Consider the following 42,433-nt stretch of genomic DNA (forward strand, 5'->3'; position numbering starts at 1 on the left):
TATCCCCGCCATGGGCAATTACCTGGTTTCGATCATGAAAGATGTACCGGTACTGTCTGTAGTGTCGATTCTGGAAATGCTCAATGTCGCCAAAATCATTGGCGACCGCACCTTCAACTACCTGATACCGATCTCCATGGTTGGCGGCATTTATCTGCTGCTGACCCTGGTGGCCTCGGGCGCGGTACGCTACCTGGACAAGCGCCTGCCCAAGCAAGGAATTCCGCTGAAATGAACGAAGCCATCATTACATTCGATAAAGTCGTTAAACGCTTCGGCGACGTTACCGTGCTCGATGAACTCGACTTCACAGTAAAAAAGGGCGAGAAAGTCAGCATCATTGGCCCCTCCGGATCAGGCAAATCCACGGTGCTGCGCATTCTCATGACGCTGGAAACAATAGACGACGGTGTAATCTGGGTCGACAACGAGCCGCTATGGCATGAAACACGCAACGGCAGCCTGGTTCCCGCCAGCGAATCTCACTTGCGTGATATGCGCAAAAAAATGGGCATGGTCTTTCAACAGTTCAATCTGTTTCCCCACATGACCGTGCGGCGCAATATCACCGAAGCGCCGATCCATGTTCTGGGGCTGTCACGCGAGGAAGCCACGGAGCGGGCCGATACCTACCTAAGCCTGGTAGGGCTGTCCGATCAAGCTGATAAATTTCCCTCTCAGCTTTCCGGAGGGCAGCAGCAGCGTGTGGCTATTGCCCGCGCACTGGCGATGCGCCCCAATATCATGCTGTTCGATGAGCCAACATCGGCACTGGACCCGGAACTGGTGGGCGAAGTGCTTTCCGTCATCCAGCGCCTGGCTGACGAGCAAGACCTGACCATGCTGCTGGTGACGCACGAAATGCAGTTCGCCAAACAGATTTCAGATCGTGTCTGCTTTTTCGACAAAGGAAAGATTGTCGAACAGGGGCCGCCGGAACAAGTGATGGTAGAACCTCGCGAAGCGCGCACCCAGGAGTTCCTCAAGGCCTTCATCACCCCCGCCTGATATGTCGCCGGACTCAAACAGGGCCGGGTCGGGAACGGCTGCGGTGGTGCGGGCATCCAATGCGGTGAGTTCCACTTATCTCACCACGGAGGTTTTCCATGTCCAAACCCGTCTATGCCCTTATCGCCGCCGCAGCGCTGGCTTTCAGCCCGATGTATACCTTCGCGGCACAGCACAGCAAGGCCGCTCCCACGACGCTCAAGTCACCCCCCCCCGCCCCCTACCAGGCGGTGAGCAAACTGGTCAAACTGCCTGACTTCCTGCCCGGCATGGGCCAGCTTTTCGTCGATCCCGCCACTTTGCCGGCAGGCCCGTTTTTGGCCTATGACCACGACGGCAAGCTGGTCAGCACCATCTATATGGTGCCGCTCTCGGCCATGAAGGCCGACATGAAGCTGGACAACCTGAAGGTCGGCAACAAGAAAGTTGACCACGTTGATATGTACTACAACGCCGGCCACCCGGGTGTTGCCGAGCCGCACGTGCATATCGTGTTGTGGCATGTACCGGCAAACGGGGAGGCACGGGTCGCCAAATGAACATGATCATGCTGCCTGACACCCGCCGGCGCCTGCTGTTGGCCGCGGGCGGTGGGTTGTTATTGTCGGGGTTCTGGCATGCCCGTCCCAGCTTTGCGGCCGGCGTCGTCGACATTGCCATGGCAGGTGCGAACGGGGGCGCCGATGTATGGTTCCGTCCCCGAGGCGTGCTGATCCAGCCAGGCCAGACCGTGCGCTGGACCAATCAGGAAACCGGCAATGTCCACACCGCAACAGCCTATCATCCCGCCAATGGCGGCAAATCGTTGCGCATACCCAAAGGCGCAAAACCCTGGGATTCGGACTACCTGATGCCCGGCCAGTCATTCTCTGTAACCTTAGAAGTGCCGGGCGTGTACGACTACTTCTGCCTGCCCCATGAGCACGCCGGCATGGTGGGACGGATTATCGTCGCCGAACCCGAAGCCGGCGTCGAAGCCCTGCGTGCGATGTCGGATCCCCAACTGCCGTCCGCGGCTACGCAGGGATTCGTAGCGATCGCGGAAATCATGCAAAAGCAGGTGGTTGAATGAAGCAATGACAGGCGTGCAGTTGAAAACACCAACAGCTTGCGCCCCCGATGCATAGGCCGCAGCCGGAAACTCGGCCGCGGCCTATGCGATCGCCTGTCTCGCACCCCGGCTTCGAGGCGCATGCCCTCTGATTCGATCAGAATTAAAGAAACGCAACGCGAACGCATGCCGGATGCAAGGGTGCAGCCCCCTGCCATCCGATCAGGATTGACGGGGTTCGCGTGTGATGCGTGCCAGCACGGCCTCGACGATCCGGTCGCAGCGCTCACCATCAAAGGCGAAAGCATCGCGGCTGGCGGTGTCCATGTCTCCGGACAGCGCCTCACGCAGCCGTTGACGCGCACGCAAATATCGGGTGCGCACCGTGGCCTCGGGAATATCCAGCACTTGTGCCACTTCCACGGCCGGCATCTCCTCGACAGCGCGCAAGATGAAGACCGTACGGAAATCATCGGGCAATTCATCGATGCGCCGTTCGATCAGATGGCGTAGCTCACCGCGCCAGGCAAGCTGGGCGGGGCTGTCGTGTTGGCTTGCCGGGTGTTCCATGATATCCAATAGGCTCGTGCCGTTGCTGTCGTCGTCCAATTGGATGACCGCCGCACGCCGTTTGTTCCGGCGCAGGCGGATGAGGGCTTCATTGATCGCAATGCGCGTAAGCCAGGTGGACAGTTGCGCCTCGGCGCGAAAAGTGGCGAGCGCGCAGTAGGCCTTCCAGTAGGCTTCCTGCACGGCGTCCTCCGCCTCGCTGTCATCTTTGAGTATGCTGCGCGCAGCGCGATACAGGCGCGCGTTATAGCGCCGCATCAATACTTCGAATGCCTGGGTATCGCCTTGTGTGATGCGTCGTACCAGCGCATGATCGGTGTCTTCGGGGCACGACGCGGCAGGGGTGGCAACGGTATCCATATCGCCTCTGAATAAAGCATGGATGTATTGGATGCAGTGTCACCCCATTCCGTTCCCGACGCAAGCAGTGGCCGACCTGGCCTCCGCATCCCCTGCGCCGGCGTACGGGTGCGGCTCACAACAACGAGCCGCAGGCCGCGATCAGCGCCCCGTCCGACGCCGGCGCGGCCGGGCCGGCCATCAGCCGGCCGTCGCGACTGCCTCGCTGGGGACCAGCGCATCAAAGCGACGGCGTGCCGCTATGTGTTCCGGGCGTGGCTTGAGCCCATACAAGGGAGCGCCCAGCGTATTCTCCATGCTGTTGTACACCATGAACACATTGGCACGCGGCCAGGGCGAAATATTGCCGTTGGAGCCATGCATGGTGTTGCAGTCGAAAAACACGACGGAGCCCGCCTTGGCGGTCATGGGGCGGATACCGCCCTGCTCCGCCAGCAGTTGCAGACTCAACGGGTCGGGCACGCCATACTCCTGCTTCTTGAGCGACTGCTTGTAGTGGTCGTCGGGGGTTTCGCCTAGGCAGGAAATGAACTGCGTATGCGAACCAGGCACCAGCATGAGTGGCCCGTTGCAAGCATTGTTATCGGTCAGCAATACCGAGCAACTGAGCGCCCGCATGCGCGGCATACCGTCTTCGACATGCCAGGTTTCGAAATCCGAGTGCCAGTAGAATTCCTTGCCCTTGAAGCCAGGCTTCATATTGGCGCGCGACTGGTGCATATACACTTCGGAGCCAAGAATCTGGCGCGCCACATGAATCAGGCGTGGATCGCGTGCAAGCTTGGCAATACGGTCGCTGAGCTCATGCACACGGAAGATGGAACGCACGGCATCGCTGCCCGGCTCCGTAATGGCTTCCTCCAGCGCCGTGATTGCCGGATCGGTGCTCATGCGCCGGATTTCCTCCAGCAGCGCCTTCACGTCGGCCTCGTCGAAAACGTCTTCCAGCAGAATGAAGCCGTCGCGCGCGTAGCTGTCAAGTTGGCCGGCCGACAACGCATCGGCATAGGCGCCCTCGCCGTAAACAACCGGATCTTGCCGTGCAATGATCGCCGCGCTCCGGTCTGTACGCGACGCATAGATATCAGTCATGGTGGCTGTCATGATGATTACTCCTTCCAAAGCACGCACGCGCCGCGGCGGGCGCATGCGCATCCTTCAACCTCAAACCGTAGCGCTGGCCAGCGGATAGACGCCATCGGCGTCATGCACCTCATTACCCGTGAGCGGCGGATTGAATACGCAGATAACCCGCAACGGCTGCGTGCCGCCGCGCAGCCAGTGCTCGTCATTCTCGTTCAGCGCATACACCACGCCTGGCCCGAGCGCATACTTCTTACCGTCGGCGATCGTTTCGATCTCACCGTCGCCTTCGATGCACCATACGGCTTCGAGATGATTCTGATAATGGATGTGGGTCTGCGTGCCGGGAAAAATCGTGGTTTCGTGAAACGAAAACCCCATCCCGTCCTTGCTCAGCAGTACACGCCGGCTAACCCAGGTATCGGTCTTGACCTCATGCTCGGTACCAATCACATCGTTCACATTGCGTACGATCATCGCGCCTTTCCTCCAAATTTCAGCACACGAGCACTCACGCCGCGCTCACCCAGTACCTGCGCCACGCTGCGTTCGATAATTTCCAGACCGCGAAGCAACAGGTCGTCCTCGATCGTCAGTGCGGGCAGTATCTTGAGCACCTCATCGTGCGCGCCCGAGGTTTCAATCACTACACCATGCTCGAATGCCTTGGCCGCAAATGCATTGGCCAAGCCATTTTCTGGCGGCGCAACCAGCCCCTGGATCAGGCCGCGCCCACGTACGCTCAAGCCTGCCGCAGGATAGCTGTGCACGATATTTTCGAGCCAGTCGCGCACCATGCGTTCCTTGCGCGCGGTTTCCTTCGCGAAGCGGCCGTCGGCCCAATAGCTGTCCAGCGCCTGGGCGGCGGTCACGAACGCCAGATTGTTGCCGCGGAAAGTGCCGCTGTGGGCGCCCGGCTTCCAGATATCGAACTCGGGCTTCATCATTACCAACGACATCGGCATACCGAAACCAGACAGCGATTTTGACAGCGTGATAATGTCGGGTTGGATGCCGAAGGGCTCGAAGCTGAAGAACGTGCCAGTGCGGCCGCAGCCCACTTGAATGTCATCGACGATCAGCAGCATGTCGTAGCGTCGGCAGACGCGCTCGAGATCCTGCAACCAACGCCGCGAGGCAACATTTACGCCGCCTTCGCCCTGTACGGTTTCGACAATGACCGCGGCGGGATGATCCAGGCCGCTGCTGGGATCATCGAGCATACGCTCGATATAGTCCATGGTATTGACGTCCGGCCCCATATACCCGTCGAAAGGCATAAAGGTGGAATTTCCCAGCGCCATCCCCGCGGCCTGGCGGAATTTTGCATTGGCTGTCGCACCCAGCGAGCCCACCGACACGCCATGAAAGCCATGGGTAAACGAAATGATGTTGGAACGGCCTTTGACTTGCCGGGCGAGCTTTAGCGCCGCCTCGACCGCGTTGGTCCCGGTCGGCCCGGTGAACTGTAGCCGGTACTCCCAGCCGCGCGGTTTCAGCAATACCCGGTCTACCGCTTCCAGAAAATACTTCTTGGCGCTGGTTGCCATGTCCAGGCCGTGCACTACACCGTCAGTATTCAGATAATCAATCAGGCGACTCTTGAGCACCTGATTGTTGTGTCCATAATTCAGCGTCCCCGCACCACTGAAGAAATCGATATATTCATTATTCTGTTCATCGATGAGGAGCGATCCCTTGGCCTTGTTGAAAACAACCGGGAACGACCGGACGTAGCCCCTGACTTCAGACTCCATCCGGTCAAATATTTTCAAATCAGTCATTTATCTTCTCCTTCTATTGATGAAACGCCTTCCCACGACGTGCCCTCGCAGGAACGCCAGCGTTTCGATTAAAGACGATCAGCCCACCCGCGACGAAACGCTATAGAGGCTGAAATGGGCCAATGCGAAGCAGGGGTTCGTCGTCGTGCCCCTGCGGGCCGAACAATGAACGGCCAAACAGCGGCGACTCTGAAATCCTGGTATTGAGTGAACGGGCCATCCCTTCGAACAGCGCTCGCGATGCGCGGTTCTCGGGCCCGACAGTCGTTTCGATGAAGCGCACATGGCGCAGGCCCGGGCGTCGCAGCAATTGCCGCAACATTTGCCCTGCCAGGCCCTTACCCCGCGCGTCGGGGTGTACAGCTACCTGCCAGACGAACAATGTGTCTGACTTATCTGGAACAAGATAGCCAGAGATATATCCCTGCAATGACTCGCCCTCGCCGGCGACGATGCACGTGGCCGGAAAGTGCTCGCTGAGCACCAGATAGGTATAGCGGGAATTGAGGTCGAGTGGCGGGCACTCGGAGACAAGCTGGTGAATGGCGACGCCGTCGTCCTTGCGCGGTCGCCTGAACCAGGTCTGGCCTGATCCGGAGGGTGAGGTTGCCGCGCTTGCGGTGCCGTAGGAGGCATCGGGCGCGGCAGAGACAGGATTTTGTTCGAGGGGGTTGATCGTTAATTCAGTCGTCACACCATAAGTCCCGATTCTGGAAGCGCCCCCTTGGTGTCGGGAACATCAAGGATAGGCGAAGCATGATCGCCTGGCGCTTCGGGCGGCGCCACGCCGCCGGATTCCATAAGATCGACAATACGCTCGAGCGACGAGGTAATACTCGCCTGCTCGGGCTCGGGCAAGGCCTTGAGCGCCTCTGACAGCTTCTGCTGCAGCGGCGAAGGTGTGTCAATTGCCAACTGGCGGCCAGCATCGGTGGCCGTGACGAAAACGATGCGGCGGTCTTCTCGGCCGCGTTCACGGCGAATCAGACCCTTGTCTTCGAGACGGTCGAGAATGCCGACAACGGTGCTGGCGCTGACGTGAATTTCACGGCTGATCGCGGTGGCGGTCAGCGGCCCGTGGTCGATAACCGCCCGCAGGCACACAAGCTGCGGCGCCGTGATGTTGCTGCATGCGGCAAGCTGACGCGAATGCAGAGCAACCGACCGCGTTATGCGGCGTAGCGCGCGCAATATGCGCAGATCAAATTGCTCGGTAGTGCTGGGGGCGGTCATGATATATGTGTAAAAAACAATTCAACAAAATTGATTTCTACTCAAATCATATGAGACCTGAACGAATACGTCAAGGTGACGCTATGACGAACGGCAGGCCACAGGGCGCTGCAGCAGCGCCAGGCGACCGCGTGCCTGCCTGTACAACGTCTCAGGAGGCGGTACCGCCGACAGTCAGGCTGTCCAGCCGGATTGTGGGCATGCCTACGCCCACCGGCACACTCTGGCCCTCTTTGCCGCAGGTGCCCACCCCGGAATCAAGCTGCAAGTCGTTCCCTATCATGCTGACGGTATTCATGGCATCGGGGCCGTTGCCAATCAGCGTGGCGCCCTTGACCGGATACGTGATGCGGCCGTCCTCGATCATGTATGCCTCGGAGGCCGAGAACACAAACTTGCCACTGGTGATATCCACCTGCCCACCGCCGAAATTGGCCGCATATAGGCCTTTCTTGACCGAGCCGATGATCTCGGCAGGATCTTTGTCGCCACCCAGCATATAGGTATTGGTCATGCGCGGCATAGGCAAATGTGCATAGGACTCGCGCCGCCCATTGCCGGTCACCGGCATTTTCATCAGACGCGCATTGAGTGAATCCTGCATATACCCCTTGAGAATGCCGTCCTCAATCAGCACGTTATGTTGGGTCGGGTTGCCTTCATCGTCGATATTGAGCGAACCACGGCGATCAGCCAGCGTACCGTCGTCGACCACGGTAACACCGCGCGCCGCCACGCGCTCGCCGATGCGCCCGGAAAATACGCTGGAGCCCTTGCGATTGAAATCGCCTTCCAGCCCGTGGCCCACTGCTTCGTGCAGCAAGATGCCGGGCCAGCCTGCGCCCAGCACCACTGTCATTTCGCCAGCCGGGGCCGGGCGAGACTCGAGATTGGTCAGTGCTTCGTGCACGGCCCGGGCCACATAGCCGCGCAGAAGGTCATCGGTGAAATAAGCCAGCCCGGTGCGGCCGCCCCCGCCGGCAACGCCAACTTCACGCCGCCCGTTGCGCTCGGCGATCACAGTAAGCGACAGCCTGACCAAAGGTCGTACGTCGGCGGCCAGGCGCCCGTCGCTGCCCGCTACCATGACAACATCGTATTCCGCGCCCAGCCCGGCCATCACCTGGATAATGTGAGGATCCGCCGCCCGCGCCATGGCTTCGATGCGCTCCAGAAGTGCTACCTTTTCGGGGGCAGTCAGCGTGGCAACCGGGTCGATGGCCGGGTATAGGCCGGCGCGCGGCAGCCCTTCCCCAGCGGATATTTTTTGCTTTCCCGCGCCCTTGCGGCCTATGGCCCGCACGGCGTGGGCGGACGACATCAACGCCTCGGCCGACAGGCTGTCGGAATATGCGAATGCGGTTTTCTCGCCGCTGAGTGCGCGCACGCCAACACCCTGCTCTATTGAGAAACTGCCGGTCTTGACGATGCCTTCTTCCAGGCTCCAGCTTTCACTGCGCGTATATTGAAAATAAAGGTCGGCATAATCAACCTTGTGCGTAAAGATCGCGCCCAGCGCACGCGCCATGTCAGATTCGGTCAACCCCCAAGGGTCGAGCAGCAGCGATTTGGCCGTGGCCAGGGACTGAATGGTTGTATCTACGGGTTTCATGAATGGCCGCGAGAAAAAGTATGTTTTACAGAGTGCGATGCCTGAGCGCCGGCAGTGCGGTGCGCACCGCCTCCAGGCGCCCCGGCGCGATGTTGCCGGCCGCATAACCAGGGCCTTCGGCGATTTGCTCTACGATATCGCCCCATGGATCCACTAACATGGAATGACCCCATGTACGACGACCATTTTCATGCCTGCCTCCCTGGGCAGGGGCCAGTACGTAACATTGGTTTTCAATGGCTCGCGCACGCAACAGGATTTCCCAGTGCGCCGAACCAGTTGTGTAGGTGAAGGCGGATGGCAGGACAATCAAGCTGACTTCGCCCTGCGCCCTGAACAGCTCTGGAAAGCGCAGGTCGTAGCAGATTGACAGCCCTACTTTTCCGCACGGGCTGTCGAATATCGTCGGTGCATTATCACCGGGCCTTATCGATATGGATTCATCATAGGCCTCATTGCCTTTGCGAAAGCCGAACAGGTGAATCTTGTCATACCGAGCCACTTGCGCGCCGGCCGGATCGTACACAAGGCATGAATTATATATGCGGTCTGCATCAGGGCTTTCAAGTGGCAGGGTGCCGCCCACCAGCCATATTGAATGGCGACGCGCCTGATCCGCCAGAAAGGCCTGGATCAGCCCGCTGCCGGACGTTTCGCGAATCGCCAGTTTATCCGCGTCACGATGGCCCATGAAGCAGAAATACTCAGGCAAGGCCAGGATCCGCGCGCCATCGGCAACCGCGGCCGCAATCAGCTCGGCAGCCTGGGCGAGATTATCTTTCACGCTGGAGGACGAAACCATTTGAATAGCCGCAACGCGAAAATCTGGTACAGGATTATTTACTGACATATGTAGTTTCTTACAGAGCACCTTACCCGCGAACATTGCATGCAATTCTGACAGATAATGCGCAAATTAATCCTATTAATAATGCGGAAATAAGATAGAATTAACGCTCGCCGCAAAAACCCATGCGGTTCATTTAAAACGCGCCCCTCAATCATCAACAGGGACTTCTAATGCCTCGCGATACCAGTTCAACACTTCAAAAGATTGAGAAAGAAATCCAACGCCTTCAAAAACAGGCGAAAACCCTGCAGGCCAAGCGCCGCGGGCCCATCCTTGCCAGCATACTGCGTTCAATGCGCGAGTACGATATCACGCCTGAAGACGTCGCGGCGGTGTACAACAGCCACAGTGCGCGCAAGACCGCACGCAAGCAGGCGACACCCGCCCCACGGCGCGTCGTGCCGCCCAAGTATCGCCACCCTGAAACCGGGGATACCTGGACGGGCCGGGGCAAGCCGCCAAAATGGATCACGGCTGCCGAAGCCGAAGGCAAGAAGCGTGACGACTTCCTCATCCAATAACGGCAACCGCTCGTATCAAACCTCGAAGGCCTGCGCAAGCAGGCCTTTTTAATATTGAGCGGAGTCAGCGCCCGCGCTCATATTCGACTTCACGCACTTGGCCATTATTACCCGGAAACCCGTCGAATACCGCACGTGCCAAATACGGCATCGCCTGCGCAAGGTTGTCCGAACCGCTGACATTGACGGCGGTGGACCGGTAAACCTCAGCGCCTTTCCGTTGACGATCATTAATCGTGACAGTAAGTGTGTTTTTATAAACCATTACCGGCACGGTGGAAACCGAAGGCGGATAATAGACCGCCCCGCCCCAATACGGGCCGCCGCCAAACCATCCGAATGACGGGCCGAACCCCCACCCATCATTTAAATATGGGTCGTTATATTGCCTGACCCAGGTCTGTGTAACCGGATTTGAATAATCGACATGCACATCAAAACGTGCCGCCGCCGCATTCGGCGCCTCAATGAGGCCGACGGGGCCGATATTTGCCCTGATCATGTCCGCAAAGCTCTGGAACTGCAGATTATTGACCTGGTTTGCAGACGGTACGATGTGATAGCTTGCGCCCTGCGCATCAGCGGGCCATTGCTGGTAACTGGTCACCCGCGCAGACAAGGTGGACGCGCAACCGGCCAGCAACGTCATGCCGACGCACAATGCCACCCCGCGCCAAAACTGCCTGTAGTATGCCTTGGCGGTACGCCACATAATGTTCTCCCGCGGCACGGCCGCCTGTGCGCCCGGAATTCCTGCGCCCCAGCGCTGCCGATGCGTTTATTGGACCCCGAGAACGGGGTAAAGGTTGCACCTACATTATAAAAAACCAGAAGCAGCGGCAAACACTACAATAAAGCTGTCTGGAACCTATTGAAACAGCTCTCCATGCGTACCGATACCGCACCCACCATCTCCCGTCTCGACTACCGGCCGTACCCGTACCACTTGCACGACGTCGAACTCACGTTCGATCTTGATCCCACCCAGACCCGGGTGCGGACGGTGATGCGGCTCGAACGGGCCACACTGACGCCCCAGGCGCTGGTACTGGACGGCGACACGCTGCAACTCGAAAGCGTAACGATTGATGGCGAGGCGCTGAGCCCGCAAGACTACACGCTGGACGCGGGCACCCTGACGCTGCATCCATCCCAACCCAGCTTCGTCCTCGAGATCGTAAACTTCTGCCGGCCCGCCGATAACTCCACACTGATGGGGCTCTACGTATCGAGCGCACACCTGTTTACGCAATGCGAGGCCGAAGGCTTTCGGCGTATTACCTGGTTCCCCGACCGCCCCGACGTGATGGCACGCTACCGCGTCACACTACGGGCCGACAAAGCGCGCTACCCGCTGCTGCTGTCCAACGGCAATCTGGTTTCCCAGAACGACCTGCCCGAAGGGCGCCACGAGGCAGTCTGGCACGATCCGCATCCCAAGCCCTGCTATCTTTTCGCGTTGGTGGCAGGCGACTTCGACTGCCGCGAACGCCGAGAGGTCACCCGCAGCGGGCGCCAGGCACTGCTGCAGGTCTATAGCGATCATGGCTCGAACGACCGCACCGAGTGGGCCCTGGACAGCCTGGCGCGTTCGCTGCATTGGGACGAACAGCGCTGGGGGCTCGAACTGGATCTGGATCGCTTCATGGTCGTTGCCGCGCGCGATTTCAACATGGGCGCGATGGAAAACAAGGGACTGAACATCTTCAACTCGGCCTATGTGCTGGCCGACCCTGCCACGGCTACCGATGCCGCCTATCGTGGCGTCGAATCGGTGATCGGGCACGAATACTTTCACAATTGGACCGGCAACCGCGTGACCTGCCGCGACTGGTTCCAGCTTTCGCTCAAGGAAGGGCTCACCGTCTTTCGTGACCAGGAATTCTCGGCCGACATGCTGGCGGCGGGGCTGGACGGCGCCGAGGCAGTCAGCGCACGCGCAGTCAAGCGTATCGACGACGTGACCACGCTGCGCATCGCGCAATTCCCGGAAGACGCGGGCCCGATGGCGCATCCGATCCGCCCGGAAAGCTATCAGGAGATCGGCAATTTCTACACAGCCACGGTGTACGAAAAAGGCGCTGAAGTTATCCGTATGCAGCACACGCTGCTGGGCGAAGCCGGTTTTCGTGCAGGGCTGGATGAATACTTCCGCCGCCACGACGGCCAGGCCGTCACCTGCGACGATTTCGTCAGCGCCATGGAGTCGGTTTATACCCGGCAAAATCCCGGCCGCAGCCTGGACATTTTCCGCCGCTGGTACAGCCAGGCGGGCACACCGAGGGTTGCCGTTTCCATCGACTGGAATGCCATTGAGCACCGTTGCGTAGTGACGCTCACCCAACGCAACGCGCCAGCCGGCATCGAGAAGCTCCAGGAGCCACCGGCACACAAGCCGCCGCTGCATATACCCTTCGCCCTGGGCCTACTGGCACGCGACGGCCGCCCCCTGCCGCTGTCTCTGGAAGGGCAGGCGCCAGCCGATACCGTACTGCTCGAGCTCACGAGCGAATCACAAACCTGGGTGCTGCGGGATATCCCCGAAGAGCCCGTCCCCTCTTTGCTGCGCAATTTCTCGGCGCCTGTCATCGTCGAGTTTGAGCGCCCCGACGCCGATCTCGCGCTGCTCGCGCGGCACGACACAGACCCCTTTGCACGCTGGGAAGCCACGCGCGAACTGGCCTCGCGTCAGTTGCTGTGCTTGGTGGGCGATGCCAGCATCGACATCGACCCAATGTTCATCGACACCTGGCGCACGCTGCTGCGTGATACGCAGATTACCGATGCCTATAAGGCGCGGGTACTCAGCCTGCCTGGCGAAAAAGAATTGCTCGAAAAAACCAGCCCGCTCGATCCCTTGGGGGTGGTGCGCGCCTGCCGCCGACTGCGCACCGCGCTGGGGCAAATGCTTGCGCCGCTATGGCATGATGTCTACCGTGACACGACCAGCAAGGCACCGCCACAGTACAGCCCCGACCCTGTGCAGGCCGGCCGGCGCGCACTCAAGAACCTTGCCCTGTCCTACCTGATGGCGGCCGGCGACGCGGAGGCCGTATCACTGGCCCGCACCCAGTATTACGATGCCTCCAACATGACCGATGCCATGGGCGGGCTGGCGGCGCTGGTGCACGACGGCCCCGAGGCCGAACGCACACGGGCACTCGATCACTTCTACCAAACGTGGCAGCAGGATCCGCTGGTGATGGACAAATGGTTCGTGCTTCAGGCTACCGCCCCCAGCGCCACCGTGGAGAGCACTCGCGCATTGATGCTGCATCCCGCTTTTTCTCTGCGCAACCCCAATCGCGCTCGGGCGCTGATTTTTCAGTTCTGCATCAACAACCTGCAGGGCGTGCACAATCAAGAGGGCTATGCGTTCTGGGCAGAGCAAGTGCTGGCTCTCGACAGCCTGAACCCTGAGATCGCAGCCCGGCTTGCGCGCGCTTTCGACAACTGGGCCAGATATGCCGAGCCGCAGCGCAGCGGCATGCGCGCCGCCTTGGAACAGGTTCGTCAGCACCCGGGCCTGTCGCGCAATGTGGATGAAATTGTCTCCAAAGCCTTGAGCATCTGAGGCCTTTGAACATCAAGGCATTCAAATCAAGGCATTCAACGCATTCTCAGCATCTGAAGCACTTATAGCCAGCAAAGTATTCAAAGCATTCAAAGCATTCAATACACGGAGCAACGATAACTATGTCTCGTAAAACCCTGACCCAATACCTGGTCGAGCAGCAGCGAAAGGAACAGGCTGTTTCCGCGGAAGTGCGGCTTCTCATCGAAACCGTCGCGCGCGCCTGCAAGACCATCGGCCATGCGGTCAGCAAAGGCGCGCTGGGCGGCGTGTTGGGCAGCCTGAGCAGCGAGAACGTGCAGGGTGAGGTGCAGAAGAAACTGGATGTCATGTCCAACGAGATTCTGCTCGAAGCCAATGAATGGGGCGGGCACTTGGCGGCGATGGCCTCCGAAGAGATGGAAACCATCCACCTGATCCCGAATCGCTACCCCAAGGGCGAATACCTGCTGCTGTTCGATCCCCTGGATGGCTCATCCAATATTGACGTGAATGTGTCCATCGGCACTATTTTCTCGGTGTTGCATGCGCCGCACCACACCTCGGGCCAGGACGTAGCCGAGGCGGATTTCCTGCAGCGCGGCTCGATGCAGGTCGCGGCGGGCTATGCGGTATACGGGCCCCAGACCATGCTGGTGCTTACAGTGGGTACGGGCGTGGTCGCCTTTACGCTGGACCGCGAACTGGGCGCCTGGCAGCTTACCGATGAAGACATCCGCATCCCCGCGACAACGGCGGAGTTCGCCATCAACATGTCGAACATGCGCCACTGGGAAGCGCCCGTCAAGCGCTATATCGATGACTGCCTGGCCGGCAAAGAAGGCCCACTGGGCAAAAACTACAATATGCGCTGGGTGGCCTCCATGGTGGCCGACGTGCATCGCATCCTGACGCGCGGAGGTATTTTCATGTACCCGCGCGATCAGCGCGCCAGCGGCAAGAATGGCAAGCTGCGCCTGATGTACGAAGCCAACCCCATGAGCTTCATCGTGGAACAGGCCGGCGGCGCGGCCATCGACGGCAGCCAGCGCATCCTTGACATCCAGCCCGAAGCGCTGCATCAGCGTGTGGGCGTGGTACTCGGGTCCAAAGAAGAAGTCGAGCGCGTCAAACGCTATCACGACGAGGCTTGAAGGCCTGAGCACCCGCCGGGGCGCCCCGGGTGCAGCTGCGCCCCACGCGCACCCAGCATCGGCCACTGAGCAAGCCCACTTGGAGGCTTGGCACCCATATACAGAAACGCCGCCTTGATTTGAGGCAGCGTTTTTGCATTGCTGATTCACAGGCCGCGCGCGGTACGCGCGGCTGATACAACGCGGATCAGTCCAGCGTGAGAATGGTGGCACCCGTGGTTTTGCGAGATGCCAGGGCTTCCTGCGCGGCGGCGGCATCGGCCAGCGGAAAACGCTGGCCGATGGTTATCTTGATCTTCTTCTTGCCAACCAGGCCGAACATCTCGTCGGCGGCAGCCTGCAACTTTTCACGTGTTGGCACGTGATCCGCCAGCTTGGGCCGCGTGACAAACAACGAGCCTTTCTGGTTGAGAATGGCAAGATCGACACCCGTTACCGAGCCCGATGCGTTGCCGAAACTCACCATCAGGCCGCGGCGCTCGATACAGTCCAGAGAAGTTTCCCAGGTAGCCTTGCCCACGCCATCGTATACCACCGGCACCTTGCGGCCTTCGGTGAGTTCAAGCACCCGTTTGACGACATCTTCCGTGGAGTAGTTGATCACCTCCCAGGCGCCATGCGCTTTCGCCAGCGCAGCCTTTTCGGCCGTAGATGCGGTGCCAATGAGCTTGACGCCGAGCGCCTTGGCCCACTGGCAGGCGATCAGGCCCACGCCGCCTGCGGCTGCATGGAACAGAATGGTTTCGCCACCCTGCAGGCGGTAGGTCTGGCGAAAGAGGTATTGCACCGTGAGGCCCTTGAGCATCACCGCTGCGGCCTCGTCGAACGTGACATTATCAGGGATGCGCACAACTTGATGTGCGGGCACGTTGCGCGCTTCGGCGTATGCGCCGAGCGGGCTTTGCCCATAGGCGACACGATCACCCACCTTCAGGTGCGATACGCCTTCGCCAACAGCATCGACAACACCTGATGCCTCATACCCGATGCCATGCGGCAGCGCGTTGGCGTACAGGCCGGTGCGACAGTAAATATCGATGAAATTCAAACCAATCGCTTTCTGCCGTATCGTTACCTCGCCCTTGCCAGGCGCGGCGAGGGTGACGTTGACCAGCTTCAGCACTTCGGGACCGCCGTGTTCTTCGAGGCGTATGGCTTTGACCTGGGTTTCCAAGTGAGGCTCCTGTATGGATTGTTATGGTGGGACTGCGCCGGCGCAGTTGCGCGCCAGTACGAATGCTGCGATTATGCCGGGTTGTCTTGTGCACGAGCGGCCCGGAAAGCGTTAGGCAGGCACATGCCGGGCGGTGCAGCATTAGTTTAATTCTTCCACCGGTGTTTTCGTCGAAATTATGAGCCGTCAGCGCGCACTGCTTGCGATCCACGTCGCAGCGGTATTGTTTGGCCTTACCGGCATCCTTGGCAAACTCATCCAGGGCGACCCCATGGCTATCACGGCCGGGCGCGCCGGCTTCGCCGTTGCTGCCCTGTACGCAGTGCTGCGCCTGCAAGGCGGCGCAACCGTCCGGGGCGTCTCTCCGCGCAGCCTGGCCGCACTGTTCGCCGCCAGCGTCATGCTGGCTGTACATTGGGCTACCTTCTTTCACTCGGTAAAAATCGCCGGTGTTGCCGTCGCCACGCTGGGTTTTGCCAGCTTCCCCGCCTTTATCACGCTGTGCGAGTTCCTGGTCTTCAAAGAAAAGGTGTCGCGCGCCGAGTGGCTGATCCTGGCGCTGGTCACCCTGGGCCTCGTGCTGGTGACGCCGTCGTTCGATTTTCGCGACCAGGCCACCACCGGCATGGCCTGGGCCATTCTCTCGGGGTTGACATTCGCGCTGTTCGCCGTCATCAACCGGCGGGCGGTGGCTCGGCTGCCGGCACAGCAGGTAGCGTGCTGGGAAAACATCTTTGTGCTGCTGCTTACCCTGCCCTTTGGCTGGGCTTCGCTGGGCAGCCTGGGTGCGCTCGATTGGGTTTGGCTGGCCATGCTGGGCATCCTTTGCACAGCACTGTCGCATTATCTGATGGTGGCCAGCCTGAAAACCCTCGAGGCGCGCAGCGCCGGCATTGTCATCGCCCTGGAGCCGGTCTACGCCATTGTGTTCGCTGCCTTGTTGTTTGGGCACTATCCCTCGCCGCGCATGGTGCTGGGGGGCGTGTTGATGATAGGCGCGATCGTGTGGTCGGGCCTGCGCCAGCGCGGCGAAAAAAAGAAGCTGGCTAGCCAAAAGGCTAGCTGAAATCCGGCCCGTAGGCCGCCACCGCATCGGCGCAGGGCGCTTAGGGCGGCGCGCCCTTGCATACGCAAACGGCGCACCGGCATCCCAACGTAGTGCTTAACCCTTGGCGATAATCTCGGCCACGGCCTTGCCAACGTCCTGTGTGCTGGCTTTGCCGCCCATATCGGGCGTGCGTGGGCCTTCGGCGAGCACGGTTTCGATCGCCTTGACCACCTGAGCGCTGGCGTCTGGGTAGCCCAGGAAATCCAGCATCAGCGCCCCACTCCAGATCTGCCCGATGGGGTTGGCAATGCCCTTGCCGTAGATATCGGGCGCCGAGCCGTGCACGGGTTCGAACAGCGAGGGAAACTTGCGCTCGGGATTGAGGTTGGCCGAAGGTGCAATGCCAATGGTGCCCGTACAGGCCGGGCCCAGGTCGGACAGAATGTCGCCAAACAGGTTTGAGGCGACCACCACGTCGAACCAGTCTGGATGCTGCACGAAGTGCGCGCAGAGGATGTCGATATGGTATTTGTCCCAGCGCACGTCAGGGTAGCGTTCGCCCATTTCGGCCACCCGCTTGTCCCACCAGGGCATAGAAATGGAAATACCGTTGGACTTGGTGGCGGCCGTCAGATGCTTGCCGCGCTTTTGCGCGAGCTCAAAGGCAAACTTCAGTACGCGCTCGGCGCCGGTGCGGGTAAAGATGCTTTCCTGCACCACCACTTCGCGCTCGGTACCTTCGAAGAGGATACCGCCACTGTTGGAGTATTCGCCCTCGGTGTTCTCGCGCACGATAAAGAAATCGATATCGCCCGGCTTGCGGCCCGTCAGCGGCGAGGTAACGCCCGGCATCAGGCGCACCGGCCGCAAATTGATGTATTGATCGAACTCGCGACGAAACTTGAACAAGGACTCCCACAGGGCGACGTGGTCGGGCACCGTGGCCGGCCACCCGATCGCTCCAAAGAAGATAGCTTCGTGCCCCAGCAGGCGCTCCTTCCAGTCTTCGGGCATCATGCGACCGTGTTTGGCGTAGTAATCACAGCTCCAGTCGAACATATTCCAGTCGAACCCGATACTGTGGCGCGTGGCCACGGCATCCAGCACCCGCAGGCCTTCAGGGACTACTTCCTTGCCAATGCCGTCGCCCGGCATGACTGCTATCTTGTGACGATTCGACACTTCCACCTCTTGCATGTTGTATTGAATGACGAGATTGAACGCTGTACCGCGCACGGGCCCACATGGCGCCGCAGATTAACGGATTAAGTATCTTACTGCGGGAATGCCGCCAATGCCGCCCGCCCCGTGCGCCACCTTAGCGACGCCGGCGCGTGCCACCCACCAGCGAGCCAAGTATGCCGCGCATGAGTTGTGTGGTGGTGCTGCGTATGGCGCTCTTGACAGCCGCCTGCACCACCCCCTCGCGGCGGCCGCCGCGAGGGCCTGTGGAGCCAAACAGAAAATCCGTGACCGCGCCCGCCAGATTATTGTCGTCATTCTGTCGTTGCGCAGCCCCCGCCTCCGCGCGCGCGCCCTTCTCCGGCTCCGACGCCGCGTCCGAACCTGGGACACCGGCCATCGCCCGCGCCGCCAGCACTTCGTAGGCGGATTCGCGATCCACAGGCTTTTCGTATTTGCCCGCCAAGCCGGGCCCCGTGCGCAAGGCCTGCCGCTCCGCATCTGTTGCCGGGCCGATGCGGCTGTTCGGTGCCAGCACCCACACGCGCTCCGTAGGCGTAGGACTGCCCTTCACATCCAGCAGAGACACCAGTGCCTCACCCACGCCCAGTTCAGTAATGGCAGCCTCGATATTCAAACCCTCATTGGGTCGCATGGTTTCAGCCGCGGTGCGCACGGCTTTCCGGTCGCGCGGCGTAAACGCCCGCAAGGCATGCTGGACGCGATTGCCCAGTTGCCCCAGCACCGTATCGGGGATGTCCGCAGGGTTCTGCGTGACGAAATACACCCCGACCCCTTTGGAGCGTACCAGGCGCACAACCTGTTCGATTTTTTCAAGCAGTGCCTTGGGCGCATCGCTGAACAGCAGGTGAGCCTCATCAAAGAAGAACACCAGCCTAGGCTTGTCTGGATCGCCGATCTCGGGCAGGTTTTCGTAGATTTCCGCCAGCAGCCAGAGTAGAAAGACGGCATACAGGCGCGGCGCCTGCATGAGGCGGTCGGCGGCAAGAATATTGACCATGCCTCTGCCAGCGGCGTCGGTGCGCAGAAGATCCATGACATCAAGCATCGGCTCGCCAAAGAAGGCGTCGGCCCCCTGAGATTCGAGCCGCAAGAGGCTGCGCTGGATCGCCCCGATCGATGCCGCCGACACATTGCCGTATTTGGTGCGCAGCTCGGTGCCGCGGTCTGCGACGTCTTGCAACATGGCGCGCAGGTCTTTCAGGTCGAGCAATAACATGCCCTCATCGTCAGCCACCTTGAACACCAGATTCAACACGCCTTCCTGGGTGTCGTTCAGTTCCAGCATCCGGCCCAGCAGCAGAGGCCCCATATCGGACACGGTGGCCCGCACGGGGTGGCCCTGTTCGCCGAAGACGTCCCACAGTGTTACGGGGCAGGCACCCGCCGCTGGCTCGGGGAGACCCAGGCGCTGCAAGCGCTCGGCCAGCTTGGGTGTCATCTGCCCGGGCTGGGATATACCGCTCAGGTCGCCCTTCACGTCGGCCATGAACACTGGCGTGCCCATGCCCGAGAACGCCTCGGCCAGCACCTGCAGCGTAACTGTTTTGCCGGTGCCTGTGGCGCCGGTGATACAGCCATGGCGGTTGGCGCGCTGCGGCAGCAGATAGGTTTTGGCGGTTTGGTTCTGCGCAATGAGGATGGGATCGGCCATGTCCAGTCTTCCACAATAGTAGGGAAGCCCAAGTGTAATTCGGTGCCCTCTCCCGCGCACGCGGTAAAATGGCGCTGAACTTCCCTCAACCCTGAATTTTGCATTTCGAATCTATGGCCGGACACAGTAAATGGGCGAACATCCAGCACCGCAAGGGTCGCCAGGACGCCAAGCGCGGCAAACTCTGGACAAAAATCATTCGTGAGATCACGGTCGCGGCACGCGCCGGCGGCTCCGATCCGGACTCCAATCCGCGGCTGCGCCTGGCCTGGGACAAGGCTACCGCCGCCAACATGCCCAAAGACAACGTCCAACGCGCGATCCAACGGGGCGCGGGCGGGGCGGACGGCGCCAACTACGAAGAAATCCGCTACGAAGGCTATGGGGTTGGCGGTGCGGCGGTCGTGGTCGACTGCATGACGGACAACCGCACGCGCACCGTGGCCGAAGTGCGCCACGCCTTCACCAAGAACGGCGGCAATCTCGGCCAGGAAGGTTCGGTCGCCTTCATGTTCAAGCACTGCGGCCAGTTCGTATTCGCGCCGGGCACCTCCGAAGAACAGGTCATGGAAGTGGCGCTCGAGGCTGGCGCCGACGATGTCCAGGCCGACGACGAGGGTGTGATCGAAGTGCTTTGCGCCCCCACCAGCTATGCAGCCGTCAAAGTCGCCTTCGAGCAAGCGGGCCTCGCACCCGAAATCCAGGGCATTACCATGTTGCCGCAAAACGAAACCGAACTGTCGGGCGACGATGCCGTCGCCATGCAGAAACTGCTCGATATGCTGGAAGGGCTGGACGACGTCCAGGAGGTCTATACCACCGCAGTTTTCGATCAAGCCGAATAAAGGCCCTGTTTGCCGTGCTTCGTCGGGCCGCGTGGCCCGGCGTCCCCCATGTTCCCAACGCGGCCTGGTGCCGCGATATGCCGGATTCCCGGTTTACCGATGATCCGGCTTACCAATTTACCTAGACGCCCACGGGCAATATCAAACCAACTATGAAATTACTCGTCATCGGCGGCGGCGGCCGTGAACATGCCCTGGCTTGGCGCCTCGCGCGCTCGCCACGCGTACAGACTGTCTACGTCGCCCCTGGCAACGGCGGCACCGCAAACGGCGACCGTCTGCAGAACGTCGCGCTGAGCACCAATGAAGAACTGGTCGCCTTCGCACAACAAGAAAAAATCGCCTTCACGGTGGTCGGCCCCGAAGCCCCGCTGGCAGGAGGGGTGGTCGACGCCTTCCGCGCGGCCGGCCTCAAAATCTTCGGCCCCACCCGGGCAGCCGCACAGCTCGAAAGCTCGAAAGACTACGCCAAGGCCTTCATGGTCCGGCACCACATTCCCACCGCTGCCTACCAAACCTTCACCGATCCGGCGCAGGCCCGCGCCTACATCGCCGCACAGGGTGCGCCCATCGTCGTCAAGGCCGATGGCCTGGCGGCCGGCAAGGGCGTGGTGGTTGCCACCACGGTAGACGAAGCGCAACAGGCGGTCGACCAAATGCTGGGCGACGGCTCACTGGGCGCGGCAGGTGCGCGGGTCGTCATCGAAGAATGCCTGCAGGGCGAAGAAGCCTCCTTCATCGTCATGTGCGACGGCCGCAACGTGCTGGCGCTGGCCACCAGCCAGGATCACAAGCGCCTGAAAGACGGCGACCAGGGCCCCAATACCGGCGGCATGGGCGCTTATTCGCCTGCGCCCGTAATCAGCCCCGCCCTGCACAACCGCATCATGCGCGAGGTCATCCAGCCCACCATCGCTGGCATGGCGCGCGACGGCCTGCCTTACACCGGCTTTTTGTATGCCGGGCTGATGATCGGCGACGGCCCCGACACCACCCGTCCGCTCAAGGTGCTGGAATTCAACTGCCGCATGGGCGATCCTGAAACCCAGCCCATCATAATGCGCGTGAAAAGCGACCTCACCAAAGTGTTCGAGTTGGCCGTCGCAGGCAAGCTCGACCAGGCCGAGATCGAATGGGACCGCCGCTGCGCCTTGGGTGTGGTCATGGCCGCTAAAGACTACCCCGCCACGCCGCGCACAGGCGATGTCATTGATCGCCTGGCGCCCGACACCGACGACTGCATGGTGTTCCACGCCGGTACGCGCCTCGAAGACGGCGTGCTCAAGACATCAGGCGGGCGCGTCTTGTGCGTCACCGTACTGGCCGACTCGGTCAAGCGCGCACAGGCGGCCGCCTACGATGCCGTGGCGCAAACCCATTTCGATGGCCAGCAGTTCCGTGGCGACATAGGCTGGCGCGCCGTCTCCGGCGGCCAGGCCTGACGGACGCGGCATGGCAGTTTCCCTCACCGCCGCGCGCGAGTACTTCACCGGCCTGCAGGCCAGTATCGTCGGCACGCTCGAGGCTGCCGGTGGCGACGCCTTTGCGGCCGATCCCTGGCAGCGCCCCGAAGGTGGCGGCGGCCTGGCACGCTACGTCGAAGGCGGCGCATTATTCGAACGCGCCGGCGTACTGTTCAGTCACGTGCAAGGCGCCACCCTGCCGCCTTCGGCCAGCGCCCACCGGCCCGAGCTCGCAGGCCGCACCTGGGAAGCCATGGGTGTTTCCATGGTGCTGCACCCGCGCAACCCCTATGTACCCACCACGCACATGAATGTGCGGCTGTTCCTCGCCCATGCCCCAGCGCCAGATGCGCAAGACGTATTCTGGTTTGGCGGCGGGCTCGACCTCACCCCCTACTACCCGGCTGAAGAAGACGCGCGGCACTTCCACCGTGTATGCCACGATGCGGTCACGCCGTTCGGGGCCGAGGTCTACCCCGCCTACAAAAAATGGTGCGACGAATACTTCTACCTCAAGCACCGCAAGGAAACCCGTGGCGTGGGCGGGCTGTTCTTCGACGATCTGAACGAAGGCGGTTTTGACCGCTGCTTCGCGCTCACGCGAGCGGTGGGCGACAGCTTCCTGGACGCCTACATGCCTATCGTCGAGCGCCGCCGCCACACCGCCTATGGCGAACGCGAACGCGACTTCCAAGCATATCGGCGCGGCCGCTATGTCGAATTCAACCTCGTATACGACCGTGGCACCCTGTTCGGCCTGCAATCTGGCGGTCGCACAGAATCGATTCTGCTTTCCATGCCGCCCACGGCCACGTGGCGCTACGACTGGGTGCCCGAGGCGGGTACGCCCGAAGCTGCATTGGCGCCCTTCCTGCGGCCCCGGAGCTGGCTGTGAAGATCGGCCTGCTGGGCGGCAGCTTCGACCCCGTACATCTGGCGCACATCGCGCTGGCGGACAGCGCGCGCAAAACACTCGGGCTGGACGAAGTACGTCTGATCCCCGCCGCCAACCCATGGCAGCGCGCCCCACTGGCGGCGGACGCGTCGCACCGGCTGGCCATGCTCGAGCTTGCCGTTGCTGGGCACCCTGGGCTGCGCATTGATCCGCAAGAGCTTGCGCGCAACGGCCCAACATATACCGCCGACACTCTTGATGCATTGCCCGAGGGCCACACTTACTACTGGATTCTCGGGGCAGACCAGCTCGCCAATTTCTGTACCTGGCACCGCTGGCAGGATATCGCCCAACGCGTCTACCTGGCCGTAGCCCAGCGCCCGGGCACACCACTTGCCGAACCAGACGCCCTGCGTCGTTTTCTCGACGAAATCGGACGTCCGCTGTTGCGCCTGTCATTCGCCCCGCGAAGCATCTCTTCCACTGAAATCAGGAGGCGGCTCGCCCACGGCGGCGATACCGCCAGCCTGCTCGATGTTGCAGTTGCACAATACATCCGCGAAAATCAACTGTACCGGGCGCCTGACACCTGACGTATCACGTTATAGTCGCTACATGGAACTACAAAAACTTCAGCGCCTGGTCATCGACGCCCTCGAAGACGTCAAGGCCCAGGACATCAAGGTGTTCAACACTTCCCACCTTACAGGCCTGTTTGACCGGGTCATCATTGCCAGTGGCTCGTCCAACCGCCAAACCCGCGCCCTCGCCAACAATGTGGCAGACAAGGCCCGCGAACAGAAGGTGCCTGTTCTGGCCTTCGAAGGCGAAGACACTGGCGAATGGGTGCTGGTCGACCTTGGCGACATTGTCGTGCATTGCATGCAGCCCACGGTGCGCCATTATTACAACCTCGAGGAAATCTGGGGCGGCAAACCTGTACGGGTAAAGCTGTTGCCGCAGTCCACACAACCAGTCATTGCACAATCCTTCGATCCGTTCGATGGCTTCGATGACGAACTCGACGAACAGTAGGCCAACGCGGCGATGAAACTCATCGTCGTCGCTGTGGGCCAGCGGATGCCCGGATGGGTCGAGGCCGGCTGGCAGGACTACGCCCGCCGTCTGCCGGCCGACTGCGCGCTCGAGCTTCGCGAAGTCAAGCCGGAGCCCCGCACCTCGGGCAAGACGCCCGCGCAGATGATGCAGGCCGAAGCCCGCCGTATCGACAGCGCCCTGCCGTCCGGCGCGCTGCGCATGGCGCTGGACGAGCACGGCAAAAGCCTCACCACGATGGCGCTTTCGCGCCAGCTCGAAGACTGGCGCGGGGAAGGACGCGACGTGGCCTTCATCATTGGCGGCCCCGACGGCCTGGATGCCGATTTCAAGCGTCAGTGCCACGGCCTGCTGCGCCTTTCTTCGCTCACCCTGCCCCACCCCATGGTGCGGGTGCTGCTGGCCGAACAGTTGTACCGCGCCTGGGCTATCATGACCGGGCATCCCTACCACCGCGCCTGACCGCATGTACGCCGTGCGCCGGCCGCCTGGTTTCCACCAACCAACGCACATCGCAGCCATGACTATCCGACGCACCAAGATCGTAGCCACACTGGGTCCGGCCACCTCAAGCGCCGACAAGATCGAAAAACTCATTCTGGCCGGCATGGACGTCGCCCGGCTGAACTTCTCCCACGGCAGCGCCGACGATCACCGGGAACGCGCCCGGCTGGTGCGCGAGCTGTCAGCCAAGCATGGTCGCTTCGTCGCAGTCATGGGCGACCTGCAAGGTCCCAAGATTCGTATTGCGCGCTTCACCGAGGGTGCCGTCACCCTGCGCGAGGGCCAGCCTTTCACGCTTTCCAACCAGCACCCGTCCGAAGCGGGCAATGAAACCATCGTCGGCATCGACTACCCCAGCCTGGTGCAAGACTGCCACCCTGGCGATGAACTGCTGCTGGACGATGGACGTGTGGTGTTAACAGTCGACACTGTCGACGAATATGCTGTGCATTGCACCGTGGTAACCGGCGGCCCGCTCTCCAACAACAAGGGGATCAACCGGCGCGGCGGCGGGATTTCCGCACCCAGCCTTACTGACAAGGACAAGGAAGACATCCTGCTCGCAGCCGAGCTCGACATGGATTACGTGGCAGTTTCTTTCCCGCGCTATGGCACCGATATCCAGCAGGCCCGCAAGCTGGTGCAGGAGGCTGGCAGCAATGCCTGGATCATTGCAAAGATCGAACGCGCCGAAGCAGTGAAGGATGACCGCGCGCTGGACGCTATTATCAAGGTCAGCGACGGCGTCATGGTGGCGCGCGGCGATCTGGGCGTTGAAGTCGGCGATGCGCGCCTGGTGGGCATCCAGAAGCGTATCATCCAGCACGCGCGCACCCATAACAAGCTGGTGATCACTGCTACCCAGATGATGGAATCCATGACGCACAGCCCCATGCCCACGCGGGCTGAGGTATCGGATGTCGCAAATGCCGTACTCGATTACACCGACGCGGTGATGCTCTCGGCCGAAAGCGCGTCGGGGCAGTATCCGGTGGAAGCGGTATCGGCAATGGCGCGGGTATGCTTGGGCGCCGAACAAGAGCCCACCACAACGCGGTCCCAGCACCGGCTTGGCGAAACCTTTACACGCTGCGACGAAACCATTGCTCTGTCTGCCATGTATGCGGCCAACCATTTTCCAGGGGTGAAGGCCATCATCAGCCTGACAGAAAGCGGCCACACACCATTGATCATGTCTCGCATCCGCTCGGGTGTGCCCATTTACTGCTACACCCCGCACCCTGACACGCAGCGGCGCGCCGCATTGTTTCGTGGGGTCTACACGGTTCCCTTCGATGCCGCCCACGAAGATCCGGCCGAGCTCAGCGATAAGGCCATCGAAAAGCTGACGGCACGAGGCCTGCTGCGCAAGGGCGACTGGATCATCCTGACCAAGGGCGACTACTACACCAACAGTGGAGGCACGAACGGTATGAAGATACTCAAGGTGCGCGCGTGACCGCGCCGCGCGATCCGCACGGCGCCTCCTCGAGCGGGCATGTTTTTGACTTGCCTGCCATTTACCTGGCATCGGCCAGCCCGCGCCGGCGCGAAATCTTGACCCTGATGCGGGTAGACCACGAGGTGCTGCACGTACCCGCGCCCGAAGGCGAAGACGAGCCTCGCCACGAGGGCGAACCGCCCGACGACTATGTGCGACGCACCGCCCGCGAAAAAGCCGAGCGCGCCGTACGCTGGCTGGCAACGGCTCGCCCCGGCGATACGCGTCCGGTGCTGGCGGCTGATACTACCGTCATTCTGGACGGCGACATCCTGGGCAAGCCAATCGACGAGGCCGATGCGCGGCGTATGCTGGCGCGGCTCTCCGGGCGTACCCACGCTGTCCACACTGCTGTCGTGCTGGCCTACGAAGGCGCGCTGATCGAAGATGTTTCCATGACGGATGTACGTTTTCGCGCCCTGACGCGCGGCGACATTGAGGCTTATTGCGCTACGGGGGAACCCATGGGCAAGGCTGGCGCATACGGCATACAGGGTCCGGCCGGCATGTTTGTGGAATGCCTGCACGGCAGCTACACAGGCGTCATGGGTCTGCCTATGTTCGAAACCGCGCGCTTGCTGCAATCGATCTGCTGAGGGTGGCGCGGTGTTCAGGGCTGCATGCCCTGTTCGATCGCGCGGCAGGCTACACGCAGCTTATGAACGTAATCGTCCAGATTGCTTTCGATCCGGTACAACGGGCCTGCAACCGATATCGCATAATGGCTGCCCGATATCGACAGCGGCCATGCAATCGCCCCGAGGTCGGGAAGGGATTCACCCAGGTTGGCGAACCAACCGCGCGCCAGCGATACCTGAATATCGGCCTCGATCCGCGCCGGCGTATTCAGCGTACGGTCGCTATAACCCTGCAACGGTGCCGCCAGCAGCCGGGCTCGCTCGTCACTTTCCATGGTCGACAACAATGCCTTGCCCAGCGAATTGGCGTGAAGCATTTTCTTGTCGCCCGGTACCGCCACATAACTGATCGGATTGGGCGAGGGCAGTACTTCGAGATACACCACCTCGTTGCCCGGGCTGACCTTACCCAGCACGACGGTCTCCGACGTTGCATCACGCAAGGCTTCCAGCGTGGGCAACAGCTTTTCGAGTATCGGATCGGCACGAGAGATACGCCTTGCCATCGCCTGCAGCCGCCCCGTCGGGTAATACCCCTGACGGCGGCCAATTTCGTACAGATAACCCAGGCTTACCAGTGTGCGCAGCAACGCAAGACAACTGGAAACCGGCGCGTCGAGATGACGGGCCAGTTCGGACAGCGCCAGCGGCCTGGCCTCGCGGGCGAAGATCTCGATAATCTCAATGACACGCAGCGCCGTCTTGACATTGCTCTCACCGCGGTCCGGCGCAGCGGCACGCACTGATGCGCGGGCGGTGGCCTTTCGCGGTGATGGGGTGTTCACAGCCTTCATACGCTCCTCTGCAAACCCGCACAATACGGCGCCCGGCGGCTGCCGCGACACCCCACCGGCGGCATCAATCAATACGATTTGGGCAGCCCCAGCACCTTCTCGGCGATAAAGCACATGATCAGTTGTGGACTGACCGGCGCGATGCGCGGGATGAAGCTCTCGCGCAAATAGCGCTCGACATGATACTCCTTTGCATAGCCCATGCCGCCCAGCGTCAGCACAGCGGTCTGGCAGGCGTTGAAGGCTGCCTCGGCGGCAAGGTACTTGGCCGAATTGGCGAACTCACCGCAGGGCTTTCCCGCATCATAGAGCCATGCAGCCTTGCGCACCATCAGGTCAGCTGCCTCGAGTTGCATCCATGCTTGTGCGAGGGGATGCTGTATGCCCTGGTTCTGGCCGATGGGGCGCCCGAACACCACGCGTTCGCCAGCATAGTCCACCGCCTTGGCCAGCGCCGCGCGCCCCAATCCTACCGCTTCCGAAGCGATCAGGATACGTTCGGGATTCAACCCGTGCAGGATATATTCAAAGCCCCGGCCCTCTTCGCCGATGCGATGTTCCACCGGAATACGCAGGCCGTCGATGAACAACATGTTGGAATCCACCGATTTACGACCCATTTTCTCGATCTCGCGCACTTCGACCTTGCTGCGGTCCAAGTCTGTGTAGAACAGCGACAGGCCCTGCGTAGGCTTTTTTACATCGGCCAGTGGCGTTGTGCGCGCAAGCAACAACATTTTATCCGCCACCTGCGCCGTCGAGATCCATATCTTTCGGCCGTGCACGACATAGCTGTCGCCATCACGCTCCGCACGCGTGGACAGTTTGGTGGTATCCAGTCCGGCGTCGGGTTCGGTCACGGCGAAACAGGCTTTCTGCTCACCATTGATAAGGGGAGGCAAGGCTTGCGCCCGCTGCGCCTCGCTGCCGAACACCACCACGGGGTTGAGGCCAAAGATATTCATATGGACGGCAGACGCACCCGAGAAGCCGGCGCCAGAGCGTGAAATCGTGTGCATCATCAATGCCGCTTCGCTCATGCCCAACCCTGAGCCGCCCACCTCCTCCGGCATGGCGACCCCCAACCAGCCACCGTCAGCCAAGGCGCGGTGGAACTCATGCGGATATTCGCCATCGCGATCGCGCGCAAGCCAGTATTCGTCTGGAAAGCGGCTGCAGATCGCCTCAACCCCCTCGACCAACGCCTGCTGGTCGTCACTCAGAATAAAACTCATGGTTTCCACCACCTATCGGTTTTGTTGAATCTCACTCGCCGATCGCGACCCCAGCCTCGATCAAGGCATCGATGGCCGAGTCCGCCAGCCCCGCCTCTGTCAGCACTTCGCGGGTATGCTCGCCCAAGCGCGGTGCATGACGCCGGATTGCAAGCGGGGTATCGGAGTATGCACCTACCGGTGCGGGTGTACACACGCGGCCCTCCGAGGGATGGTCGAGTGCCTGGATCATGCCCACTTCGCGCAGGTGTGGATCTTCAAGCAGATCATCCACCGTGTATAACGGCGCCACAGGGATATCCGCGCTTTCGAACGCCGAGATCCAGTGCGCGGTGGTATTGCCCGCCACCACTTCGGAGACAAAGCGGTAGGCCTCATCGATATGCGCAGCGCGCGCAGTGTGCGAATTGAAGCGCGGGTCGCTCAGCAGATCAGCACGATCAATAAGTTGGAAAAAGCGAGTCCAATGCTTGTCGTTGTAGATCAGCAGGCTGATATGGCCATCGGCTGTCGCATACGGCCGGCGGTACTGAACGAGCAGGCGCGCATAACCCGTTGGGCCCGCCGCCGGCACGAATGTGCGCCCGCCCATATGGTCGCCCAACACCAACTGCGACATGGCTTCGAACATGGGTACCTCGATGGCTTGACCGCGCCCGGATTCACGCGCCCGCAGCACGCCGGCAAGAATGGCGATAGCCACATGCATGCCCACCGCACGATCGGCAAGCGTGAGGGGTGCATAGCGCGGCACATCACCCGAGTTGCGTTGATACAGCGACGGTATGCCCGTCATGCCCTGAATCAGATCATCATAGGCGGGACGGCCCGCATAGGGACCGGCCGCCCCGAAACCATAAGCACCCACATAGACGATGCGCGGGTTGACGGCGGCAACGTCTTCATAGGACAACCCCAGACGGACCATGGCCTGCGGCCGGGTGTTGTACAGCAACACATCTGCCGCACGAGCCAACGCCAGACACGCTTCGCGCCCTCGCGCTTCCTTGAGATTGAGCGCAATTGAACGCTTGTTGCGGTTCAGGTGCAGGTATATCGCGCCCATACCCCGATTGCGCATAGGACCCACCGCACGCATATTATCGCCAGCGGGCGATTCCAGTTTGATCACATCCGCGCCCAGGTCGCCCAGTATCTGTGTGGCATACGGACCCATGACGACTGAACTCAAATCCAGAATGCGCAGCCCCTGCAGGGGGCCTGCAGTATCGTTCACCCCCACAGGCGCCGCGCGCTGCGTACTTGTCATATCTCAATTCAACCTTTATTGCGGCGTCACACCAGCGTCCTTGATCATCTTGCCCCACAGCACGTACTGATCCTTCACAAATTGCGCGAACGATTCGGGCGTACCACTGAATGCATCGAAACCCAAATCAGCGAGGCGCTTTTTGACTTTGGGGTCGGTCACGATCTTATTGATCGCCGAATTCAACGTCTTGACAATCTCAGGCGGCATGCCGGCCGGGCCGAAATAGCCATTCCAGGAATTAATATCGAAATTCGTGACGCCTGCTTCCTTCATCGACGGCAGTTCCGGCAGCAATTGGCTGCGTTCCGCAGTAGACACCGCAAGCGCCCGCAGGCGGCCGCTGTCAACAAAAGGTTTGCCCGATGTCAAATCAGTGAACATGAAATCCACCTGCCCACCCACCAGATCCGTCAAGGCCTGTGGCGTGCCCTTGTAAGGCACATGCAGAAGGTCAAGGTTGGCAGCCACACCCAGCGTGCCGCCGGCGACAATGCCGGTGCTATTGCCGCTGGCGTAGGTCACTTCGCCTGGATGCTTCTTGGCGTAGTCGATCAGCTCTTGCACTGTTTTATAAGGCCGGCTGGGGTTGACGACCAGCATGAATGGCAGGTTGCCGCCACGTGCGATGGGTGTGAAGTCTTTGACCGGATCATAAGAAACATTCTTCATCAACCATGGTGCGGCCGAATGCGAAGTGTTCGTAGTGACAAACAGCGTATAGCCATCTGGCGCGGCTTTAGCCACGTAGTTTGCCGCAATAGTGGCGTTGGCGCCGGGCTTGTTCTCCACTACCACGGGCTGGCCGAGATGCTTGGTAAGCTCCTCGGCAAAAATACGGCCCGCCGAATCCGTACCCGAACCAGCCGGGAATGGAACAATCAGGTTGATGGGGCGCTCGGGATAAGCCGCCGCAGCCGTACCGGCACACAGCGCCAAGCCCACTGCCATGGCGGCTGCGGCCCACTGGGCCAGCCCGATACGGCCAACGGCCGGCCGGCCGCCTTGTCGCGGGGCGCGCCGGCCTCCTGAAGCTTGTGTCAATTGTTCCATTCCTGTCTCCTTGTGTGTTAATGCGGCGGACTTGATACCGCCGCGCTTGCTGTACTTGCCACGAACAGTACGCGCCCCGTATTCGCCCTATCGGGTGACCCGGGCCGGGTGCTCTTCATATGGCGGGGTGTAGATGACCAACAGGCGCGCGGGCTCATCGCTGGTGACGGTAAACACATGTTTCTTGTCGGGCGGGAAATAACAGCAGTCGCCCGCCTGCATCTGGCCGCGCTCGCCCTCGACCTCGACCTCCGCAGTGCCCGAAAGCAGATAGCACACTTGCTCGATGCCCGGATGCGCATGCGGCAGCGCACCCTGGTTTTTCTCGATAGTCCCTACCAAGACCTCGACATGCCGCGAACCAACCGTTTCGGGGCTGATCAAGCGGCGGTTGACGGTACCAAGATGGTTGGCCGGCGAGTAACCGATAACATCCTGCTCCCGCACGATCCAGGAAGGCTTGCGCATTTTCTGCACTCCAGAATTTCATATGTACGTAATCATTTTCACACACATAAAAATTGGCGGCAATCGGGTAATCCCGAATCTGAAATAGCACCCTCAAAAAAAAGCCGCGACAGCCGGCCAACTGCCAACTGCCGCGGGCAATGCGCCACACAGACATCGTGGACTATTTGCTGCCCCGGACAACACCGCAGGCCATCCGCCCTCCACCGCCGCCCAACGGCTTGGGTGCATCAGCATAGTTATCACCACCTTCGTGAATCATCAGAGAGCGGCCGGCCAACTGCTCCAGCTTGGTCAGACGAGGCGCCAGCACGGGATGCTCTGCCTTACCGTCCGCATCCACATAGAGCGCTGGCAAATCGCCCAGATGCCCCTCACCCCATGGCGCACCATGCTTTCCGCGCTTATCGGGATCCAGGTGCCCGCCCGCAGCCCCCGCATGTGTCGTCTTGCCCTCTTTCTCACTTGGATTGCAACTGGGGTTCTCGTGTACATGAAAGCCATGCAGCCCCGGTTTAAGCCCGGAGAGCGCCGGCGTAAAAACAAGACCGTACGGTGACGGGGTGACTACAACCTGGCCAACTTCCTTGCCCGGCCCTTTATCTGTCGCCATGGCCATGGGCACCGTCACCTCAGCGTGCGCTGCGCCAACCCAGCCGGCGGCGCCCCACACAATGGCGAATGCCAGCCTGGCTCCCTTGTTGTAGATCGAAAGCATGTACCCTCCTATCAGTCACTCAGACCGCCGCGCGGGCATCGGATTGATGCCGCTGGCCAGCACGAGCAACCGCCATGCCTGCACTGGCCACCAACGATCGGACCAGCCTGTTCACCGCGGCCGGTGCCCTGCCCCGATCAACCTCTACATCGCGTCGCAATCCGCGCTCCTGCGACGAGGCGCGCGTGGCGCACCGGGCGTCTTGCGTGCCGCTGCCATGTAGAATGATCGTTCATACGACACGTTTCGATCATCCATTGCTTCAGGGCTCGACTATGCTGCGTCTCATGCTGCTTCGCCACGCCAAATCCGACCGATTGGAAGGCATCGCCGATCACGAGCGCCCGCTTGCATCGCGCGGCGTTAGGCAAGGCGAAGCCATGGGCAAATACATGGCCACCCACGGCCTGACGCCAGATCTCGCCCTCGTCTCTACTGCCCGCCGTGCTCAAGAAACCTGGGCGCTTGTGGCACCGGCCTTCGGCGCCGCTATCCCCCGCATCGATGAACCGCGCATTTACGATGCTTCGACGGCCGATCTACTGCATGTCATTCACGACATCACAGCGGGTGCGCATACTGCCATCCTGGTCGGCCACAACCCCGGGTTCGAGCAGCTGGCCACCACGCTGGCGGGCAGCGGGCAGCCGCACGCCATGTCGCGCCTGTCGCGCGAATACCCCACAGCCGGCTTGGCCGTGCTCGACTTCAAAATCGCCAACTGGCGCGATGTTGCTGCACGCGGGGGCTACCTCGAACGGTTCGAAACGCTCGGCACCATCAGCGGCTGAATACGTCGGCGCGACGTCGGCCCGGCGCCTGAAAGGCAAGGGCTGACGTCGTCACGTCGTTCACAGCATCGGCTTGCCGCAGGGCATGAACTCACCCTCATCGGGAGCGCCCACAAACTCGAACTCCCTGCATAGCAGACGTCCGCGGGAAAATGTCATCATGGGCCAGCCCGTCACCGTCATGCCCTCATAGGGCGTGTAGTCCACATTGTGATGCAGCATGTCGTTGCCCAGTGTGACCTTGCGCTGTGGATCCCACAAAACCAGGTCGGCGTCCGCACCGACCATGATCGACCCTTTACGTGGATACAGCCCATACAGCCGAGCCGGTTGTGTCGAGGTCAACGCAACAAATTGCTGCAAGGTGAGGCGACCGTCCATCACCCCCGAAAACAACAAGGCAAGCCTGGTCTCCAGCCCCGGGATACCGTTGGGGATATGGTGAAACGGCTGCTGCCGGCCACGCAACATCTTGCCGGCCGGATCGTCATAGCTGAACGGGGCGTGATCGGACGAAAAAACCGAGAAGACGTTGCCTGCCAAGGCACGCCAGACCGCCTCCTGATTCTGCGCGTCGCGAGGGGGCGGGCTGCATACACATTTGGCGCCTTCGTAGCCGTCCAGATCCAGACTCTGGGCGGTCAGATATAGATACTGTGGGCAGGTCTCCGCATAAATGCGCAGGCCTCTGTTGCGGGCCCAGCGAATCTGCTCAATCGCCTCCGCGCCGGACACGTGCACAATCAAGATAGGCACATCCACAAGCTCAGAGAATGAGATCGCGCGGTGCGTTGCTTCGCGCTCCACAACCTGCGGGCGCGACACGGCGTGATACTTGGGCGCCGTCTGCCCGGCGGCGATCAGGCCGTCGGTCAACCAAGCGATGCAATCGGCGTTTTCCGCGTGCACCATCACCAAGGCTCCCGCCTGGCGGGCCACGGACATCACTTCCAGTATCTGTCTGTCGTTCAATTTCAGATCGTCATATGTCATGTAAATCTTGAACGACGTATAACCTTGCGCGATCAGGTCCGGCAACTCTTCGTTGAGTACGGCAGGCGTTGGATCCGAAACAATAAGATGAAAAGCGTAATCGAGCGCCGAGCGGCCGGCGGCACGCTGATGATAGTCCTGCACCGCCGCACGCAGTGACCCACCTTTTTTCTGGGCCGCGAACGGGATGATCGTCGTCGTGCCGCCACAGGCGGCGGAGCGCGAGCCACTGGCAAAGTCGTCTGCATTGCGCATGCCAAAATCCATGGGCTGATCAAGATGGCAGTGCGCGTCAACGCCACCCGGTAGCACCAGCATGCCGCCTGCATCCACTACCTCGCGCGCGGTGCCAAGGCTATGTCCCAGGGCCACGATACGTCCATCCCGGACTCCAATATCGCAGCTGAAACGATCAGCGGCAGTCACCACATCAGCATTGGTGACGATTAAATCGAATTTATCGTTCATTGAGACTCTCGCAGTGTGTTGCTCCGGCCAATCAAGGCCGCTAGTGAGGGCTCCAGATTGCGGGCATCCTTGCACGGCGGCGGCGCCAGAGACCCGGCCTGGCGCGGCCGGTAGCCAGCACGCGCCATCGCCTCCGCCATGCGGACAGCACTGCCGACACCGTCAATGAGCGGCACCGGCACCCTGTCCTCGATCTCCCGCGCCAATCCCGCCAGCGGCGCCCCCGCAAGTATGATGGAATCCGCCCCTTCACGTACCCGCTGCAAACACAGCTGCAGCAGCATATCGCGCGCCTCCTCGTGCACGGTGCCGACATCCGCGAATGCCTGGCCCAGGCCGCGGTAGCCGCAAAACCGGTCCGACATACCCAGCGTCTGCACCACCTCCTGGTACCAGTGGCCGATCCGCTCGGATATGCCGACAATCCCGAACCGACCGCCCAGCAAGAACGCATTCGCAAGCGCCGCCTCTGTCAGGCCAATCACCGGCATCGGCATGATCTCCCTGGCTTGGGCAACCCCAGGATCGCCAAACGCCGCCACAATTGCCGCATCGTGACCGGCATGATGGCGAGCCAGCAGCACAAATGTCTCGTAGGCTGCCACCACTGCTTCGGCGGGGGTTTCAATGTACGCCACGCCGGCCTGCGCGGTGCATAGCGTCAGCTGCGTATCCGGCAGCGCGGCCCTGCGGGCCTCCGCCTCAATCAGCGCAGTCACGCTTCCTGAAATATTGGGATTGATCACCAGCAGTTTCATTTCGCCTCCCTTCCTTCAGAAGCCGAGGGTGCGCGGCAACCAAGTCACCAGTGGTGGCCAGGCCACGCACAGTAAAAGCACCGCAAGTTGCCAGACAACAAATGGCAGTGACTCGCGTACGATCGGCCCCATCGGCGTGCGCGTGATACCGGACACGACGAAATACAATACCCCGACGGGAGGCGTCATCATGCCGATAACCAGGTTGAGCACAAAGAGGAAGCCGAACCAGAGCGGATCGATGCCAAAGGCCTGCGCAACCGGTGCAAACAACGGCACGAGCATGATGTAGGCGGCATTCGATTCCATAAACATGCCGACTACGATCAGGATGGCCATGGTCACCAACAGGAACACGGTAGGATCCGCTGTAACCGACTGCGCCCACTCGGCCAGGCGCTGCGGCACCATGTCAATGGCAAACACGAACGTTACCGCCGCCGCGAAGGCAATGAGCGCGCCCACCATCGCAGCGACCACCGCCGCCCGGAACATACAGCCAGGGATATCGGCCAGCGTGAGCTTGCGCGTCACGCCGAAGCCGATCACGGCGGCATAGGCTACAGCAACCGCAGCCCCTTCGGTCGCCGTAAAAAAGCCGCTGACAATGCCCCCGAGAACAATCAATGGCATCAACAGTATCGACCAAGCCCGGTAGAACTCCCGCCAGGCCTGACGCGGGTCGAAGTGCTGCCCCGTCAGGGGATAGCGGCGTTTCCAGGACAGAAAGCTGGCCAGCACGATGAAGCCCAGGCAAAGAATGACGCCTGGTACGATCCCCGCCATAAATAGCCCTCCGACCGATACGGAGGAGCCGGCCATCAATGCATACACAATCATGGCATTCGAGGGAGGAATGATGGGGCCCAGGTTCGCGGCGGACGCGATAATGGCGCAGGAATAGGTATCCGGGTAGTACTTCCTGAGTGAAGGCACCAGCGCACTGCCCAGCGCGCTCGCCCCCGCCACCGCGGCCCCGCTCACCGCGGCGAAAATCGTACCCGCCACGATCGTCACGTTCGCCAAACCGCCATGCACCCGCCCGATCAGGCTGTTGGCAAACGCAACGAGCCTTTCCACCATGCCCGCCTTCACCATCAGCTCGCCCGCCAGCATGAACAGCGGGATTGCCATCAGCGGAAAGCTGTCCACCGCATACAGCATGCGCTGGGCCAGCATGGAGATGGGAAAATCAGCCATATAGAGCGCCCCGAGCGAGGCGAAGCCCAGTGCGAAGGCGAGCGGCATGCTGAGCGCCGCACACAGCACAAACAACATCATCACGACTGCCGTCATAGCCTGCGACCTCCCCAGATGGCTGATCCGCCCCAGGCATGGAGCAGAAGATGAGCCGCCGAATGCAATGCCGATATCAGCACGCTGATGTAGAACACGGCGGACGTGATCGGCAGCGTGGGCATCAATTGCTGCCACTTTTCACCGGTGGCGATCCATGCCGCCACGAAAACCACGCCCATAAGCAGCGCGCCCGCCACCGATGTCAGCCGAAACACGAACTCGCGCCGGCTGGCCGACAGGTAGGCCACGAAAAGATCGATGCCTACATGCACGCCGTACTTCACGCCATGCGGAAGCGCCAGAAACATGGCCCATACGAACAACAACCGGGACAGCTCATCGGCCGAGTCTATCGACGAGCTCAGCACGTGGCGAAAAAACACTTGCAGTACCACGATGGCGCTCATGCCGACCATAGCCGCCACAATCACCACCATAGATACCCGGTCCACGCCCATCAATACGCGCTGAGCGCCACTACCCGGCCACTTCGGCAGGCCGGTGTGATCGGCCTGCGCCGGCGGCCTGCCGTCGTCGTCATCCACGGTCTCAGTCAAGCTCATGACTTCGCCTCAGTGAGCACTGCGTCAATCACCGCTGGATCTATACGTTTCTTCACATCGTCCACCACAGGCTTGACGGCCTCGCGCATGGACTGACGCGCTTCGGCGCTGATTTCCGTGTACTTCATGCCACGCTTGATAAGTTCGTCGCGCCACTTTGCATCCTGGGAGGCTGCTTCCTTGCGCTGCCACTGCATGGCTGCCTGCGCCGCCTTGCGCACCGCGTCCTGCTGTGCCGAATCGAGCTTTGAAAAGGCATCCTTGTTGGCCACGAACACCAGGAAATCGAAAAAGTGGCTCGTATCGGACAGATACTTCTGCACTTCGTTGAACCGGCGTGTGGCGATAATGTTGTAGGGATTCTCCTGCCCGTCGAGCACGCCCTGCTGAAGCGCCGAGTACACCTCACTGATGTCCATTGCCACCGGATTGGCGCCTAACGCCCGAAAAGCGTTCAGATGTACTTCATTAGGCTGCAGCCGAATCTTGAGCCCCTTGAAATCCTCGAGCTTGGCAATCGGGTGGACACTGTTGGTCGTGTGACGGAATCCCAGCTCGCCATAACCCAATGTGGTGAAGCCGGCCGCCTGCAGCTTGCCGTCGAGTATTCCGCCTACCTTGCCATCTACCACGCGGAAGGCTGCCTCACGCGAGTTGAACAGAAACGGCAGGCTGACCGCCTCGAATTCGGGCACAATGCGCGAAAAATACGCCACCGAGGTCACGATACCGAAGACCGTCCCCGAGCGGACTTGGTCGACGTTCTCGGAAGCGCCGCCCAGCATCATGTTAGGGAACAGGTTTACTTTTATATCGCCCTTGGTGGCGGCCTCGACTTCCTTCTTGAACACTTCCATCGCCTTGGAAGCCGAGTGATCCACTGGAAAGTTGCCCGCAACGCGCAAGGTCTGCTTGGCGATTGCTGGTGCACTGAATGCCAGCAAGCCGCCAAGCGCTGCGGCGCAGGCTGCACCCATGAGTATGCTACGTCGTGTCATCTCGAACCATCCTTGCAAAAAGGCCGGTGCCTGGCAGGTGGATATTGCGATGATCCATCGCGTTCGGCGCCGCGTCGTGATTGATTGTGCGCTGCATGGCGACGCCGAATACCGGCGCCCCAGGCGTGACACGCTGTTTGCCGCAAACTTCAAGGAAATAGTAGGGCCCCACAAAAGTTGTGAACATAAGTGTTTACACTATGACAACAGATAATTAACAATATCGTTAATTCGGCACATTGGACCTAGTGTTTACAATATGAATTCATCAACACGCTATCGGCACCCGTTATTTTCAGAGCCCCCATGACAACATCCACTCCGATCTCCAGAAAAAGCAACCAGTCGGGCATGGACAGCGAGCTGATATACCAGCGCATTCAACGCGCAATCATGGAGCGGCGCCTGCTGCCGGGCGCAAAACTGGGCGAAGAGCGCTTGGCCGAAGTCACCGGCGCCAGCCGTATGCGCGTACGCCAGGTGCTTGCCCGACTGGCGCACGAACAGATCGTGACGCTGGTTCCAAATCGCGGCGCATATGTCGCTCGCCCAAGCGTCGAAGAAGCGCGTGAAATGTTCGAGACACGGCGCCTCATAGAGCCCCCGTTGGCCGCCAAGCTGGCGCATCAGGCGACACCCGCCAACGTCCAGCTGCTGCGCGCCCACCTTGCACAAGAGCAGCTGGCGCGCACCATGAATGACCAACGCCGCATTATCCGGCTATCGGGCGAGTTTCACATCCATATGGTCAGCATGGTCGCCAGCAGCATATTGCTGCGCCTGATACGCGAGCTCACCTCGCTTACCTGCCTCATTATTACGCTGTATGACAAGCCCAACACCCCAGCTTGCCAGGAGCACGAGCACGCGACCCTGGTTGACCTGATCGCAGCGGGAGATGCGCAAGGTGCCGAGCGCGAGATGCTCGCGCACCTCACTCATATCGAGCACACGCTCGAGCTTGACGTGGATACCAGCAATGCGCCCGACTTCGACGCCATCTTCCGGGATTCCGACAGCGCACTCGCCACCGACAGCCCGGCCTCCGGCTCATGACATCCCGTGCCGACGCCGGTATGCCACCGCGAATCCGGCAGTGTCAGTCCGCACGCCGGCCACTGACATTGCGCCGACCACTCGTCGTTAGGTAGCATCATGGCCTGCCGTGCGCTAGGCGCACAACGTTTCACTTCACGCACCAGGACACCGCATGCATACCAACCCCCAGGCCTACCTCGTTACCGGCGCTAGCGCGGGCATCGGCGCCGCTATTGCGTGCGCACTGCTGCAGGCCGGCCACCGTGTCGTCAATATCGATTACCGCCTGCCCGACGCCCCGCCCGACGGGTTGGTGTCGTTCCAGGCCGATCTCACCAACGAAGCCCAGACCAAAGCCATTGCCGCGCAAGTCTGCAACGAGTACGCCATCATCGGGCTGGTCAACAATGCGGGTGCCACCCGCCCGGGCACGGCCGACACCGCCACCCTGGCAGACCTGGACTATGTCGTCTCGCTGCACCTGCGCTGCGCCCTCATTCTCATCCAGGCCGCACTACCCGCCATGCGCGAAGCCGGCTTCGGCCGCATCGTCAACATGTCGTCGCGCGCCGCGCTGGGCAAGCCCGATCGCGTCGTCTATTCAGCCACCAAGGCCGGCTTGGTCGGCCTGACCCGCACGCTGGCCATGGAGCTGGGCGGCGACGGCATCACCGTCAATGCAATTGGCCCCGGCCCCATTGCCACAGACTTGTTCCGCAACAGCAATCCCGATGGCGCACCGCAAACACAACGCATCATCAACAGCATTGTCGTCAAGCGCCTTGGAACCCCCGAAGACGTAGCCCGCGCCGCCATGTTCTTTCTGTCGCCCGATAACGGTTTCGTCACGGGGCAAATGCTCTATGTCTGCGGCGGCACCACGTTGGGCGTGGCGCCAGTCTGATCTGATCCACAGGCTGGCAGCGGGCAGGCGATAAAAATCTCAAGCCAATCACCGGACGTCAATACACAACCGCGCAGCATCCGGAACGATGCGGGCCGCGTGCTACGTGCAATCAACCGACCAGGCATATCCATTGCCCAACTGCATAGCCTCGCACCCATACTAACGAAAAACCTTGAGGTCGGATCACGGCTGCGCAACGGCTCATGGGATCTCGATTTCAGCTACTTCAGATCCGATTCCGACTACGGCACACGAATCATGCTGGTGGATGGCGCGTACCAAATGGCTCGCGAGAAAACCCGCCTCGACGGTTTCGAAACAGCGCTGTGCTATCGACTGAATGACGAGCATCGGCGCAAAATTTCGCTAGGCGGCCGTAGTCCCATTGAGTATCGTCATGCGCTGAGCTTGATGTCTGCATAAACCGCCCAAGAAATCTATGGTCAGCCCGATTTTTGCAGGATAGATCGGTGTGGCGTGAAGGTGGCTTGCTTAAATCCATCCGGCGTCGTTATGGGGACCGATATCTCCGCTCCTCAATGAGAGCCGCGCCCGGCAAACTTCAAAAATGTCTCAGCATCATTGCGCTATTTCTTGGATCAGACTCTTTACCAGGCCGTTGAACCATTTACATCATCACATTTTCTACCGTCGCAAAGTCAGGAAGATGGACTACAGGTATTCGGTTCAAGGCCGGTCAGGCTGTTTCAGCAGCCTGACCGGAATCATAGTGCGTTCCTTTGGCGCGGATGCCGTATCCGAGTCAGATCGAAACGATCCCGGTTGCGCAGCAGCACGAGGCCAATAAGCAAAGCAGGCACAACAAGCACAATGAACGACGCGCGATAGCTCTCTGTCATTGACGCAACGGCGCCGAAGGCAGGTGGCCCGATCACTACACCAAAAAACGTCGCGGCCAGCGTACCTCCCGTCGCCAGGCCGATCTGCCCATCTGGCGCCTGCCGCGCTACCTCCGCCAGATACACACCATTCCATCCGATACCGCTGGCACCGAACACAATCAGCACCAAGAGCAACAACCATTGCGGGACATAGGCGTCGAACGTCGCGAGCATCCAGGAGGCAGCCGTCATCATGACCGCCAGCCAAACCAGCATCATTACTGACCCCAGCCAGCGATCAGCGCACCAACCCCATAGCAAACGGCCGCCAACACCGGCCACGAGTGTCACGGAAGTCAGAAACCCCGCCGCAATCAACGTATAGCCGAGACTGTCGTGCAAATAGGTGACAAGATAAGTGCTGAGCGATACCTGCACCGCTGAAAACATCAGCGAACTGATCGCAAGCAGGCGAATCGCCGGCTGCATGAGGATGAGCCGGAAGGATTGCTTCAGACTGGCCAAGCCGGATCTGCCCACGCTCCCGCGGTCATAATCCAACGCTTTGCGGATGATTTGCGCGATGGCCATGCATAAGAGACAGGCTACCGCAATGGTCAGGATCGCTGCCTGCCAACCCCAGGATTCGCTCAATTTGGGTGCGATAAGCCCTGCGACCACACCACCCAAGGGAACGCCCGTCTGCTTGATCGAAAATACAAAACCCATGCGATCGTCTGGGGTCGTGCGTGCCAGCAAATGCGAGCTTGCAGGTGTAATCGGGCCATAGCCCAGCCCCGCGAGAAAGGCGCCGAACAACGCCAAAACCGGCGAGGCAAACAAGGTCAGCATGAGGCCCAAAGCAGAGAACAGCAAACCCGCCTGGCTCACCCGTATGGCACCGTGACGCGCCACCCATCCTCCCGCGCTCAAGCTGCCCACCATGGCGCCCACATACAGTATCGCCACATAGATCCCGACAGACTCACCCGGCACATCAAACACCGGTGCCAAAGCCGGCGCGAGCACCGGGACGGTCAAACTCGCCGCTGAAACCAGCGCCTGAATAGCAAGCGTAATTCCCAACGTCCCGTAAATGCCGGTTTTCATTTCTTATTCCTGCGGGCCAAGCCCATTCTTATTGAGACAAACCCTTGCAGTTTACTGGAGACCGATAGCGGTTACTGAGCGGTCATGCCACACCACACCATGTCATGCTACACCACGCCCCATTGCTGTTTGAAACTTGCCGTGCCTTACCCAGTACCGTGACCTAGTACCGTGAGGTACCGCGCTCAGCGCACACAGGCGGCGGTGGCGTTCTCTTTTCACACCCTGGGTGGTGCGCCGGCGCTTTGCCTGGTTTTGATTCGCACAAACAAAAACCCCCGCCAGGGTTTACTGGCGGGGGTTTTCTTCGGTATAAAAGCCTGACGATGACCTACTTTCACAGACGAGATGTCAACTATCATCGGCGC

Annotated in this window: 44 protein-coding genes (1 of these 44 only partly in view); 20 read left to right on the forward strand and 24 right to left on the reverse strand. The window is 60.8% G+C overall.

All coding sequences use genetic code 11. The annotated features are described in order from the left end of the window. From ehuD to LOL23_RS03720, 4 genes are all read left to right on the forward strand, one after another. A protein-coding gene (ehuD, locus tag LOL23_RS03705; RefSeq protein WP_160981824.1) for an ectoine/hydroxyectoine ABC transporter permease subunit EhuD crosses the window boundary here: on the forward strand, positions 1-235 show its final stretch. The gene continues 458 nt to the left of window position 1, outside the view; the window shows 235 of its 693 coding nt (coding positions 459-693); its start codon lies off the left edge, out of view; its stop codon occupies positions 233-235. After that, entirely contained in the window at positions 232-1,008 is a 777-nt protein-coding gene (gene ehuA, locus LOL23_RS03710; protein WP_160981826.1) for an ectoine/hydroxyectoine ABC transporter ATP-binding protein EhuA, read from the forward strand. Before ehuD ends, ehuA begins: the two co-directional genes overlap by 4 nt. Before the next feature lie 98 nt (positions 1,009-1,106). After that, positions 1,107-1,547 carry a DUF5602 domain-containing protein gene (locus LOL23_RS03715; protein ID WP_237173160.1) on the forward strand — a complete coding sequence of 147 codons (441 nt, stop codon included), beginning with the start codon at positions 1,107-1,109 and terminating at the stop codon, positions 1,545-1,547. Positions 1,548-1,555: 8 nt separating this feature from the next. Beyond that, on the forward strand, positions 1,556-2,080 hold the full coding sequence (locus LOL23_RS03720; RefSeq protein ID WP_237173161.1) for a cupredoxin domain-containing protein: 525 nt from the start codon (positions 1,556-1,558) through the stop codon (positions 2,078-2,080). A gap of 201 nt (positions 2,081-2,281) precedes the next feature. Here LOL23_RS03720 and LOL23_RS03725 read toward each other — a convergent pair whose 3' ends face one another. The 8 genes from LOL23_RS03725 to LOL23_RS03760 form a co-directional block, all read right to left on the reverse strand. Further along, positions 2,282-2,989 (reverse strand): RNA polymerase sigma factor, encoded by a 708-nt coding sequence (locus tag LOL23_RS03725; protein WP_160981828.1) that lies wholly within the window; start codon positions 2,987-2,989, stop codon positions 2,282-2,284. Between the two features lie 180 nt (positions 2,990-3,169). Then, positions 3,170-4,093: an ectoine hydroxylase gene (thpD, locus tag LOL23_RS03730; RefSeq protein ID WP_237173162.1), complete on the reverse strand. Its 924-nt coding sequence runs from the start codon at positions 4,091-4,093 to the stop codon at positions 3,170-3,172. Positions 4,094-4,153: 60 nt separating this feature from the next. After that, on the reverse strand, positions 4,154-4,549 hold the full coding sequence (locus tag LOL23_RS03735) for an ectoine synthase (protein WP_237173163.1): 396 nt from the start codon (positions 4,547-4,549) through the stop codon (positions 4,154-4,156). Continuing rightward, the gene (gene ectB, locus LOL23_RS03740; RefSeq protein WP_237173164.1) at positions 4,546-5,856 is read right to left on the reverse strand and encodes a diaminobutyrate--2-oxoglutarate transaminase; all 1,311 of its coding nucleotides are present in this window, start codon (positions 5,854-5,856) and stop codon (positions 4,546-4,548) included. The genes LOL23_RS03735 and ectB overlap by 4 nt, the downstream gene beginning before the upstream one ends. 100 nt (positions 5,857-5,956) lie before the next feature. Further along, positions 5,957-6,550, reverse strand: a complete 594-nt coding sequence (gene ectA / locus LOL23_RS03745; protein ID WP_237173165.1) for a diaminobutyrate acetyltransferase — start codon at positions 6,548-6,550, stop codon at positions 5,957-5,959. Next, positions 6,547-7,089, reverse strand: coding sequence for a MarR family winged helix-turn-helix transcriptional regulator (locus tag LOL23_RS03750; RefSeq protein WP_237173166.1), 543 nt, complete (start codon positions 7,087-7,089; stop codon positions 6,547-6,549). The genes ectA and LOL23_RS03750 overlap by 4 nt, the downstream gene beginning before the upstream one ends. Before the next feature lie 151 nt (positions 7,090-7,240). Continuing rightward, entirely contained in the window at positions 7,241-8,701 is a 1,461-nt protein-coding gene (tldD, locus tag LOL23_RS03755; protein ID WP_160981838.1) for a metalloprotease TldD, read from the reverse strand. A gap of 25 nt (positions 8,702-8,726) precedes the next feature. Beyond that, positions 8,727-9,551, reverse strand: coding sequence for a carbon-nitrogen hydrolase family protein (locus LOL23_RS03760; RefSeq protein ID WP_160981954.1), 825 nt, complete (start codon positions 9,549-9,551; stop codon positions 8,727-8,729). 170 nt (positions 9,552-9,721) lie between these two features. Here LOL23_RS03760 and LOL23_RS03765 point away from each other — a divergent pair, with 170 nt between their 5' ends. Further along, positions 9,722-10,072, forward strand: coding sequence for an H-NS histone family protein (locus LOL23_RS03765; RefSeq protein WP_160981875.1), 351 nt, complete (start codon positions 9,722-9,724; stop codon positions 10,070-10,072). A 64-nt stretch (positions 10,073-10,136) separates the two neighbouring features. Here LOL23_RS03765 and LOL23_RS03770 read toward each other — a convergent pair whose 3' ends face one another. Further along, positions 10,137-10,784 (reverse strand): DUF4136 domain-containing protein, encoded by a 648-nt coding sequence (locus tag LOL23_RS03770; protein ID WP_160981877.1) that lies wholly within the window; start codon positions 10,782-10,784, stop codon positions 10,137-10,139. 174 nt (positions 10,785-10,958) lie between these two features. Between LOL23_RS03770 and pepN the strand changes: the two genes are divergently transcribed. Both pepN and LOL23_RS03780 read left to right on the forward strand, forming a co-directional pair. After that, positions 10,959-13,646, forward strand: a complete 2,688-nt coding sequence (gene pepN / locus LOL23_RS03775; protein ID WP_160981879.1) for an aminopeptidase N — start codon at positions 10,959-10,961, stop codon at positions 13,644-13,646. A 122-nt stretch (positions 13,647-13,768) separates the two neighbouring features. After that, on the forward strand, positions 13,769-14,779 hold the full coding sequence (locus LOL23_RS03780) for a class 1 fructose-bisphosphatase (RefSeq protein ID WP_160981881.1): 1,011 nt from the start codon (positions 13,769-13,771) through the stop codon (positions 14,777-14,779). Between the two features lie 187 nt (positions 14,780-14,966). On the opposite strand, the gene LOL23_RS03785 is transcribed toward LOL23_RS03780, so the two are convergent. Then, a complete protein-coding gene (locus LOL23_RS03785) occupies positions 14,967-15,953 on the reverse strand; it encodes a quinone oxidoreductase family protein (RefSeq protein ID WP_160981883.1) in 987 nt (328 codons plus the stop codon). A 178-nt stretch (positions 15,954-16,131) separates the two neighbouring features. On the opposite strand from LOL23_RS03785, the gene LOL23_RS03790 reads away from it, so the two are divergent. Then, positions 16,132-17,019: a DMT family transporter gene (locus LOL23_RS03790; protein ID WP_160981885.1), complete on the forward strand. Its 888-nt coding sequence runs from the start codon at positions 16,132-16,134 to the stop codon at positions 17,017-17,019. Between the two features lie 96 nt (positions 17,020-17,115). Here the strand turns inward: LOL23_RS03790 and LOL23_RS03795 are convergent, their stop codons facing one another. Next, positions 17,116-18,198, reverse strand: a complete 1,083-nt coding sequence (locus LOL23_RS03795) for a tartrate dehydrogenase (protein WP_160981956.1) — start codon at positions 18,196-18,198, stop codon at positions 17,116-17,118. 121 nt (positions 18,199-18,319) lie between these two features. Further along, on the reverse strand, positions 18,320-19,858 hold the full coding sequence (locus LOL23_RS03800) for a helicase HerA-like domain-containing protein (RefSeq protein WP_237173168.1): 1,539 nt from the start codon (positions 19,856-19,858) through the stop codon (positions 18,320-18,322). A gap of 113 nt (positions 19,859-19,971) precedes the next feature. On the opposite strand from LOL23_RS03800, the gene LOL23_RS03805 reads away from it, so the two are divergent. The 8 genes from LOL23_RS03805 to LOL23_RS03840 all read left to right on the forward strand — a co-directional run bounded on the left by LOL23_RS03805 (position 19,972) and on the right by LOL23_RS03840 (position 26,718). Continuing rightward, positions 19,972-20,703 carry a YebC/PmpR family DNA-binding transcriptional regulator gene (locus LOL23_RS03805; protein ID WP_160981889.1) on the forward strand — a complete coding sequence of 244 codons (732 nt, stop codon included), beginning with the start codon at positions 19,972-19,974 and terminating at the stop codon, positions 20,701-20,703. Between the two features lie 152 nt (positions 20,704-20,855). Beyond that, positions 20,856-22,145 carry a phosphoribosylamine--glycine ligase gene (gene purD / locus LOL23_RS03810; protein WP_237173169.1) on the forward strand — a complete coding sequence of 430 codons (1,290 nt, stop codon included), beginning with the start codon at positions 20,856-20,858 and terminating at the stop codon, positions 22,143-22,145. A 10-nt stretch (positions 22,146-22,155) separates the two neighbouring features. Next, positions 22,156-23,061 (forward strand): oxygen-dependent coproporphyrinogen oxidase, encoded by a 906-nt coding sequence (hemF, locus tag LOL23_RS03815; RefSeq protein ID WP_160981893.1) that lies wholly within the window; start codon positions 22,156-22,158, stop codon positions 23,059-23,061. Continuing rightward, the gene (gene nadD / locus LOL23_RS03820; RefSeq protein WP_160981958.1) at positions 23,052-23,654 is read left to right on the forward strand and encodes a nicotinate (nicotinamide) nucleotide adenylyltransferase; all 603 of its coding nucleotides are present in this window, start codon (positions 23,052-23,054) and stop codon (positions 23,652-23,654) included. Before hemF ends, nadD begins: the two co-directional genes overlap by 10 nt. Before the next feature lie 22 nt (positions 23,655-23,676). Then, positions 23,677-24,096 (forward strand): ribosome silencing factor, encoded by a 420-nt coding sequence (gene rsfS / locus LOL23_RS03825; protein WP_160981895.1) that lies wholly within the window; start codon positions 23,677-23,679, stop codon positions 24,094-24,096. A 12-nt stretch (positions 24,097-24,108) separates the two neighbouring features. Continuing rightward, on the forward strand, positions 24,109-24,579 hold the full coding sequence (gene rlmH, locus LOL23_RS03830; protein ID WP_160981897.1) for a 23S rRNA (pseudouridine(1915)-N(3))-methyltransferase RlmH: 471 nt from the start codon (positions 24,109-24,111) through the stop codon (positions 24,577-24,579). A gap of 58 nt (positions 24,580-24,637) precedes the next feature. After that, positions 24,638-26,080, forward strand: coding sequence for a pyruvate kinase (gene pyk / locus LOL23_RS03835; RefSeq protein ID WP_160981899.1), 1,443 nt, complete (start codon positions 24,638-24,640; stop codon positions 26,078-26,080). Continuing rightward, positions 26,077-26,718 carry a Maf family protein gene (locus LOL23_RS03840; RefSeq protein WP_160981901.1) on the forward strand — a complete coding sequence of 214 codons (642 nt, stop codon included), beginning with the start codon at positions 26,077-26,079 and terminating at the stop codon, positions 26,716-26,718. The genes pyk and LOL23_RS03840 overlap by 4 nt, the downstream gene beginning before the upstream one ends. A 14-nt stretch (positions 26,719-26,732) precedes the next feature. Here the strand turns inward: LOL23_RS03840 and LOL23_RS03845 are convergent, their stop codons facing one another. From LOL23_RS03845 to sodC, 6 genes are all read right to left on the reverse strand, one after another. Further along, complete coding sequence (locus tag LOL23_RS03845; protein WP_160981903.1) at positions 26,733-27,554, reverse strand: IclR family transcriptional regulator; 822 nt, start codon at positions 27,552-27,554, stop codon at positions 26,733-26,735. A gap of 68 nt (positions 27,555-27,622) precedes the next feature. Further along, complete coding sequence (locus LOL23_RS03850; RefSeq protein WP_237173170.1) at positions 27,623-28,789, reverse strand: acyl-CoA dehydrogenase family protein; 1,167 nt, start codon at positions 28,787-28,789, stop codon at positions 27,623-27,625. A gap of 31 nt (positions 28,790-28,820) precedes the next feature. Further along, positions 28,821-30,059, reverse strand: coding sequence for a CaiB/BaiF CoA transferase family protein (locus tag LOL23_RS03855; RefSeq protein ID WP_237173171.1), 1,239 nt, complete (start codon positions 30,057-30,059; stop codon positions 28,821-28,823). A 15-nt stretch (positions 30,060-30,074) separates the two neighbouring features. Next, entirely contained in the window at positions 30,075-31,010 is a 936-nt protein-coding gene (locus LOL23_RS03860; protein WP_160981960.1) for a Bug family tripartite tricarboxylate transporter substrate binding protein, read from the reverse strand. 189 nt (positions 31,011-31,199) lie between these two features. Further along, positions 31,200-31,580 carry a cupin domain-containing protein gene (locus tag LOL23_RS03865; protein ID WP_160981909.1) on the reverse strand — a complete coding sequence of 127 codons (381 nt, stop codon included), beginning with the start codon at positions 31,578-31,580 and terminating at the stop codon, positions 31,200-31,202. A gap of 163 nt (positions 31,581-31,743) precedes the next feature. Beyond that, positions 31,744-32,298 carry a superoxide dismutase family protein gene (gene sodC, locus LOL23_RS03870; protein WP_160981911.1) on the reverse strand — a complete coding sequence of 185 codons (555 nt, stop codon included), beginning with the start codon at positions 32,296-32,298 and terminating at the stop codon, positions 31,744-31,746. A 74-nt stretch (positions 32,299-32,372) separates the two neighbouring features. Between sodC and LOL23_RS03875 the strand changes: the two genes are divergently transcribed. Further along, entirely contained in the window at positions 32,373-33,089 is a 717-nt protein-coding gene (locus LOL23_RS03875; RefSeq protein WP_237173172.1) for a SixA phosphatase family protein, read from the forward strand. Between the two features lie 60 nt (positions 33,090-33,149). Here LOL23_RS03875 and hydA read toward each other — a convergent pair whose 3' ends face one another. From hydA to LOL23_RS03900, 5 genes are read right to left on the reverse strand one after another with little or no spacing between them, the layout of a single operon-like run. Beyond that, entirely contained in the window at positions 33,150-34,550 is a 1,401-nt protein-coding gene (gene hydA / locus LOL23_RS03880; protein ID WP_160981913.1) for a dihydropyrimidinase, read from the reverse strand. Continuing rightward, on the reverse strand, positions 34,547-35,308 hold the full coding sequence (locus LOL23_RS03885) for an aspartate/glutamate racemase family protein (RefSeq protein WP_160981915.1): 762 nt from the start codon (positions 35,306-35,308) through the stop codon (positions 34,547-34,549). The genes hydA and LOL23_RS03885 overlap by 4 nt, the downstream gene beginning before the upstream one ends. 15 nt (positions 35,309-35,323) lie before the next feature. Further along, positions 35,324-36,604 (reverse strand): TRAP transporter large permease, encoded by a 1,281-nt coding sequence (locus tag LOL23_RS03890; protein ID WP_160981917.1) that lies wholly within the window; start codon positions 36,602-36,604, stop codon positions 35,324-35,326. Beyond that, positions 36,601-37,170, reverse strand: coding sequence for a TRAP transporter small permease (locus LOL23_RS03895; protein WP_160981919.1), 570 nt, complete (start codon positions 37,168-37,170; stop codon positions 36,601-36,603). The genes LOL23_RS03890 and LOL23_RS03895 overlap by 4 nt, the downstream gene beginning before the upstream one ends. Beyond that, the gene (locus LOL23_RS03900; RefSeq protein WP_160981921.1) at positions 37,167-38,168 is read right to left on the reverse strand and encodes a TRAP transporter substrate-binding protein; all 1,002 of its coding nucleotides are present in this window, start codon (positions 38,166-38,168) and stop codon (positions 37,167-37,169) included. The genes LOL23_RS03895 and LOL23_RS03900 overlap by 4 nt, the downstream gene beginning before the upstream one ends. A gap of 306 nt (positions 38,169-38,474) precedes the next feature. Here LOL23_RS03900 and LOL23_RS03905 point away from each other — a divergent pair, with 306 nt between their 5' ends. The 3 genes from LOL23_RS03905 (at position 38,475) to LOL23_RS03915 (ending at position 40,536) form a co-directional block, all read left to right on the forward strand. Beyond that, positions 38,475-39,224, forward strand: a complete 750-nt coding sequence (locus LOL23_RS03905; protein ID WP_160981923.1) for a GntR family transcriptional regulator — start codon at positions 38,475-38,477, stop codon at positions 39,222-39,224. A gap of 154 nt (positions 39,225-39,378) precedes the next feature. Next, positions 39,379-40,110, forward strand: coding sequence for an SDR family NAD(P)-dependent oxidoreductase (locus LOL23_RS03910; protein WP_160981925.1), 732 nt, complete (start codon positions 39,379-39,381; stop codon positions 40,108-40,110). A gap of 99 nt (positions 40,111-40,209) precedes the next feature. Then, positions 40,210-40,536, forward strand: a complete 327-nt coding sequence (locus LOL23_RS03915) for a TonB-dependent receptor (protein ID WP_160981927.1) — start codon at positions 40,210-40,212, stop codon at positions 40,534-40,536. A gap of 302 nt (positions 40,537-40,838) precedes the next feature. Here LOL23_RS03915 and LOL23_RS03920 read toward each other — a convergent pair whose 3' ends face one another. Beyond that, positions 40,839-42,065 (reverse strand): MFS transporter, encoded by a 1,227-nt coding sequence (locus LOL23_RS03920; protein WP_160981929.1) that lies wholly within the window; start codon positions 42,063-42,065, stop codon positions 40,839-40,841. Positions 42,066-42,433 lie beyond the last annotated feature (368 nt).

Source organism: Paracandidimonas lactea (assembly GCF_021653995.1).
In the GTDB taxonomy this organism is placed as follows: Bacteria; Pseudomonadota; Gammaproteobacteria; order Burkholderiales; family Burkholderiaceae_B; genus Allopusillimonas; species Allopusillimonas lactea.

Bases quoted from the DNA above. Each gene is read 5' to 3' on its own strand.
- ehuA (WP_160981826.1), top strand. From the start codon at position 232: ATGAACGAAGCCATCATTACATTCGATAAAGTCGTTAAACGCTTCGGC.
- LOL23_RS03715 (WP_237173160.1), top strand. From the start codon at position 1,107: ATGTCCAAACCCGTCTATGCCCTTATCGCCGCCGCAGCGCTGGCTTTC.
- LOL23_RS03720 (WP_237173161.1), top strand. From the start codon at position 1,556: ATGCTGCCTGACACCCGCCGGCGCCTGCTGTTGGCCGCGGGCGGTGGG.
- LOL23_RS03725 (WP_160981828.1), bottom strand. From the start codon at position 2,989: ATGGATACCGTTGCCACCCCTGCCGCGTCGTGCCCCGAAGACACCGAT.
- thpD (WP_237173162.1), bottom strand. From the start codon at position 4,093: ATGACAGCCACCATGACTGATATCTATGCGTCGCGTACAGACCGGAGC.
- LOL23_RS03735 (WP_237173163.1), bottom strand. From the start codon at position 4,549: ATGATCGTACGCAATGTGAACGATGTGATTGGTACCGAGCATGAGGTC.
- ectB (WP_237173164.1), bottom strand. From the start codon at position 5,856: ATGACTGATTTGAAAATATTTGACCGGATGGAGTCTGAAGTCAGGGGC.
- LOL23_RS03750 (WP_237173166.1), bottom strand. From the start codon at position 7,089: ATGACCGCCCCCAGCACTACCGAGCAATTTGATCTGCGCATATTGCGC.
- tldD (WP_160981838.1), bottom strand. From the start codon at position 8,701: ATGAAACCCGTAGATACAACCATTCAGTCCCTGGCCACGGCCAAATCG.
- LOL23_RS03760 (WP_160981954.1), bottom strand. From the start codon at position 9,551: ATGTCAGTAAATAATCCTGTACCAGATTTTCGCGTTGCGGCTATTCAA.
- LOL23_RS03765 (WP_160981875.1), top strand. From the start codon at position 9,722: ATGCCTCGCGATACCAGTTCAACACTTCAAAAGATTGAGAAAGAAATC.
- LOL23_RS03770 (WP_160981877.1), bottom strand. From the start codon at position 10,784: ATGTGGCGTACCGCCAAGGCATACTACAGGCAGTTTTGGCGCGGGGTG.
- pepN (WP_160981879.1), top strand. From the start codon at position 10,959: ATGCGTACCGATACCGCACCCACCATCTCCCGTCTCGACTACCGGCCG.
- LOL23_RS03780 (WP_160981881.1), top strand. From the start codon at position 13,769: ATGTCTCGTAAAACCCTGACCCAATACCTGGTCGAGCAGCAGCGAAAG.
- LOL23_RS03790 (WP_160981885.1), top strand. From the start codon at position 16,132: ATGAGCCGTCAGCGCGCACTGCTTGCGATCCACGTCGCAGCGGTATTG.
- LOL23_RS03795 (WP_160981956.1), bottom strand. From the start codon at position 18,198: ATGCAAGAGGTGGAAGTGTCGAATCGTCACAAGATAGCAGTCATGCCG.
- LOL23_RS03800 (WP_237173168.1), bottom strand. From the start codon at position 19,858: ATGGCCGATCCCATCCTCATTGCGCAGAACCAAACCGCCAAAACCTAT.
- LOL23_RS03805 (WP_160981889.1), top strand. From the start codon at position 19,972: ATGGCCGGACACAGTAAATGGGCGAACATCCAGCACCGCAAGGGTCGC.
- purD (WP_237173169.1), top strand. From the start codon at position 20,856: ATGAAATTACTCGTCATCGGCGGCGGCGGCCGTGAACATGCCCTGGCT.
- hemF (WP_160981893.1), top strand. From the start codon at position 22,156: ATGGCAGTTTCCCTCACCGCCGCGCGCGAGTACTTCACCGGCCTGCAG.
- rsfS (WP_160981895.1), top strand. From the start codon at position 23,677: ATGGAACTACAAAAACTTCAGCGCCTGGTCATCGACGCCCTCGAAGAC.
- rlmH (WP_160981897.1), top strand. From the start codon at position 24,109: ATGAAACTCATCGTCGTCGCTGTGGGCCAGCGGATGCCCGGATGGGTC.
- pyk (WP_160981899.1), top strand. From the start codon at position 24,638: ATGACTATCCGACGCACCAAGATCGTAGCCACACTGGGTCCGGCCACC.
- LOL23_RS03845 (WP_160981903.1), bottom strand. From the start codon at position 27,554: ATGAAGGCTGTGAACACCCCATCACCGCGAAAGGCCACCGCCCGCGCA.
- LOL23_RS03850 (WP_237173170.1), bottom strand. From the start codon at position 28,789: ATGAGTTTTATTCTGAGTGACGACCAGCAGGCGTTGGTCGAGGGGGTT.
- LOL23_RS03855 (WP_237173171.1), bottom strand. From the start codon at position 30,059: ATGACAAGTACGCAGCGCGCGGCGCCTGTGGGGGTGAACGATACTGCA.
- LOL23_RS03860 (WP_160981960.1), bottom strand. From the start codon at position 31,010: ATGGCAGTGGGCTTGGCGCTGTGTGCCGGTACGGCTGCGGCGGCTTAT.
- LOL23_RS03865 (WP_160981909.1), bottom strand. From the start codon at position 31,580: ATGCGCAAGCCTTCCTGGATCGTGCGGGAGCAGGATGTTATCGGTTAC.
- sodC (WP_160981911.1), bottom strand. From the start codon at position 32,298: ATGCTTTCGATCTACAACAAGGGAGCCAGGCTGGCATTCGCCATTGTG.
- LOL23_RS03875 (WP_237173172.1), top strand. From the start codon at position 32,373: ATGCCTGCACTGGCCACCAACGATCGGACCAGCCTGTTCACCGCGGCC.
- hydA (WP_160981913.1), bottom strand. From the start codon at position 34,550: ATGAACGATAAATTCGATTTAATCGTCACCAATGCTGATGTGGTGACT.
- LOL23_RS03885 (WP_160981915.1), bottom strand. From the start codon at position 35,308: ATGAAACTGCTGGTGATCAATCCCAATATTTCAGGAAGCGTGACTGCG.
- LOL23_RS03890 (WP_160981917.1), bottom strand. From the start codon at position 36,604: ATGACGGCAGTCGTGATGATGTTGTTTGTGCTGTGTGCGGCGCTCAGC.
- LOL23_RS03895 (WP_160981919.1), bottom strand. From the start codon at position 37,170: ATGAGCTTGACTGAGACCGTGGATGACGACGACGGCAGGCCGCCGGCG.
- LOL23_RS03900 (WP_160981921.1), bottom strand. From the start codon at position 38,168: ATGACACGACGTAGCATACTCATGGGTGCAGCCTGCGCCGCAGCGCTT.
- LOL23_RS03905 (WP_160981923.1), top strand. From the start codon at position 38,475: ATGACAACATCCACTCCGATCTCCAGAAAAAGCAACCAGTCGGGCATG.
- LOL23_RS03910 (WP_160981925.1), top strand. From the start codon at position 39,379: ATGCATACCAACCCCCAGGCCTACCTCGTTACCGGCGCTAGCGCGGGC.
- LOL23_RS03920 (WP_160981929.1), bottom strand. From the start codon at position 42,065: ATGAAAACCGGCATTTACGGGACGTTGGGAATTACGCTTGCTATTCAG.